At 64.7% G+C, this 41,744-nt stretch carries 38 protein-coding genes (1 of these 38 cut by a window edge); 19 read left to right on the top strand and 19 right to left on the bottom strand.

Features of this window, described 5'->3' with window-relative positions:
- Window positions 1–124: 124 nt before the first annotated feature.
- A complete protein-coding gene (locus Q3Y64_RS10765; protein ID WP_303561706.1) occupies window positions 125–853 on the bottom strand; it encodes a YebC/PmpR family DNA-binding transcriptional regulator in 729 nt (242 codons plus the stop codon).
- A 122-nt stretch (window positions 854–975) separates the two neighbouring features.
- Between Q3Y64_RS10765 and Q3Y64_RS10760 the strand changes: the two genes are divergently transcribed.
- From Q3Y64_RS10760 to Q3Y64_RS10750, 3 genes are all read left to right on the top strand, one after another.
- Window positions 976–1,632, top strand: coding sequence for a hypothetical protein (locus Q3Y64_RS10760; protein WP_101940660.1), 657 nt, complete (start codon window positions 976–978; stop codon window positions 1,630–1,632).
- Window positions 1,633–1,760: 128 nt separating this feature from the next.
- Window positions 1,761–3,290: a helicase HerA-like domain-containing protein gene (locus tag Q3Y64_RS10755; RefSeq protein WP_303561703.1), complete on the top strand. Its 1,530-nt coding sequence runs from the start codon at window positions 1,761–1,763 to the stop codon at window positions 3,288–3,290.
- A gap of 174 nt (window positions 3,291–3,464) precedes the next feature.
- On the top strand, window positions 3,465–4,910 hold the full coding sequence (locus tag Q3Y64_RS10750) for a lipopolysaccharide assembly protein LapB (protein ID WP_303561701.1): 1,446 nt from the start codon (window positions 3,465–3,467) through the stop codon (window positions 4,908–4,910).
- 65 nt (window positions 4,911–4,975) lie between these two features.
- Here Q3Y64_RS10750 and Q3Y64_RS10745 read toward each other — a convergent pair whose 3' ends face one another.
- Complete coding sequence (locus Q3Y64_RS10745; RefSeq protein ID WP_303561699.1) at window positions 4,976–6,439, bottom strand: rhomboid family intramembrane serine protease; 1,464 nt, start codon at window positions 6,437–6,439, stop codon at window positions 4,976–4,978.
- A 145-nt stretch (window positions 6,440–6,584) separates the two neighbouring features.
- Between Q3Y64_RS10745 and Q3Y64_RS10740 the strand changes: the two genes are divergently transcribed.
- Genes Q3Y64_RS10740 through Q3Y64_RS10725 form a run of 4 tightly spaced genes read left to right on the top strand, consistent with a single transcriptional unit; the run spans window position 6,585 to window position 9,951 of the window.
- Entirely contained in the window at window positions 6,585–7,664 is a 1,080-nt protein-coding gene (locus tag Q3Y64_RS10740) for a class I SAM-dependent methyltransferase (protein WP_303561716.1), read from the top strand.
- Window positions 7,665–7,707: 43 nt separating this feature from the next.
- Complete coding sequence (locus Q3Y64_RS10735; protein WP_303561697.1) at window positions 7,708–8,163, top strand: thioesterase family protein; 456 nt, start codon at window positions 7,708–7,710, stop codon at window positions 8,161–8,163.
- Window positions 8,164–8,165: 2 nt separating this feature from the next.
- Window positions 8,166–9,053 (top strand): DMT family transporter, encoded by an 888-nt coding sequence (locus Q3Y64_RS10730; protein WP_254048173.1) that lies wholly within the window; start codon window positions 8,166–8,168, stop codon window positions 9,051–9,053.
- Window position 9,054: 1 nt separating this feature from the next.
- Window positions 9,055–9,951, top strand: a complete 897-nt coding sequence (locus tag Q3Y64_RS10725) for a DMT family transporter (RefSeq protein ID WP_303561694.1) — start codon at window positions 9,055–9,057, stop codon at window positions 9,949–9,951.
- On the opposite strand, the gene Q3Y64_RS10720 is transcribed toward Q3Y64_RS10725, so the two are convergent.
- The 4 genes from Q3Y64_RS10720 to Q3Y64_RS10705 form a co-directional block, all read right to left on the bottom strand.
- Window positions 9,888–10,826 (bottom strand): cation diffusion facilitator family transporter, encoded by a 939-nt coding sequence (locus Q3Y64_RS10720; RefSeq protein ID WP_101940654.1) that lies wholly within the window; start codon window positions 10,824–10,826, stop codon window positions 9,888–9,890. The two genes, Q3Y64_RS10725 and Q3Y64_RS10720, sit on opposite strands and share 64 nt — an antisense overlap.
- A gap of 170 nt (window positions 10,827–10,996) precedes the next feature.
- Window positions 10,997–11,446 (bottom strand): CBS domain-containing protein, encoded by a 450-nt coding sequence (locus Q3Y64_RS10715; protein WP_101940653.1) that lies wholly within the window; start codon window positions 11,444–11,446, stop codon window positions 10,997–10,999.
- Window positions 11,447–11,568: 122 nt separating this feature from the next.
- Window positions 11,569–12,465: a DMT family transporter gene (locus Q3Y64_RS10710; protein WP_303561690.1), complete on the bottom strand. Its 897-nt coding sequence runs from the start codon at window positions 12,463–12,465 to the stop codon at window positions 11,569–11,571.
- A 52-nt stretch (window positions 12,466–12,517) separates the two neighbouring features.
- On the bottom strand, window positions 12,518–13,417 hold the full coding sequence (locus Q3Y64_RS10705) for a LysR family transcriptional regulator (protein ID WP_303561688.1): 900 nt from the start codon (window positions 13,415–13,417) through the stop codon (window positions 12,518–12,520).
- A 96-nt stretch (window positions 13,418–13,513) separates the two neighbouring features.
- Between Q3Y64_RS10705 and Q3Y64_RS10700 the strand changes: the two genes are divergently transcribed.
- Complete coding sequence (locus Q3Y64_RS10700; protein WP_303561686.1) at window positions 13,514–14,719, top strand: MFS transporter; 1,206 nt, start codon at window positions 13,514–13,516, stop codon at window positions 14,717–14,719.
- The gene (locus Q3Y64_RS10695; RefSeq protein WP_303561684.1) at window positions 14,719–14,934 is read left to right on the top strand and encodes a hypothetical protein; all 216 of its coding nucleotides are present in this window, start codon (window positions 14,719–14,721) and stop codon (window positions 14,932–14,934) included. The genes Q3Y64_RS10700 and Q3Y64_RS10695 overlap by 1 nt, the downstream gene beginning before the upstream one ends.
- A gap of 49 nt (window positions 14,935–14,983) precedes the next feature.
- On the opposite strand, the gene Q3Y64_RS10690 is transcribed toward Q3Y64_RS10695, so the two are convergent.
- Together Q3Y64_RS10690 and Q3Y64_RS10685 are read right to left on the bottom strand one after the other, a co-directional pair.
- On the bottom strand, window positions 14,984–16,093 hold the full coding sequence (locus Q3Y64_RS10690; protein WP_101940649.1) for an EAL domain-containing protein: 1,110 nt from the start codon (window positions 16,091–16,093) through the stop codon (window positions 14,984–14,986).
- Between the two features lie 191 nt (window positions 16,094–16,284).
- Window positions 16,285–17,652, bottom strand: coding sequence for an MATE family efflux transporter (locus tag Q3Y64_RS10685; RefSeq protein ID WP_303561681.1), 1,368 nt, complete (start codon window positions 17,650–17,652; stop codon window positions 16,285–16,287).
- Window positions 17,653–17,806: 154 nt separating this feature from the next.
- On the opposite strand from Q3Y64_RS10685, the gene Q3Y64_RS10680 reads away from it, so the two are divergent.
- Window positions 17,807–19,123 carry a pectate lyase gene (locus Q3Y64_RS10680; protein WP_101940647.1) on the top strand — a complete coding sequence of 439 codons (1,317 nt, stop codon included), beginning with the start codon at window positions 17,807–17,809 and terminating at the stop codon, window positions 19,121–19,123.
- Between the two features lie 73 nt (window positions 19,124–19,196).
- Window positions 19,197–20,063, top strand: coding sequence for a TIGR02285 family protein (locus Q3Y64_RS10675; RefSeq protein WP_303561677.1), 867 nt, complete (start codon window positions 19,197–19,199; stop codon window positions 20,061–20,063).
- Window positions 20,064–20,089: 26 nt separating this feature from the next.
- Here Q3Y64_RS10675 and Q3Y64_RS10670 read toward each other — a convergent pair whose 3' ends face one another.
- From Q3Y64_RS10670 to Q3Y64_RS10655, 4 genes are all read right to left on the bottom strand, one after another.
- Window positions 20,090–20,521: a hypothetical protein gene (locus Q3Y64_RS10670; RefSeq protein ID WP_303561675.1), complete on the bottom strand. Its 432-nt coding sequence runs from the start codon at window positions 20,519–20,521 to the stop codon at window positions 20,090–20,092.
- 139 nt (window positions 20,522–20,660) lie between these two features.
- The gene (locus Q3Y64_RS10665) at window positions 20,661–22,124 is read right to left on the bottom strand and encodes a M12 family metallopeptidase (RefSeq protein ID WP_303561673.1); all 1,464 of its coding nucleotides are present in this window, start codon (window positions 22,122–22,124) and stop codon (window positions 20,661–20,663) included.
- A 325-nt stretch (window positions 22,125–22,449) separates the two neighbouring features.
- Entirely contained in the window at window positions 22,450–23,796 is a 1,347-nt protein-coding gene (gene creD, locus Q3Y64_RS10660; RefSeq protein WP_101940643.1) for a cell envelope integrity protein CreD, read from the bottom strand.
- A gap of 210 nt (window positions 23,797–24,006) precedes the next feature.
- The gene (locus Q3Y64_RS10655; RefSeq protein WP_303561671.1) at window positions 24,007–25,467 is read right to left on the bottom strand and encodes an efflux transporter outer membrane subunit; all 1,461 of its coding nucleotides are present in this window, start codon (window positions 25,465–25,467) and stop codon (window positions 24,007–24,009) included.
- Between the two features lie 87 nt (window positions 25,468–25,554).
- Here Q3Y64_RS10655 and Q3Y64_RS10650 point away from each other — a divergent pair, with 87 nt between their 5' ends.
- From Q3Y64_RS10650 to Q3Y64_RS10625, 6 genes are all read left to right on the top strand, one after another.
- Complete coding sequence (locus tag Q3Y64_RS10650; RefSeq protein ID WP_101940641.1) at window positions 25,555–26,172, top strand: TetR/AcrR family transcriptional regulator; 618 nt, start codon at window positions 25,555–25,557, stop codon at window positions 26,170–26,172.
- An 87-nt stretch (window positions 26,173–26,259) separates the two neighbouring features.
- Window positions 26,260–27,384, top strand: a complete 1,125-nt coding sequence (locus Q3Y64_RS10645; protein ID WP_303561669.1) for an efflux RND transporter periplasmic adaptor subunit — start codon at window positions 26,260–26,262, stop codon at window positions 27,382–27,384.
- Complete coding sequence (locus Q3Y64_RS10640) at window positions 27,381–30,449, top strand: efflux RND transporter permease subunit (protein ID WP_303561667.1); 3,069 nt, start codon at window positions 27,381–27,383, stop codon at window positions 30,447–30,449. The genes Q3Y64_RS10645 and Q3Y64_RS10640 overlap by 4 nt, the downstream gene beginning before the upstream one ends.
- Before the next feature lie 39 nt (window positions 30,450–30,488).
- Entirely contained in the window at window positions 30,489–31,295 is an 807-nt protein-coding gene (locus Q3Y64_RS10635) for an oxidoreductase (RefSeq protein WP_303561665.1), read from the top strand.
- A gap of 45 nt (window positions 31,296–31,340) precedes the next feature.
- Window positions 31,341–32,777: a DHA2 family efflux MFS transporter permease subunit gene (locus tag Q3Y64_RS10630; RefSeq protein ID WP_303561663.1), complete on the top strand. Its 1,437-nt coding sequence runs from the start codon at window positions 31,341–31,343 to the stop codon at window positions 32,775–32,777.
- A gap of 38 nt (window positions 32,778–32,815) precedes the next feature.
- Window positions 32,816–33,364: a PaaI family thioesterase gene (locus tag Q3Y64_RS10625; protein WP_303561661.1), complete on the top strand. Its 549-nt coding sequence runs from the start codon at window positions 32,816–32,818 to the stop codon at window positions 33,362–33,364.
- 243 nt (window positions 33,365–33,607) lie between these two features.
- Here the strand turns inward: Q3Y64_RS10625 and creC are convergent, their stop codons facing one another.
- Window positions 33,608–35,038, bottom strand: coding sequence for a two-component system sensor histidine kinase CreC (gene creC, locus Q3Y64_RS10620; RefSeq protein WP_303561659.1), 1,431 nt, complete (start codon window positions 35,036–35,038; stop codon window positions 33,608–33,610).
- Window positions 35,035–35,715 carry a two-component system response regulator CreB gene (gene creB, locus Q3Y64_RS10615; protein ID WP_303561656.1) on the bottom strand — a complete coding sequence of 227 codons (681 nt, stop codon included), beginning with the start codon at window positions 35,713–35,715 and terminating at the stop codon, window positions 35,035–35,037. The genes creC and creB overlap by 4 nt, the downstream gene beginning before the upstream one ends.
- A gap of 152 nt (window positions 35,716–35,867) precedes the next feature.
- On the opposite strand from creB, the gene Q3Y64_RS10610 reads away from it, so the two are divergent.
- The gene (locus tag Q3Y64_RS10610) at window positions 35,868–36,656 is read left to right on the top strand and encodes an NPP1 family protein (protein WP_303561654.1); all 789 of its coding nucleotides are present in this window, start codon (window positions 35,868–35,870) and stop codon (window positions 36,654–36,656) included.
- A gap of 27 nt (window positions 36,657–36,683) precedes the next feature.
- On the opposite strand, the gene Q3Y64_RS10605 is transcribed toward Q3Y64_RS10610, so the two are convergent.
- The 3 genes from Q3Y64_RS10605 to gatB form a co-directional block, all read right to left on the bottom strand.
- Window positions 36,684–37,322 carry a glycine zipper 2TM domain-containing protein gene (locus Q3Y64_RS10605; RefSeq protein WP_303561652.1) on the bottom strand — a complete coding sequence of 213 codons (639 nt, stop codon included), beginning with the start codon at window positions 37,320–37,322 and terminating at the stop codon, window positions 36,684–36,686.
- Between the two features lie 162 nt (window positions 37,323–37,484).
- Window positions 37,485–37,757: a hypothetical protein gene (locus Q3Y64_RS10600; protein WP_303561650.1), complete on the bottom strand. Its 273-nt coding sequence runs from the start codon at window positions 37,755–37,757 to the stop codon at window positions 37,485–37,487.
- A 38-nt stretch (window positions 37,758–37,795) separates the two neighbouring features.
- The gene (gatB, locus tag Q3Y64_RS10595; RefSeq protein WP_303561648.1) at window positions 37,796–39,247 is read right to left on the bottom strand and encodes an Asp-tRNA(Asn)/Glu-tRNA(Gln) amidotransferase subunit GatB; all 1,452 of its coding nucleotides are present in this window, start codon (window positions 39,245–39,247) and stop codon (window positions 37,796–37,798) included.
- Between the two features lie 112 nt (window positions 39,248–39,359).
- Between gatB and sbcB the strand changes: the two genes are divergently transcribed.
- Complete coding sequence (gene sbcB / locus Q3Y64_RS10590; RefSeq protein ID WP_303561647.1) at window positions 39,360–40,790, top strand: exodeoxyribonuclease I; 1,431 nt, start codon at window positions 39,360–39,362, stop codon at window positions 40,788–40,790.
- 118 nt (window positions 40,791–40,908) lie between these two features.
- Here sbcB and Q3Y64_RS10585 read toward each other — a convergent pair whose 3' ends face one another.
- Complete coding sequence (locus Q3Y64_RS10585) at window positions 40,909–41,136, bottom strand: hypothetical protein (RefSeq protein ID WP_303561645.1); 228 nt, start codon at window positions 41,134–41,136, stop codon at window positions 40,909–40,911.
- 117 nt (window positions 41,137–41,253) lie between these two features.
- Window positions 41,254–41,744: the 3' portion of an alpha/beta hydrolase gene (locus Q3Y64_RS10580; RefSeq protein WP_303561642.1), read on the bottom strand. 442 nt of this gene lie beyond the right edge of the window; only the last 491 of its 933 coding nucleotides appear in the window; its start codon lies beyond the right edge, outside the window; its stop codon occupies window positions 41,254–41,256.

Genomic DNA, 41,744 nt, shown 5'->3' with positions numbered 1-41,744 from the left:
GATTCCAGCTGGCATGAATCAGAGCGGCCAGCAGAACGAGCAGCAACGGGGTCAGGGGCATTCGGCTTCCAAACAAAAGGCGGCGCAGAATGCGCCGCCTTCCGGGCAAAGCATGAACGAGGGATCAGGCTTCGTCCATCACTGCGGACGTATACACATCCTGCACGTCGTCGAGGGATTCCAGCGCATCGAGCAGCTTCTGCATGCGCACGCTCTCCTCCGCCCCCAGTTCGGTTTCGTTCAGCGCCTTCATGGTGACTTCGCCGAATTCAGCCTTGAAGCCTGCAGCCTCAAGCGCCTCCTTCACCGCCGTGAATTCCCAGGGCCCGGTGATGACTTCGATCGAACCGTCGTCATTGGTCACCACATCTTCCGCCCCCGCTTCGAGGCCGGCCTCCATCAGTGCATCTTCATTCGTGCCCGGGGCAAACATCAAGGTGCCACAGTGCTTGAACTGGAAGGCCACGCAGCCATCGGTACCCATGTTGCCGCCGTACTTGGAAAAGGCGTGGCGCACATCGGCCACGGTGCGCACCTTGTTGTCGGTGAGGCAGTCCACGATCACTGCGGCGCCAGCAATGCCGTAACCTTCGTAGCGCGCTTCTTCATACACCACGCCTTCGAGCTGCCCAGTACCGCGCTTGATGGCGTTTTCGATGTTGTCCTTGGGCAAGGACTCGGCCTTACCCTTTTCCACGGCCAGGCGCAGGCGCGGATTGCTGCCCAGGTCGCCGCCGCCCAGTTTGGCGGCAACAGTGATTTCCTTGATCAGCTTGGTGAATACCTTACCCCGCTTGGCATCCTGACGCCCCTTGCGGTGCTGGATATTGGCCCATTTGGAATGACCGGCCATGGTGCTCCCCTGTTAAATTAGGCTGGATTTGCAAAGGTCCGGATTATACAGCCGCCTATCAGTCAGCCAGCCGAAGGAGCAGGGGTTCCCTGCTAGATTCAGTTCATCCGCCGGAGAAAGTCATGAAAACCCTGTTCCACCTGTTCGCCAGCCTGCTGCTGTGTCTGGGCAGCGCCCAAGCGCTGGCCGCCCCCACCGTTAACTTCAGCTTCGCCGGCTGCACCGACGGCATGAATCGCCCGGTCGCCAGCAAAGCAGATCCGGCCCTGCCCCAACTGGTCGACGTCCTGCTGCTGGAAGGCAACCGGGTGATCGCCTACAACCCGAGCCTGATGCCGCAATTACTGCCCGAAACCCGCGCCTTCTTTTATGCCCACGCCTGCGCGATCACCCGCCTGGGCCAGCCGATTGATCGCGAGCGCAGTACTGAGCAGGTCAAGCGCGCCGACTGCTGGGCCTTCGACACCCTGCAACGCTCCGGCCTGCTCAAAGGCAACGCCGGTGTCGAAGCCATCCAGAGCGATCTGGAGCTCTCGCCGGAAGTCTGGCCGCTGGTGCCGGGCCCGGCACGCAGCCTGGAACTCGCCGGCTGCTCCGGCGCCCAGCCCGCCAAGGCCAAGGCAAAAACAAGCGGTAACGCACTCAAGCTCGATGCGCCGAATGCCACGCCACAGTGGAACAACTGCACCCTGGCGTGCGGCAACAAGCTCTACAGCTGTGGCCGCGCCGCAAACTGCCAGAGCGCCTTCGAACAATGCACGGCGAGCTGCAAGGAATAGCCGCTCGTATCCTCCCGGTTTCCCCCCTTCTGGGCGCGTTCATCGCGCCCGTTTTTTTTGCAGTCTGCAACAGCGGGGATTACATTCCGCAGGTATCAGTACGCTCACTCTTTCCGAGGCCAGAATCCATGTCCAAGCCCCTCGTCATTGCCCGCAGCGGAGAACTTGATCTTGCCCTGCTGCCCCAGTTTGCCAACCGCCACGGCCTGATCACCGGCGCCACCGGCACCGGCAAGACAGTCACCCTGCAGAAGCTGGCCGAGTCCTTCGCTGGCATCGGTGTGCCAGTCTTTTTAGCCGACGTGAAGGGCGATCTTTCCGGCATCGGCGCAGCGGGCGAACTCAAACCCAAGCTCAAGGAGCGCCTGGATGCGCTGGGCGTGACGGACTGGGAGCCCGCAAAATTCACCACCACACTGTGGGACGTGTTCGGTGAGCAAGGCCACCCGGTGCGCGCCACCATTTCGGACATGGGTCCGCTGCTGCTGGCCCGCCTGCTGTCACTGAACGAGACCCAGGCCGGTGTGCTCCAGATCGTGTTCAAGGTCGCCGATGACAACGGCCTGCTCCTGCTGGATCTCAAGGATCTGCGCGCCATGGTGCAGTGGGTCGGCGAGCACGGTCGCGAGTTGACCACCGACTACGGCAACGTCTCCGCCGCTAGCGTCGGCGCGATCCAGCGCGGCCTGCTCACGCTGGAAGAGCAAGGTGGCGACAAGTTCTTCGGCGAGCCAATGCTCAACATCGCGGACCTAATGCAGACCGACCAGCAGGGCCGCGGCGTGATCAACATCCTCGCCGCCGACAAGCTCTACAACTCGCCCAAGCTATACGGCAGCTTCCTGCTGTGGCTGCTCGCCGAGCTGTTTGAAAACCTGCCCGAGGCGGGGGATCTGGAAAAACCAAAGCTGGTGTTCTTCTTCGACGAGGCCCATCTGCTGTTCTCGGATGCGCCGGAGGCCTTGGTCGACAAGATCGAGCAGGTCGTGCGCCTGATCCGCTCCAAGGGCGTGGGCGTGTACTTCGTGACCCAGAACCCGCTCGATGTGCCCGAGAAAGTCCTCGGCCAGCTTGGCAACCGAGTGCAGCACGCGCTGCGCGCCTTCACCCCGCGCGACCAGAAAGCCGTCAAAGTCGCCGCCGAGACCATGCGCGCGAATGCGAAGTTCAGCACCGAAACCGCGATCATGGAGCTTGGCGTGGGCGAAGCGCTGATCTCATTCCTCGACACCAAGGGCACGCCCAGTATCGTCGAACGCGCCTTCGTGCTGCCGCCTGCCTCGCGCATCGGCCCGATGACACCGGACGAACGCAACGCCGCGATCAACGGATCGTTGGTGTATGGCGCCTATGAAGAAGCACTGGATCGCGAATCGGCTTACGAAAAGCTGCGCGCCGGTGCCGGCGCAGCCCCTGCGACAGGCGCTGCGCCCGCCGGCAGCCCGGCGCCCGGTACCCCAGCCGGGCAAGCGGGCGGAGGTCTGCTTGATGGCGCGCTCGGCGAGATCCTCTTTGGCAAGACCGGCCCACGCGGCGGTCAGCACGACGGCCTCGTGCAGACCGCCGCCAAGACCCTGACCCGCACCATAAGCAGCTCCATCGGCCGCGAGATCGTACGCGGCGTGCTGGGCTCCATTCTGGGCGGCAAGCGTCGCTGAGCCGAGTCCGGGGTACAAGAGCTTCTGGGCAAAGCATCGCAAGCCCCTGCCGAAATCACGGCTGGGGCGTGAAATTTTCAGCACCCCGCTCCGGAATACCCCTAAGCCAAGTGGGCAGGGTGGCATCTGCTAGGCATAATCCGGGGTTTCCCGGGTTCGCGCGGAGCGCACAGCATGGTTAGCAGCACCTCTTCCCTGATTGCGCCGTTCTGGACCCGCGTGCCGCGCTTTTTCCTGTTCCCGCTGCAACCCTCCGCCCTGTGGCGTGTGCTGGTGTTCGCGGCCATTCCAGCACTGGGTGCCTTCGGCACCAGCCCCGGCGCACTGGTCGTGCTGATCGGCGGCCTGTCCCTGCTGGCCTGGGTCTTCCTGCTGCGCTTCGGCAGCCGCGTGCTGCACGAAACCTCGGTCGGGCGCCTGTCGGTGTCGGATTACTCGCCCCTGCCGGACGATTCGCTGGCCCACATGCCCTACAAGATCATGGCCCTGTTCGTGATCCCGGCCTTCTTCGTCGGCCTGATCGCGGCGCTGCTGGGCGAAACCATGGGCATGCTCGCCAACTTCGCAGTCACCGTGGTGACCCCGGCCGCGCTGATGGCCATGGTGGTCAGCCGCAGTCTCGGCACCGGTCTGAATCCGGCCGCCAGCTGGGATGTCATGAGCGGCGTCGGCAAGCCCTATGCGCTGCTATGCGTGTTCCTGTTCTTCCTGTCAGCCGGACAGATGTTCCTCGTCATGCAGATGGGCGAAGCCAAGCTGCTGCCGCTGTTCATGAAATGGCAGGCTCTCCAGGCGGCTGCCCAGCAGGCCTTCCAGGCGCAGGATGAAGTGGCTTTCGAGGCTGCCATGGAAGGCATCCGCAACTTCTTCCCGGCCATCAAGCCAACCCTGGCGGGCGTGATCTGGCTGATCACGGCAGTCGCCATGCACTTCACCCTGATCGCCTTCAACATGCTGGGCTATGTGCTCTACCAGTATCACGAGGCGCTGGGGCTGGAAGTGGAAGTACTGCCGGGCCGGCGTGGCAAGGCCCCGGTGAAGTCGCAAAGCGATGAGGAATCCGAGCGCATCGCGGCCTTCATTGCCGAGGGACAGATCGATCAGGCGCTCGAAGTCGCATACGAGGCGCAGCGCCTTGATCCGCAGAATATCGCCGCGCAGGAGCGCTACAACAAATTACTGCACCTGGCCGGCAAGGATGATCGCCTGATCAACCACTCACTGCGCCTGATCCCGCTGATGTTGCGCAACGCCCAGGGCAAGGGCGCACTGGAGGCCTGGCAGCGCTGCCGCGAGCGCCAGCCCGAGTTCCGGCTGGAAGAGGCCAGCCACGTGCTGCAGCTGGCCGAAGCCGCCCGTACCAATCGTGAGCCGAAGCGTGCGATGGACATCCTCAACGGCTTCGACAAGCAGTTCCGCAACCATCCGCTGCTACCCGAAGTGTATTTCCTCGGGGGCAGCATCCTCTGCGACGATCTGCACAAGGACGAGCTGGCCGACAAGTTCCTGCTGACCCTGTGCAACCGCTATCCGCAACACCCACGCGTGGAAGAGGCGCTGCGCCTGCGCGACATCATTCGCCGCATGCGCAAGAACGCGGCTTCAGCCCCCGCAGCTTGAGAAGTAGGGCCGGCTTCGGCCGGCGTAGCCCGGCGAGGTAACAGGGGCTGCGGCTGCAGCCGCACCTACATGGGCTTTGCGCTGCGTAGCTGAGCAATCTCCATCGCGGGCTGCAAGGCCCCACCTGCACGCAAGACCTGCACGCAGCGAGCCAGGATCACATCCAGCCCCGGATGCGCCGGTGCACTCGCCTGCAGCAGGCGGGCGCAACGTTCCAGCTCCGGCAGGCTGCGACTTTCAGCAAAGCGCTCGATCAGCACGGCGATCAGCTCGGGCGCCAGTTGCGGCCGCGGCTTGGCCTGCTTGAGGTATTCCGTGAAGCATTCGCGCACCAGGGTCTGGCTGGCTGCATCCTGACCCTTGCTGGCCAGGGCGCTGGCTACGATGGCGTGGTACTCGGCACTGGCCGGCGCCAGCCGTGCCACATTGAGGCTCTCGCGCAACAAGTCGACGCGACTGCCAGCTTCCCGCGCCACCCGCGCGTAGGCGCGCCGGGCATCGTCGAAGCGCTGCGCAGCCATCAGGCGGCGCGCTTCGAGCACGGCCAGTTCGGCCGCCGGGCGTGGCGCCGGCTTGCCGTCCGCCGTTTCCTCATCGCTCCCCTCCTCGTCTACCGCCTGCAGCCGGGCCAGGGCGGCGCGGCGTAGCGGCAGCACCAGCAAAGCCCCCGCCAGCAGGCCACCGAAGTGCGCGCCATAGGCCACGTTGGAGCTGCCGGAGAACCACACGAACTGGATCGCCTCGTTGGCCAACCACAGCGGCAGCGCCAGCAGGGCCGGCGCCTTGACGACATCGAAGTAGAAGAACACGAAATAGAAGAAGGGGATCCGGCGCATCCCGAGCAATACCGCAAAAGCGCCCATCACGGCCGATATCGCGCCCGAAGCGCCAACCAGCGAACCGGCCGCGCCAGACATCAGCAGCCAGTGCATGCCCACCGCGCCGAGCCCGCCAAGCAGGTAGACGACGAGGAAGGGCACGGTACCAAGCAGTGCTTCCACCGCCGGTGCGATCAGGATCAGCACCACCAGATTGCCGGTAATGTGGCCCAGATCGCCGTGCAGGAACTGGTGGGTAATGGCGGTGTACCACTTCGGATGCTCACCGTCGAAAGAGAAACGTTCGGTGAACAAGCGCGCCTGCATGGCCTCGAACTGGTGACGGGCACGCAGCCAGTCCTCGTACTGCAGATGGGCATCGGTGACCACCTCCCCGGCATGCAACGCACGCATGAACTTGTCGTCGGCTTCCATCATGCGCAGGGCGGGGAACAAGGCCTTGGCCTGCTTCATGGCCTCGAGGCGCTTGAGCTTCTTGCTCTCGCCCTCCTTGCGCAGATGGGCTTCAAAGGCCGGCAACTCGATGTTCGGCAGTACGCTGCCGGCGTAGTAGTCGACCATCAGCTCGTAGCGCTTCTCGTCCCGCGATTGCAGGGCGAAGAACACGAAGAGATTGATCAGCACCAGCAGGATCACCCCCAGCGGCAGGCGCGAGCGGGTGAGGCGGGCTATCCAGGGCATCATGAACATGGTGACGGCATTCTACCGGCTGGCGCGCCGGGGGGCTCGCCCACGCGAGTAGAATGCGCGTTTTGCTTCGCGCACCACCGCCGTGCCCTTCCACCCCGTCGAACATTTTGGTCAAGTCTTCACGCCACCCGCCGTGGTGACGCAGATGCTGGCCTTGCGGCGCAATCGCGGTCGGGTGCTGGAGCCTTCCTGTGGCGACGGCGCCTTTGCAAACGCATTGCCGGGCTGCGTAGCGATCGAGCTGGATGGCCGGGTGGCCCCAGCCGGCGCCCTGCAGATGGATTTCTTCGCCTACCCGCCAAGCGAGAAGTTCGACACCATCATCGGCAACCCGCCCTATGTGCGCTATCAGGACATCCTGCCGCAGACCCGCAAGCGGCTGGACATGGCGCTGTTTGATTCGCGCAGCAACCTCTACCTGTTCTTCATCGAGAAGTGCATCCGCCATCTGGCACCCGGCGGCGAGCTGATCTTCATCGTGCCGCGCGACTTCATCAAGCTCACCGCGGCGCGCAAGCTCAACGCCTGGATTTTCGAACAGGGCACGATCACCGATTTCATCGAGACTGGCGACAGCGGCATCTTCGGTGCCTACGTGCCGAACTGCGCGATCTTCCGTTTCGAGAAGGATCGCTTCGACCGCCGCCTGCACGACGGCCGCCGTTTCGCGCTGGTCGACGGCCAGCTGATGTTCCTGCGCGGCGAATATGCCCTGCCACTGGCCAGCCTGTTTGACGTGAAGGTGGGTGCGGTCTCCGGCGCGGATGCGATCTTCACGCACCCGGAAGGCAATCTCGATTTCGTCTGCTCGCGCAGCATCGAAACCGGCGAAACCCGGCGCATGTTCTACGAGATCCAGCACCCCCACCTCGAGGCTCACAAAGCGGCGCTGCTAGCCCGCCGCATCAAGCCCTTCGACGAAAGCAACTGGTGGCGCTGGGGCCGGCGTCATCCGGTAAGCGATGCACCACGCATCTATGTGAACGGCAAGACGCGCCGCGCCCAACCCTTCTTCACGCATCCCTGCCGGAATTTCGATGGCTCCATCCTGGCCCTGTTCCCGCGCCATGCCGGGCTGGACCTCGACCGCGCCATCGCGCTGCTCAATACCGCCGTCGACTGGCAAGAGCTGGGCTTCGTCTGCGACGGGCGTTTCCTGTTCACCCAGCGTAGCCTGCAGACCTGCCTGCTGCCGGAGGCCTTCAGCGAACTGCTGCCGGCTTGATGCATGGCACAATACGTGCCGGTATGTCTTTCCCCCGCCGGCCATGACCCGCATCTACCGCCATCGCTTCACGGTTCCGCCCGAATCCATCGACATGCTCAAGCATGTCAATAACATCGAATACCTGCGCTGGATGCAGGATGTGGCGATTGCTCACTCCACCGATCTGGGCTGGCCGATGGAGCGCTACTTCAAGGAGCGCTGCAGCTGGGTGATCCGCTCGCACTTCATCGAATACCTGCGCTCTGCCGTGCTGCATGACCCGATCACGCTGCTGACCTGGGTGGCTGGCGTAGGCGAGCGCAGCAGCACGCGCAAATACCTGTTCTGGCGTGAGAGTGACCGGCAGGTGCTGGCCCGCGCCGAAACCGCCTGGGTCTTCATCGACCTCAAGAGCGGTCTGCCGATGCCCATCCTCGACTCGGTACGCGCCAGCTTCCCGGTGGTCGAGGAAGACGACGAGGCCGCAGAGCTCGACGCCTTGCTGGGCAGCAGCTGAGGATGTTCACGCGACGCCTGAATCGCCCAGCCGCGATCGCGGTGATGCTGCTATGCACCCTGCTGTGGAGCATTGCCGGCGTGCTCACGCGCCATCTGGATGCGGCCCGCAGCTTCGAGGTGACCTTCTGGCGCAGCGCCTTCTGCGCGCCCTTCGTGATCGCCGCGCTGGCCGCCACCAACGGCCATGCCGCCCTGGCCAGCCTGCGCCGGCCGAGCCGCTCGCTGCTCGCCTCGGGGCTGATGTGGGGCATCACCTTTTCCTGCTTCATGCTCGCCCTGACCCTCACCAGCACCAGCAACACCCTGGTAGTGAGCAGCGCCACCCCGCTAGTGACCGCCCTGCTGGCCTGGCTGGTGCTACGCGAGCGAGTGGCGCTGGCGACCTGGCTGGCCATTGCTTTGGCCGTTGGTGGAATGGCCTGGATTTTCGCCGGCGGGGTCGCCGCCGGTAGTGCACGCGATCTGCTCGGCATGGGCGTGGCTTTCGTGGTGCCGCTGGCGGCCTCGACCAACGTGATCCTCTTCAAACGTTCCGGGCATGCCGTGGATCTGGTACCGGCGGTATGCCTCGGCGCCTGTTTCTCGGCGCTGGCCATGCTCCCGTTTGCCTGGCCGCTAGAGGCTACGGCGCACGATCTGCTGATCCTCGCCAGCCTCGGCTTCTTCCAGTTGGGTCTGCCCTGCATGCTGATGGTGGTCGCCGCGCGCAGCCTCGCGGCACCACAGATTGCCTTGCTGGGGCTGCTCGAAGCCCTGTTCGGACCGCTATGGGCCTGGCTCGGTGCCGGCGAAGTGCCCTCGATGGCGACCCTGCAGGGCGGCAGCGTGGTCATCGGCGCACTGCTGCTCAACGAGCTGCAGGCCTGGCTGCGTACGAAAAACCGCTGACATGCTGCGTCTGACCCAGGCTTCCGGTTTCGCCTTCGCCGTACTCGGTGCGGTGTGCTTTTCCTTCAAGGCGATCTTCGTCAAGCTGGCCTACCGCTACGGCGTGGATGCCGAAACCCTGCTGGCGCTGCGCATGGGTTATGCCCTGCCCTTCTTCATTGCGATGGGCATCTCGGTATCACGGCGCGAACCACGCCCGCTCTCGCGTCGTGATCTGGGCATGCTGGGGGTGCTGGGCCTCACCGGCTACTACCTCGCCAGCTATCTGGATTTCCTCGGCCTGCACTACATCACGGCTGCGCTGGAACGCCTGATCCTGTTCATCTACCCGACCCTGGTGGTGATCCTCTCGGCCGTGTTCCTCAAAAAACCGCTGGCCCGTGCGCTGTATCTGCCAATGGGCCTGTGTTATCTGGGCATCGCGCTGGCCGTGGGCCATGATCTGGATCCGGCCCACGCTGGCAGCAATGTGCTGCTTGGCTGCGTGCTGGTCTTCGGCAGCACACTTTCGTATGCGCTGTACCTGATGCTCAGCGGCGAGGAGGTGAAGACCCTCGGAGCAACGCGTGTCGCGGCCTTCGCCTCGACCATCGCTTGCCTCCTGAGCCTCGCCCAGTTCGCCGTGATGCGGCCCTTGGCGAATCTCATCCAGCCCTGGCAGGTACATGCGCTGGGGCTCGCCATGGCACTGGTGTCAACGGTGCTGCCGATCTGGCTGATCGCGGTGGCCATGCGCCGCATTGGCGCCGGCCCCACCTCGATGATCGGCACCCTCGGCCCGGTGCTGACCATCCTGTTCGGCTGGATCTTCCTTGGTGAGTCGCTGGGTACGATTCAGCTCGTCGGCGCAACGCTGGTCATTGCCGGCGTGCTGCTGATCGGGCGCAAGAAGGCCTGATCGCTACAGGCACAACCGGGCTTGCAGGGATCGGCATGGATCAGCACCTTGGCGTGCTCGACGCTACGCACGATCTCTGACTCCAGGCGGTCGCACAGGACATGCACATTCTCCAGCGTGGTGTGGCGGTGCAGGCGCACATGCAGGTCAACATGGCGGATCTTGCCGGACTGGCGCGTACGCAGCTCGTGGTAATCGATGAAATCCTGCGCATGGCGAGACAGTGCCGCGTGGATCGCCTCGATCTCTTCTTTCGGCAGGCTGGCATCGATCAGCGGCGCGAAGGCCTTGGCGATCAGCTCGACCGCTTCTTTCAGGATGAACAGCGCCACGGCGATCGCCACCAGCGGATCAAGCTGATGCCAGCCGGTCGCCCAGATCGCGGCCAGGCCGAACCCCACGCCGAGTGAGGTGTACACGTCGGCCTTGAGGTGCAGGGCGTCCGCTTCCAGCGCCATCGACTGCTCTTCACGCGCCACCTTGTAGAGCTGGTGCGCCACCAGGGTGTTGACCAGGGCCGACACGAACATCACTGCCACGCCCCAGCCCACCGCCTGCATCGGCTCGGGGCTGCCCAGCTTGTGCACCGCTTCAATGATGATCCACAGCGCGGCCACCACGATCAGCACGCCTTCAATCACGCCCGACACGTTTTCGAACTTCTCGTGACCGTAAGGATGATCCTCATCAGGCGGTACATCGGCCAAGCGCACGGCGAAGAAGGCAATCACCGCCGCAACCAGATCCATCATCGAATGGATGGCTTCGGAAATAATCGACACCGAGCCGGACAACACCCCTGCCGCCAGCTTGAGAACGATCAGCAGGGTATTGGAAGCAACGGAAAGGAGGGCGACGTTCTTCTTGCGACTCATGGGGCACACGCTTGAATTTGAGCGGCGGCGATTATCCCACCGCTTGACTCAAAAAACCCGGCCACCATCAAAATTAATCAATAAAATCAACGCTGTATTGAGAATCAGACTCATCTTCAGGGCAAAACAAAGGCCGCCCGCGGGCGGCCCTGAGTGGCGGATGACGAAACTCACATGCCAGGCGCGATATCCCCCGAGATGTAGCCGGCCAACTGCTTGATGGTTTGCTGCTGCTGATCGATCACGGCCTTCACCGCATCGCCGATGGTGACGATGCCGATCAACTGGCCACGCTCCACGACCGGCAAGTGGCGGAAGCGGTTCTCGGTCATGATTGCCATCACGTCATCCACTGTCTGCGAGGGCGAGATGGTCAGCAGGTTCTGGGTCATCAGGTCGCCAATCCGCGTGTCCTTGGAGCTGCGGCCCTGCAGGATCAGTTTGCGAGCGTAGTCGCGCTCGGTGAAGATCCCCACCAGGCGCTCGTTCTCGAGCACCAGCACGGCACTGACATCCTTGCTGGACATCAGCGTCAGGGCATCAAAAACCGTAGAGGCCGGGCTCACGGAAATGATCTGGGCGGACTTCTTGCTGTCGAGAATCTGGCGGACTGTGGTCATGGTCGGGCTCTCTGGACGGTTTTTTGGGGCCGCACACTGCGGTGCGTATGGCTACTTTAGCGCGGAACGCCGCACATTGCTCAACCTGCCCGAATCGTCCGCGCTGACTGGCGCTGGCGACTTCAGGCGCGCCGCGTAGAGATGAAAATCCCGCCGATGATCAGGCTCATACCCGCCAGATGGTAGAGCCGGGGCGCCTCGCCGAGGAACAGCGCTGACAGCAGTGGCGTAGCCACCGGCATCAGGTGGATGAAGAGGCCGGCCGTAGCCGCGCCCACCTGGGCCACGGCACGATTCCAGAAGACATAGCCGAGAAAGGCCGGAAAGATGCCGGTATAGGCCATGCCAGCCAGCGCTCCGGCCGAAAAATGAATGCTGCGCCCCTGCGCCAGCTCCCACAGGTAGAAGGGCGCCAGCCCCAGCACGCCGATGGCGGTGAGCAAGGCCAGCAGCAGCATCGGCTCCAGCCCGGCCGGGCGGCGCGTCAGCAGCAGAGTGTAAGCCGCCCACACGAAGACCGAGACCATGATCCACAGGTCGCCCGGATTGAAGCTCAGGCCCAGCAGGCGGGCGAACTCGCCATGCGCCACGATCACCAGCACACCTAGCAGCGAGGCGCCAAGGCCTAGCAGCGCACGCCCATGCACCGGTTTGCCGAGAAAACCCCAGCCGAGCACCAGGATCACCACCGGGATGAAGGAGTTAAGCAGCACGCCATTGGTGGCCGTGGTGTATTGCAGGCCCAGATAGGCCAGGGTGTTGTAAGCGGTAATGCCCAGCAGGGCCAGGATCAGAAGGATCGGCCAGTGCTCACGCAGCGCGGGCCAGGCCTGGGCGCGACAGGGCCAGGCAAATGGCAGGGTGCAGGCAAAAGCGATCACCCAGCGCCAGAAGGCCAGTGCCACCGGCGGCACATCGGCCCGCAAGCCACGCCCGACCACCCAGTTGCCGGACCAGAACAGAACCGTCAGGACCAGCAGGAGCAGCGGTTGATCGAGGCGACGCAGCAGCGCAGGCATGATGGCGGACGGACAGTCAGGGGCCGTGATTGTTGCACAGCCGCGCGCCGCCTCAACCGAGCAGACGCACCGTGTCGCGCATAGCCTCGACGAAAGCGCGCAGCTTGGCGGGATAAAACGCGGCATAGGGATAGGTGACATATACCGGCAGCGGTGCGCCATGCCACTCCGGCAACAGCTGGATCAGCTCGCCACTGGCGAAGGAGTCGCGCAACAGCCATTCCGAGGCCAGCACCACGCCGACCCCCAGCAGCGCGGCATTGCGCATGGCGTAGAGGCTGTCGGTGGTGACGCGGGGCTCAATCGCCAGCAGATGAGTCTCACTGCCACGCTGCAGGCGCACCTCCTTGCGGTAGAAGGGCAGCAATGCGAGCCAGGGCATTTCGGCCAGGGCTTCCGGCGTTTGCGGCAGGGCACGTCCGGCCAGCAGGGCCGGCGCGGCGGCCAGCACCCGCGGCACTTCGCCGATGCGGATAGCCACCGCAGCAGGATCGCTGACTTCGCCAACGCGGACCGCGCAATCGATCCCTTCGGCAACAAAGTCCGGCGGCGTGTCATGCAGCAGCCATTCAACCGACACGCGCGGATGGCGCGCCAGGAAAGCGGCCATTGGCCCGATCAGGTGATTCTGGCCGAAGGCATGCGGCACCACTACGCGGAGCAGGCCTTGCGGCTCATCCACCGCGCCACGCAGATCGGATTCGAATTCGCTCCAGGCCAGGGCCAGTTCCCTGGCTCGGGTGTAATAGCGCGCGCCGGCCTCAGTCAGGCGCAAAGCATGGGTCGAACGCAGGATCAGGCTCAGGCCCAGCGAGCGCTCGAGCGCCTGTAGCCGACGGCTGATGGTCGGTTGGCTGGTATTCATCTGCGCAGCCGCCGCGGACAGGCTGCCGGCTTCAACAATGCGGATGAAGGTCTGGGTCAGCAGCAAGCGATCGGGCGAAGTGCTCATGCACAAAATGTATAACAGTTCTGCACAACATACGTCTTCCGTGCTTTACGGCTACACGACACACTCTGCCCACCCCTTCCCCACCCCAAACGCATCATGACCCCCCCTGCTTCCTCCACCACCGCCGATGGCCTGGTTCTCCCGCGCGGACTCGACAACATGCTGGTCGTGCTGCTCGCCTGTGCGGCGGGCCTGACCTGCGCCGCCCTGTATTACAACCAGCCCATCCTTGGCCTGCTGGCCAGCGAGCTGGGCGCCTCGCCCGCCGCTATCGGCCGCATCCCGACCCTGACCCAGATCGGCTACACGATCGGCATCCTGCTGCTGGCACCACTGGGTGACCGTTATGACCGCCGCCGGGTGATCTTGGTGAAACTGGTGGTCCTGGCCGCCGGCCTGTTCGCCATGGCCATGACCCAGTCCCTGCTCCAGCTCTGCGCCGCCAGTCTGGCCATCGGGATCGCGGCTTCGGTGGCACAGGACTGCGTACCCGCCGCGGCCACGCTGGCCCCCGAAGCGAAGCGCGGCAAGATCGTCGGCCATGTGATGATGGGCTTGCTGCTGGGCATCCTGCTCTCGCGCGTGGTCTCCGGCACGGTCGCTGCGGCCTTTGGCTGGCGCAGCATGTTCATTGCCGCGGCCCTCACGGTGCTGGGCCTTGCCGTAATCATGCAGCGCCGCCTGCCGGCCTTCGCGCCCACCACCCGCGAACCCTATCTGCGCCTGCTCGGTTCGCTGGTGACGCTGTGGCAGCGCCATCCCGCGCTGCGCCGCGCGGCACTGGCCCAGCTGTGCCTGTCCGCCGCCTTCAGCGCCTTCTGGTCAACGCTGGCCGTGATGCTGTTACAGCCACCCTTCGGATTCGGCAGCGCCATCGCCGGCGCCTTCGGCCTGGCGGGTGCCGTGGGTGCCCTGGCGGCCCCCCTGGCCGGGCATTTTGCCGACCGCCGCGGACCCGAGCCGGTCACCCGCGCGGGCGCCGTGCTGGTCATCGCAAGCTTTGCCGCCTTTGCCGCCGCCCCGCATAACCTTGGACTGCTGATCGCCGGCACCCTGCTCTTCGATCTGGGCGTCCAGGCCGCGCTGATCGCGCACCAGAGCATCATCTACGGGCTGGAGCCGGCAGCCCGCAGCCGCCTCAACGCGGTGCTGATCGGCGGCATGTTCGTGGGCATGTCAGCCGGTTCGGCCATCGGCAGCCTGGCACTGGCACACGCCGGCTGGCGCGGGGTTGCGCTCGTCGGCCTGATCTGTGGCGTCGCTGCGCTGATCACCCGACTGTGGCCGGCACGCCACGCCTGATGGGCGACTTGTCCGGCAAGAAGATGACAAATGGCTATTCAAGCGTGCTCGACGCGGGCAACTCGCGCTGGGTCGGCCCCGGCGGTCAGGATATCTACCGCGAGAATGGCTACAGCATCATCGCCCGGCACGCCTACGATGCCACGACGGCCAATGACGCGCCGAAGCTGCTGATCAGCGATCTGAAATTCTCGGGTGGCTGGCCCAGCTACTGAGGCCACAGGCCTGGAGACACGCCGTGCCGGCCGCGCGGCGTTTTCACACTCAGAACTGTTCGGCCGGAATCGGCTTGCCGGTGAGAAAGCCCTGGATCAGCTGGAAGCCCATTTCGCGGCAGATCTCGGCCTCGGCCTGCATTTCGATGCCTTCAGCCAGCGGCACCGAACCCAGATCCAGCACCAGCTTGACGAGATCACTCACCACGCGGCGCTTGCGCGGGCTGGCGAGATGGATGTCGTGTACCAGGCCCATGTCGAACTTCACGAAGTGCGCCGGCGCATCACCCAATTCGTTGAGGCGGGCCTGACCGGCCCCGAAATCGTCATACGCAAAACGCACGCCGATATCCTTGAACTGAGCCGTCAGCTCGCGCAGGCGATTGAGATCCGTCACCGCGGTTTCATGGATCTCCACCACCAGATCCAGCTCGGGCATGCTCTGGCGCAACTCGATCAGCGAGGCGAAAAACTCCGCGCTGAAGGTTTCCTTGGGATGGGTGTTGGCAAACAGGGGAAAACCCAGCAGGCGCGGTGCGATGCTGGCAATGCCGAAGCGGCGGAAAGCCCGCGACAGCTCCACTTCACGATCAAGCGAACTGGCCAGTTCGAACAGGCGGATCGGCGAGGGCGGCAGCAGGGGATGATTGGCACGCCCGAGTAGTTCGTAGGCGAAGATCGAGTTGTCGATCGCACTGACGATGGGCTGGGCGGCGCCGGAGAGACCGTGACCATCGAGCAGCTCCATGAACTCGGCCTCGTTCGGCACGAAGTACTCGGACAGCAGCATGCCATTGGGCACCAGCATGGTCCGCATGTCATTGGCGGTGATGACCTGAGCCTGCTCCGATTCGAGCTCGCGCTGACGCAGGCGGAATTCGGCCGTGCCGAAGTGGATGATGTCATGCTCCTTGAGCAGGCGAGAGCCTTCCACCCGTTCACGGTTCACGAAGCTGCCATTGGTGCTGTTCAGATCCGTGAGGCGCAACAGACCGCTGATATCGCGGGTCAGCATGGCGTGATGGCGCGACAGGCCCAGGGTGGTCACCACCAGCTCGTTCTCGGAGTCGCGGCCAACACGGAAGGGAAGCGCATTCACGGTGTACGTGATGTGCGAGCCATCCGCGGCGATCGACTCCAGAAACCACTGCTTTTCCACGCATCTCTCCATTCGGGGCGGGCAGGCTTAGGTCCGCCTCATTCAGTGTGTGCAGCAGCCTTCAGGCAACCGCAGCTTTCACCCGTAAGGGTAGCGCCATCAGGCCTTCCGGCAACGACCGTTCAGCCTGTTGACACAGATGCAGGTAAGCAAGCTTGAAGCCCGGCTGATCTCCCTTCGTCGCCCCGCACTCAGGCCGCCAGACGCCGCCCGCGCCAGCGCCCGCTACCAAGACGCCATAGATATAGCGCGCTGCGCAGCAACCAGTCGGTGAACATGCCCAGCCACACCCCGACGATGCCCCACCCCAGCAGCAGGCCGAACACATAGCCCAGCAGGATGCGGAACAGCAGCATGCCGATGATGGTGGTGATCATCGCGAAGCGCGCGTCACCCGCACCGCGCAGGCCGTTGGGCAGGATGAAGGTGGTCGGAAAGGCGATCAGGAAGGCGCAGTTGAGCCACACCAGCACACTGGTCTGGTGCTGCACGGCCGCTTCGGTGGCGTAGAGACTGACCACCGTCGGCACCAGCGGGCTGAAAACCAGCGCGATGGCGGCCGTCACGCACCAACCCAGGCGCAGCATGTAGCGCATGCTGGCGGCAGCCGCATCCTCGTCGCCGCGGCCAACAGCCTGCCCAACCAGGGTGGTGCTGGCCACCGACAGGGAATTGCCGGGGATATTCATGATCCCGGCGATCGAGAACGCGATGTAGTTGGCCGCCACGGCCACCGGCCCAAAGCTCATCACCACCACCTGCACCAGCAGCTTGCCGCCGTTGAAGGCCAGCGACTCGACGCTCGCCGGAATCCCGATGGAATACAGCGAGCGGAGCAGACGCGTATCGAAGCGGAAGCTGAGCCAGCCCTGCTGCGGAAACAGCGGCCCGCTACGACGCCAGGCCCAGATCAGGAAGATCACTCCGCCCAGGCGCGCCAACCACTGGGCAAGCCCCGCCCCGAGCACTTCGAGGCGTGGCACACCAAGCGTGAACCAGCCGGTGTGCAGCTCGAAACCATAGATCAGCGCATAACCGAGCAACACATTGAGCAGGGTGACCAGCGAATTGACCTGCATCACCAGACGCGTATCGCCCGCGCCGCGCAGCACGCCACAGGCCAGCAGGGTCAGTGCAGTCAGCGGATAGGTAGCCGCGGCGCACAGCAGGTATTGGTGCATGTGCTCCACCATCACGCTGCTCGCCCCCGGATACAGCAAGGCCAGCAGCTCGCGCGCCCACAGCCCGGCCGCCGCTGCGACCAGCAGTGCCATCAGCAGGCCCGAGGCCAGCGCCTGCTGGGCAGCGCCCGCAGCCCGCTCGCGCTGCCCACCACCGATGCACTGCGCCACAACCACCGTCGCCCCGATGGCCAGCGCCGAGAACAAGGAGCTGACCACCAGCGTGAAGGCTTCAACGTTACCGATCGACGACACCGGCTCACTGCCCAGGCGCGCCGCCATGATTGCGCCGAGGCTGCCCAGCAGATTCACGAACAGCTGCTCGACCAGCACCGGGGCGGCGAGCTTCCAGACTTCAGGACGAATCAGCCGCGACATGCCCGCGCCACCCAAAAAAACGAAAGTCCAGACCTTAGCGCAAAGCAGCCTGACGGGTGCTGCCTGATGTCAGACAAATTCGCGGGAAAACGCCCTCGCCTCGCCCTGTCATTCCTGTTCCAATGGCGCTTTCCATCCTGTTCCCGGTTACATCATGTTGCTCAAGCCGATTGTTACCGTACTTCTTGCCGCCATCCTGATCCCTGCCGCCCAGGCCCTGCCGGCCTTTCCCGGCGCCGAAGGCTTTGGCGCCAACGCCTCGGGCGGGCGCGGCGGCAAGGTGATCTACGTCACCAACCTCAAGGATTCGGGCAGTGGCAGCCTGCGCTGGGCACTGCTCGGCTGGGGCGCGCGCACCATCGTGTTCAAGGTGGGAGGCGAGATCCAGCTGGAGTCGCCGCTCAAGATTGATGGCAGCAACGTCACCATTGCCGGCCAGACAGCCCCGGGCGACGGCATCACCCTGCGCGGCGCACCGCTGATCATCAGCGGCAGCAACATCATCGTGCGCTACCTGCGGGTGCGCATGGGCTCCACCGCGCGCGGTGAACATGACGCGGTATCGATCACTGACGGCCACGACATCATCCTCGATCACCTGTCGGCAAGCTGGTCGATCGACGAAACCCTCTCGCCCTCCGGCCCGATCCGCGACATCACGATCCAGTGGAGCATCATCAGCGAGAGCCTCAATTACAGTCACCACAAGAAAGGCGCCCACGGCTACGGCAGCCTGCTGCGCGCTACTGGCGGAGTGAGCCTGCACCACAATCTGTGGGCCCATCACCGTGGCCGCAACCCGCGCTTCGGCGACAACTACGGCGGAATGTTCAATCCCACCCCGACCTTCGACTTCCGCAACAACGTGATCTACGACTGGGGTGACTACGCCAGCGGGATGGTCGATGGCGACATCCGCGTCAACTACGTGGCCAACTACCTCAAGCCGGGGCCGGACACCAAGCTGCTGCAGGCCGTGACCTTTACCGACGGCGTCGGCCCGAAGACCCGTTTCCACGTCACCGACAACCTCTTCGAAGGCCACCCCGAACTCTCCGACCCCGAAGGCGGGCGCTTCTTCGGCTTGTCCACCGGCGAAGCCGTCAACCGCCACACCCTCAGCAAGGACGCCTTCGCCGCGCCGCCGCTCACCACCCAGAGCGCCTCCGAGGCCTATGCCCTGGTCCTTTCCAAGGCCGGCGCCAGCCTCGCCCGCGATGGTGTGGACCAGCGTGTCATACAACAGGTACGCAGCGGCACCGGACGCCTCATCAATGATCAGGAAGATGTCGGTGGCTGGCCGGCCTTGGCGGGTGGCCCGGCCCCGCTGGACAGTGACGAAGACGGCCTGCCGGATGAATGGGAAAACGCTCATGGCCTTGACCCACAGAACCCGAAGGACAGTGCCGCCCCGCACGCCAGCGGCTACACCTGGCTGGAGGTCTACCTGAGCGAGCTGGCAGCACGCTGATGCCGACCCGCTGAAGCGACCGCGGCGGCGGGGCGACGGCTCAAGAAAGCGGCCGTCCTGCCGGTAAGTTCTGATGCGCCGGATTTCCTACGCCCTCTTTCTCAGCCTTGTAAGCCTGCGCCTTGCTGCGGCCGAAAGCGTGAGCTGGTGCCAGTTCGATCTGCCGCCGATGTATATCGCCAGCGGCCCGGAAGCCGGCAGCGGCATCGTGGACGGGCATGCCGCTTTCCTGATGAGCAAGATGCCGGAGTTCGAGCATAAGTGGCAATACTCCAACATTGCCCGCGCCCAGGCCGACATCAAGGCCGGCCACCCACTCATCTGCGGCGGTTTGCAGCGCAACGCCGAGCGCGAAAGCTACATGCTCTTCGCCGAACCCTTCTACGCCAGCACCCCGCCGCAGCTGATCCTGCCGAGCAGCCGGCGCGCCAGCCTCAAGCCCTGGCTCAACGCCGCAGGTGAGGTGAAACTGAGTCAGGCCGTGAGCGCCAGTGGCCTGACCCTCGGCATCAGCAGCGGTCGCTCCTACGGCCAGGCCATTGACGAGCAACTCGGCACCCTGCGCAATCACCCCGCCATCATCAGCCGCCCCGCAGCTGACGACGTGGGCGAAGGCCTGATCCGCATGATGCAACTGGGCCGGCTCGACATGGCCATCGCCTTTGGCAGCGAACTGCGCATCTACCGCCAGCATTACCCCAACCCGGCCGACCCGCTGGTCACGCTGCCTATCGCCGGCATGCCGCGCCTGATCCCGGCCTACTTTGTCGCTCCGCAAACCGACTGGGGCCGCCGGATGATCGCCCGTATCAACGCCCTGCAACGCCAGTACTGGAACGATCCGGATTTCCGCCGCAGCGCCTTCCTGCGCCAGGATGCCGAAGGCCGCAAACGCACCGAGGCCTATCTGCGCGAGCTCGATCCCAGGCGCAAACGCTGAACCCGGTGTCTTGGCGGTCGAGCCGCTCAGCGCCAGCGTGAAGGCTGGGGCGCGGCTTCGTAACGGGTAGCAGGCAAGGCGTCGAACTCGATCTGCAGCGCCTGCATCGTGGCCGGCTCACCAACCGGGCAGGTTGATGCGGCCTCTGCACCACAACGGCCGGCATGGCTGCGCTGACCCTGACGAAGAATGTAGGCCGTGAAGTAGTAGCGCTCGCCGGCCTGGTACTGGCGAGCCTGGCCAAGACTGAAAGGCAGACGGGCTTCCGCACCCCGGACATGGGCCGGGAGCGGCAAGCTGCGGCGCTCGATGAGCTCAGCCGCCCGATCCGGCGGGCCGATGCGGTAAAGACTCAGCTCCAGCTCGCTGACCGGGAAATCTTCCAGCGCCGTCGCGATGCGAGCCTCGCCCTGCAGCCAGGGCAAAGCATCCGGCGCGGCATTGAGACAGGCCGACATGCTCAGGCACACCGCCGGGAGAAGGATTCTGCGCAGAAAGCTGACCATGGGTGCATTCAATCCATTCTTCATTCAAGAGCCGGAACTGCAGTGTTGCCGTAATCGCGGCCAGGCTCAAGCGCCCGGCCGCATACGGCGTTCAGCGCACCGTGAGCGTCACGGCAAAACTACTCATCCGTCCACTGGCAGCTGTCGCGTAGAGGCGGATGGTCGAAGTGCCGCGGCGCACTGGCGTCACCGTCAACCACTTGTTGCTGGCGCTGCTGCCGTTGGCGAGACGCAGGCCACTGATGCCCACCACCGTCGTATTGCTGATGCTGGCCGCATAGCGGATGCTGCCGCTGAGCTCAGCCGGCGTGCCTGCCAGGGTAAAGGCAAAGGCACCGGTCTCGCCCAGATTCACGGTCAGCGCAGAATTGGCCGGGGTAATCACGAAGGCCTGGCTGGCAGTGCTCGACGCGCTGGAAGTACTACGCGACGAACTGCTGGCACGGCTGGAAGACACGCTCGAAGCGCTGCTCGCACTCGACGCACGGCTGCTCGCTGCCGAGGATGCCGCAGCAGCAGATGAAGCGCGTGACGAAGAGGACGCAGCGCGGGACGAAGCGGCGCTCGACGAGACACTGCTTGAAGAGCTGCTGGAAGAACTGCTGCCCGGATAGTAGTGGTTCAGCGCAGCGATGTCGCCCGTACTCAGGTTGGTCGAATTGCCAAAGGAATTCAGGCCAACGCTGCTGGAGACCGGCACCATGGTGGGTTGGCCGTTGCTGGAGAAGGCATAGGCGTCGTAATGCATGATCGAGGCGAAATCATAGGCCCCGAAGGCATCGGCGCTGGTGGCGGGCAACTTGTCGAAGTTGTACTCCATGCCACTGCTGATGTTGGCGACGTTGATGGTGAGGTGCTGATCCCGGTCCGAACGCTGATGCTCATGTTGCCAACCCAAAGCGTGCATGACTTCGTGGGCAACAACGAATGAATACTCGCAGCCCGAACCCAGCGAAATATCCTGCTTTCCGCCAATCATGCCCACATAAGACCAGCAGCCACTGCCGGCGGTGAAGTTCACATAGTTGCTCTCCGCCGTCCGGGGCACGAAACGGATTGCGCTGCGCCCGCTGATCATGGCCAGACCATCCGTGATGGCCTGACGGCCCTTGGCATTCATCGAAGCATCGATGACGTAGTAAAGAACATTGTTCGGCCAGCGGCTGACTGCACGGGTCACGCCATTCGAAGCCGAGCCGGTGGGCGCGGCAAGCGAAACATTGCTGGCGGCAATCTGGGCTTCACGCGCCTTGAGCGCCTCGCGCGAGCGGTGATTGAGCAGATGGCGGAAATCCGGCATGCCGTGCTGGCGAACGAATTCCGCATCGCCCAGCATCATGTCCCCACCCAGCATGGCCGCGCCATCGATCACCTGATACCGGAGCTTCTCGCTGCGCCCCTGGATGCGCGCCTCCCTGATCTGGCCATGGCGTGCTTCCGCCTGCCTGGCGGCAAACAGCTCCTTGCGCGCCTCCACCATCGGATGCTGTGCGGCCGCCGTGCCACACAACATGAGTAGCCCCAGCAGCACACTGAGTCTGGATGAAATATGCATGTTCAATCTCCCTGAATGAATTGTTTTGTTGTGTGCGACGCGCAGCTCACCTTGCGCGTGCCGCAAAGCTTGAAAATTCAGGCACAAGCGCCGGCGAAAGCTCCCCGCGCTTGAGCAGTTATTGAATTGATTTGCATGGATTTTCATTGATCCGAGTGCGATTGATGCGGCATTTGCCGCTAGTCGCCGCTGAAAGTCATCCTCCTGGAATGAATGGCCGTTTCTGCCGACTGAGCGGCGCTCAGACAGATCAGATGGTGCAAGTTGCACAATGCAAAAACCCGGTGCCGCGTAAGCGGACACCGGGTTTTCAACGCGCCGAAATTCAATCCATCAGCTCAGGCGCCGGGCTGGGCGCCAGCAGCGCGTTCCAGTCCACCTTGCGGGTGCCCACCATCACGCAAGCCAGCAAGGCGAAGAGCAGCAGGCTACCCATCAGGAGCGCGTTCTGCTCGGAGAGCAGGATCATGTACAGCGCCCCGTACAAAGCGCCCAAGCCCAGCGTAAAGCCGCTCGCCAGCCACAGGCTGCGCAGCAGATGCGCGCTGTAGAAACCAATCAGCAGCACGCAGGCACTTGCCGCCGAAAGATAGGCCAGCCCGAAACCCAGACGCTCGGAGAGCGAGAGCAGCATCAGGAAGAAGATCAGCAGCGCGGCCGCAATCAGCAGGTAGTTCATCGGATGCAGGCTCAGGCGGCGCAGCAACTCGAAGAGCAGGAAGGCACCCAGGGTGATCGCGATGAAAAGCTCAGCATACTTGCTGGCGCGGTCGGACATCGAATAGACATCCACCGGATCGATCATGCTCACCACCAGCGTATCCACCGGGCGAGCGGCCCCCTCCGGCCCCATCGGCCAGCTCTGGCGGGCATTCGAAGCCAACGCGCTGACATGCCATTGCGCTTCGAAACCCTTTTCCGTCACAGTACGCCGCTCCGGCAGGAAGCGCCCGCCAAACGAAGGATGCGGCCAGCGCGAATCGAGACTCACGTTCGTATCCCGCGCCAGCGGCACCATGCTGAATGAATCCGTGCCGGCCAGATCCAGGGCCATCTCGAAAGGCAGCAACTTACCGGCCAGCGTCGGCGCATCCGGCAGCCGCGCGCGCGCGCCACTGCCGGCCCGCTCCATGCCGGTACCAGGCTCCAACGCCAGCGGCCGGCCATCCACCTTCAGCTCCAGCTTGCGCAGGCCACGCGGATCCGTCACCGAGAGCAGCAGCTCCACCGAATCGATCACCACGCTCGAATCCGGCTCCTGCCGTGAAAGCCCAGCGAGTGCCGGCATCTTCAGCGTGCCGGCCAGCTTCCCGCTCAAGACATAGGCATTGATGTGGAAGATGCCGCGCTGGCGCGGGTCACTGATCAGCCCCCCGCTCAGTTGCACCGTCTCCGGCAACACCAGCAGCTCATGCCGTGCGGTGCAGGCCTCCTGCCGCAGCACGCGGCCCTCCTTGTCCGTCACCGGACGTTGCCAGTACTCGGTGTAGCTCACGCGAAGCAAGGGCCCGGCGAGCGTCTGCCGCTCCGCCAGCCCCTCGCTGATCGACTGGCGCGCCACCTCGCGGTTCATCATCCGGTCCGCCACCACGCCGCGCACCATCGTGCCCGCCACAAACAACACCACCGCCAGCACGCTGATCATCAGCATCTTGAAAAAGAAACTGCGCATGAAAATCTCCCACAAGGTTAAACACCGCTGCAGGATGCAATTTCACTTTGAGGCGCGAATGAGGGCTGTGTGAAGTGGGGGTGAAGTAGAGGTAGAAGGGTGCGCATTGCGCACCTACAAGACTGCTTCCGACCATAGCTGCCGGTCACCTCACTTAACCCAAACGATGGCTGCTACATCGTAACCAGACAGCGCTCTCCCTCCGATCTGCTACTTGCTTGCCACCGCGTCTAACCCGCTTGGCTGCCAACCGCCGCCCAGCGCCCTGAAAGCTGCAACTGCGGCGCGGGCCGATTCGGTTTGCGCCTGCACCCGCGCATCGGAGACGCGCAACAGGTTTTCGTCAGCCAGCAACACTTCGATCAGGCTGACGACGCCCTTCTGATACGCGGCAAACGAGGCGCCGCGCGCGCGGCCGAGCGAATCCACGCCCTGAGTCAGTTCGGCCGTCTGCGCTTCGCGCTTGACCAGGGTCAACAAGGCGTTTTCCACATCCTCCGCCGCCCGCAGCACGGCCAGCCGATAAGCCGCCAGCATCTCGGCCTCCTGCCCCTTGGCCTGCTCGATCTGCGCGTTGATGCGGCCGAAGTCGAACAGGCGCCAGCGCAGACCCAACATGCCGGAAGCCTGGTTGGCGCCAGTGGTGAACAGATTGCCGCTCGATACCGTTGTCGCGCTGCCGACCAGCCCGCTCAGCGAGAGCTTGGGGTAGTACTCGGCGATGGCGACGCCGATGCGCGCGTTCGAGGCGGCCAGGCGGCGCTCGGCCACGATCAGGTCGGGCCGGCGGCGCAGCAGATCGCCCGGCGAGCCGGTGGCGGCGATCTGCGGGGCGACAGGAATGTCGGCGCTGTCGTTCAGCTCGGCGCGATGCGTGCCGGGCGCCGTGCCCAGCATCACATCCAGCGCGTTCATGGCCACCTCCAGACCGGCTTCCAGCGCCGGGATCGACGCCCGCACCTGGGCCAGCGCGCCTTCGGCCTGGCGTACCTGAAGCTCGGGCGCCAGGCCCTTGCCGTAGAGCAGCTTGATGGTAGCGAGCAGTTCTTGCTGCGTGCGTTCCTGTCGGCGCGCGACGTCCAGACGGGCTTGCAGGCCACGGATGCTGATGTAGATGTCGGCGGTCTGGGCTGCTACGGCCAATCGTGTAGCGACTGCGCCGGCTTCCGAGGCCCGGTACTCGGCCAACGCGGCTTCGCGCCCCCGGCGCAGACCGCCGAAGGCGTCCAGCTCCCAGCTCGCGCCCAGATTCGCTTCATAGGCATTGCCGTAACGGTCGAAGCCGGGCGTCGAGTTCAGCACCTGCCCCAGCGGCGTTTCTACTGATTGATAAGCGCGGGCCGCCTGGCCGCTCACCGTGCCGGAGGGCAACAGGGCGGCATTGGCCGCGCCCAGCCCGGCGCGCGCTCGCGTGACGCGCGCCGAGGCCTGGGCGAGATCGAGGTTCTGCGCCAGCGCGAGCGTCACGAAGTGCGTCAGTTGCGGGTCACCGAACCCCGCCCACCAGGTGGCGAGCTCGGCGCTGGCTTTCGCCGGCCGCTGGTCCACCGCCGCCTGCCCCTGGAAGCGGCCGGGCAAGGGCGTGTCGGGGCGGACATAGTCGGGACCGACGGCGCAGCCGGCCGACAGGCCGGCGACCAGCAAGGCGATGAGTGTGAGTTTGGGCGACATGGGTTTCTTTCTAACGTCAGACGAGTGACCATAATACCAATTGGTCACTAGTTGTCTAGTCTTTCCTGCTGGCGTAAGCTGGCGCCCATGAAAAAAACCAGTACCTATGCCGCCTCGGCGCGGGGCCCGGCCGACCACGAGGTGCGCGACCAGATCGTGCTCGCGGCCACCGAACACTTCAGCCGCTACGGCTACGAGAAGACGACCGTTTCCGATCTCGCCAAGGCCATCGGTTTCTCGAAGGCCTACATCTACAAGTTCTTCGAGTCCAAGCAGGCGATTGGCGAAATGATCTGCGCCAACTGCCTGGGCCAGATCGGCACCGACATCAAGGCTGCCATCGACCAGGCCGACCGACCGCCCGAGAAGCTGCGGCGCATGTTCAAGGCCATCGTCGAATTGAGCCTGCAGCTGTTCTCCCAGGACCGCAAGCTGTACGAGATCGCGACCTCCGCCGCCACCGAGCGCTGGCAGTCCACGCTGGCCTACGAAGAGCAGATCCGGACCTTGCTGAGAGGCATCCTGGAAGAGGGGCGGCAGAGCGGGGATTTCGAGCGCAAGACGCCGCTGGACGAAACCGTGATGGCGATCTATCTGGTGATGCGTCCCTTCCTGAACCCGCTGATCCTGCAGCACAGCCTGGACTACACCGAGGACGCGCCGGGCCAACTTTCCAGCTTGGTGCTGCGCAGCCTGTCTCCGTGAAATAATGCAAAATCAGCAGTGACTATTGACTAATTTGGTCACAAGAATGATGATGAAGGTCCCGATCACTTCGCCAAAGGGACTTTCATGCTCCGGCTCGCCACTCCTTTATTCATTTGCGCCTTGCCCCTGGCGCTGGTCGCTTGCGGCGAACAGGCTCCGGCCGACCCGCGCACCGGGCAGCCCCTGGTGCGCGCCGCCATCGCCCGCGAGGCGGGTGCGGCTTCACGCTCCTTCACCGGGACCGTAGCGGCCCGGGTGCAGAGCGATCTCGGCTTCCGCGTTCCCGGCAAAGTGCTGGAACGTCTGGTCGATGCCGGGCAAAGCGTCAAGCGCGGCCAGCCGCTGATGCGCATCGATCCGGTCGATCTGAAACTGGCGGTGCAAGCCCAGCAAGAGGCGGTGGCCGCCGCACGGGCCCGCGCCCTGCAAACGGCGGAAGACGAGGCCCGTTACCGCGATCTGCGTGGTACCGGCGCCATCTCGGCGTCTGCATATGACCAGGTCAAGGCTGCGGCCGATGCTGCCAAGGCGCAGCTCAGCGCGGCGGAGGCCCAGGCAGATGTCGCCCGCAATGCCAGTCGCTACACCGAGCTGCTGGCCGATGGCGACGGCGTGGTCATGGAGACGCTGGCCGAGCCGGGCCAGGTCGTCAGCGCGGGGCAGGCCGTGGTGCGCCTGGCCCATGCCGGTCGCCGCGAAGCCGTGATCCAGTTGCCGGAAACGCTGCGCCCGACCATCGGATCGGTAGCGCAAGCCACCTTGTTCGGCAAGGAAGGCACGGCCGTCCCGGCCAGGCTGCGCCAGCTCTCCAGTTCGGCGGATCGCCTCACCCGCACCTTCGAGGCGCGCTATGTGCTGGAGGGCGAGTTGTCGAACGCGCCGCTGGGTAGCACGGTAGCGATCCAGATTCCGGAAGAGTCGTCTTCAAAACAGGGCAGTCGGCAGGCAGCCGGTCTGCATGTGCCCATCGCAGCCCTGTTCGACCCGGGCAAAGGCCCCGGGGTGTGGGTGATCCAGGGCGAGCCGGCGAAGGTGTCCTGGCGGCCGGTCGCGGTTCAGCGCATCGACGACGCCGGCGCCTATGTTTCGGGCCCGCTCAAGCAAGGCGAGCGCATCGTTGCGCTCGGCACGCATCTGCTGCGTGAAGGTGAAGAGGTCCGTATAGCGGGTCTTGCCTCCGGCAAGGCGACGGAAGGAGCGCGTCCGTGAGCGAAGGTCGTTTCAATCTCTCGGCGCTCGCGGTCCGCGAACGCGCCATCACCCTGTTCCTGATCTTCCTGATCTCGGCCGCGGGCATTCTCGCCTTCTTCAAACTGGGGCGTGCGGAAGATCCGCCCTTCACGATCAAGCAGATGACTATCGTCACGGCCTGGCCGGGGGCGACCGCACAGGAGATGCAGGACCAGATCGCCGAGCCGCTGGAAAAGCGTATGCAGGAACTGCGCTGGTACGACCGCACGGAAACCTTCACCCGCCCGGGCCTGGCCTTCACCATGGTGTCTCTGCTCGACAGCGCGCCGCCTGCAGAGGTCCAACAGGAGTTCTACCAGGCGCGCAAGAAGATCAGCGACGAGGCCAAGAAACTGCCTGCCGGCGTCATCGGCCCGATGGTCAACGACGAATACGCCGACGTGACCTTCGCGCTGTTCGCGCTCAAGGCCAAGGGCGAGCCGCAGCGCCTGCTGGTGCGCGATGCGGAAACGCTGCGTCAGCAACTACTGCACGTCGCCGGCGTCAAGAAGGTCAACATCATCGGCGAGCAGCCCGAACGCATCTTCGTGTCCTTCTCGCACGACCGTCTGGCGACGCTGGGCGTCGCGCCGCAGGACATCTTCGCCGCGCTCAATAGCCAGAACCTGCTGACCCCCGCCGGCTCCATCGAGACCAAGGGGCCGCAGGTCTTCGTGCGCGTCGACGGTGCTTTCGACACGCTGGAGAAGATCCGCCAGACGCCCATCGTCGCGCAGGGGCGCACGCTGAAACTGTCGGATGTGGCCAGCGTCGAACGTGGTTACGAAGACCCCGCCACTTTCATGGTGCGCAACGGCGGCGAGCCTGCGCTCTTGCTGGGCGTGGTGATGCGCGACGACTGGAACGGGCTGGACCTGGGCAAGGCGCTCGAAGCGGAAGTCACCAAGATCAATGCGGAACTCCCGCTGGGCATGACGCTGACCAAGGTGACCGATCAGGCGGTCAACATCAGCTCGGCGGTGGACGAGTTCATGGTCAAGTTCTTCGTTGCCCTGCTGGTGGTGATGGTGGTGTGTTTCGTCAGCATGGGCTGGCATGTCGGCATCGTGGTGGTGGCGGCCGTGCCGCTGACGCTGGCGGCGGTGTTCGTGATCATGGCGGCCACCGGCAAGAACTTCGACCGCATCACGCTCGGCTCGCTGATCCTGGCGCTGGGCCTGCTGGTGGATGACGCCATCATCGCCATCGAGATGATGGTGGTGAAAATGGAGGAAGGCTACAACCGCATCGCGGCCTCGGCCTATGCCTGGAGCCACACGGCGGCGCCGATGCTGTCCGGTACGTTGGTCACGGCCGTCGGCTTCATGCCCAACGGCTTCGCACGCTCCACCGCCGGTGAGTACACCAGCAACATGTTCTGGATCGTCGGCATCGCGCTGATCGCCTCCTGGGTGGTGGCGGTGGTGTTCACGCCCTACCTCGGCGTGAAGATGCTGCCCGACATCAAGAAGGTCGAGGGCGGCCATGCGGCCATTTACGATACGCCGCGCTACAACCGCTTCCGCCAATTTCTGGGGCGCGTCATCGCCCGCAAGTGGATCGTCGCCGCCACAGTGATCGGCCTGTTCGTGACGGCGGTGCTGGGCATGGCCGTGGTCAAGAAGCAGTTCTTCCCCACCTCCGACCGGCCGGAAGTGCTGGTCGAGATACAGATGCCTTACGGCAGCTCGATCGAGCAGACCAGCACCGCGACGGCGAAGGTCGAGGCCTGGCTCGCCAAGCAGGCGGAAGCCAAGATCGTCACCGCCTACATCGGCCAGGGCGCGCCGCGCTTCTTCCTGGCCATGTCGCCTGAACTGCCCGATCCGTCCTTCGCAAAGATCGTGGTGCTCACCGGCAACGACAAGGAACGCGAGGCGCTCAAGTTCCGGCTGCGCGAGGTGATCGCCGAAGGCCTAGCGCCCGAGGCGCGGGTGCGCGTGACCCAGATCGTGTTCGGGCCGCCTTCGCCCTTCCCGGTGGCCTACCGCGTTACCGGGCCGGACCCGGACAAGCTGCGCGAGATCGCCGCCGAAGTCGAGGCCGTCATGCACGCCAGCCCGATGATGCGCACCGTCAACACGGACTGGGGTCCGCGCGTCCCGACCCTGCATTTCACCCTCGACCAGGACCGGCTCCAAGCCGTGGGGCTGAGCTCCAACTCGGTGGCTTTGCAGCTGCAGTTCCTGCTGAGCGGCGTGCCGCTGACCGAGGTGCGCGAGGATATCCGCTCGGTGCAGGTGGTCGGTCGCTCGGCCGGTGACACCCGTCTCGATCCCGCCAAGATCGCAAGCTTCACGCTGGTCGGCTCAGCCGGGCAGCGCATCCCGCTGTCGCAAGTGGGCAAGGTCGAGGTGCGCATGGAAGACCCGATCCTGCGGCGGCGCGACCGCACGCCGACGATCACCGTGCGCGGCGATATCGCCGAAGGCTTGCAACCGCCCGATGTGTCGACGGCCATGACCCAGCAGCTTCAACCCATCATGGACAAGCTAGCAAGTGGCTACCGCATCGTGGAGGCAGGCTCCATCGAGGAATCCGGCAAGGCGACGGTCGCCATGCTGCCAATCTTCCCGATCATGCTGGCCATCACGCTGCTGATCATCATCCTGCAAGTCCGCTCGATCTCCGGCATGGTCATGGTCTTCCTGACCAGTCCGCTGGGACTGATTGGCGTGGTGCCGACGCTGCTGCTGTTTCAACAACCTTTCGGCATCAACGCGCTGGTCGGCCTGATCGCGCTGTCAGGCATCCTGATGCGCAACACGCTGATCCTGATCGGCCAGATCCGGGAAAACGAAGAGGCCGGGCTCGATCCCTTCCGCGCACTGGTCGAGGCGGCCGTGCAGCGCGCACGGCCGGTGATCCTCACCGCGCTGGCGGCGATCCTGGCCTTCATCCCGCTGACCCATTCGGTGTTCTGGGGAACGCTGGCCTACACGCTGATCGGCGGCACGCTCGCCGGCACGGTGCTGACGCTGGTGTTCCTGCCGGCCATGTATTCCATCTGGTTCAAGATCAGGCCCGCCCCTTCGCAGGGCTGATTCCTTTACCCCAACTTACCCGCATAAAAAGGATCTGCCATGTCTAATTCAAAAGTTGTCGTTGTGACCGGCGTGTCGTCGGGCATCGGGCGCGCCGCCGCCAGCAAGTTTGCCCAGCAGGGTTGCCGGGTCTTCGGCACCGTACGCAATAAAGCCAGCGCGCAAGCCATTCCGGGTGTCGTACTGGTCGAGATGGATATCCGCGACGAAGCATCCATCGAGCGCGGCATCCAGACCGTCATCGGCCATGCCAAGCGCATCGACGTGCTGGTCAACAGCGCGGGCGTGACGCTGCTGGGCGCGACCGAGGAAACCTCGATCGACGAAGCACGGACCTTGTTCGACACCAATCTGTTCGGCCTGCTGCGCACCATCAAGGCCGTGCTGCCCTACATGCGCGGACAGGGCTCGGGGCGCATCGTCAACGTCAGCTCGGTGCTGGGCTTCCTGCCTGCACCCTACATGGCGCTGTATTCCGCCTCTAAGCATGCGGTGGAAGGCCTGTCCGAAACGCTGGATCACGAGGTACGCCAATTCGGCATCCGCGTGGCGCTGGTCGAGCCTGCCTTCACCAAGACCAATCTGGATCTCAACGCGCCGCAGACCGTCGCGAGAATCCCGGCCTACGGCAAGGAGCTGGGCGTCGTGTCTCAGGCCATCCAGAACAACGTGCAGAAAGCGCCGCTGCCCGATGGCGTCGCCAAGACGATTGTCGATGCCGCACTGGGCCCCTGGAAAATGCGCCACACGCCCAAGGGTGAAGCCTCGCTGCTGGCCAAACTGCGCCGCTTCATGCCCGCCGGGCCGGTCGAGAAAGGCTTGCGGAAAACCTTTGGGCTTGCCTGAGTCCTCGCCGCAGGCATCCCGTCGTCGCCAACATTCGAACGCCCCATGAGCACCCCCGACAAGCAGATCGTTCTCTCCTCGCCGGCCTCCGTGAAGCAGGCCTCACCGGACACCGCCTCGCCCTGGCCGGTGTTCTGGGTGGCCAGCATCGCGGTGTTCCTGGTGTCGATGGACGGCACCATGTTGTTCGCCGCCTTCAGCGCCCTGCGGGCCGGTTTTCCCCAGGCCACGGCGGCCGATCTCTCGTGGGTGCTGAACGCCTACACGGTGGTGTATGCCGCGATGCTGATCCCCTCCGGCGGTCTGGCCGACAGGCATGGGCGCAAGAAAGTTTTTCTGCTGGGCGTAGCGCTGTTCCTGGCGGCGTCGGCGGCCTGCGGTCTGGCACCGAACGTGGCCTGGCTGGTCGCAGCCAGAGCGCTGCAAGCCCTGGGCGCCGCATTGCTGACGCCAGCTTCGCTCTCGCTGGTGCTGGCGGCCTTCCCGGCCAACAAGCGTGCGGTGGCGGTCAGCTTGTGGAGCGCGGTCGGGGGCCTGGCCGCCGCCGTAGGCCCCAGCCTGGGCGCCTTCGTCGTCGCCTCGCTCGGCTGGCCGTGGGCCTTCTACCTGAACCTGCCGCTGGGCATGTTCGCCATCTGGCGCGGCGTCACGCTGCTGAGCGAAGCAAAACAGCCCAACAAGGGACGGCCACTCGATCTGGTGGGCATGGGCTTGCTGACTCTCGGCATCGGTGCCCTGGCGCTGTCCATCGTGCAGGCCGAGTCGCCCGACTGGTCGCGCCCCGAGTTGCTGGAAGTGGCCGGGCTCGGGCTCGCGAGCATCGCTGGATTTATCGTCTGGGCGCGGCTTGCCCGCGCGCCGCTGGTGGATCTGAGCCTGTTCCGTAACGCCACCTACCGCTATGTGAACCTTGCGAGCCTGAGCTTCGGTATCGCCTTCTCGATGATGTTCTTCGCCTTCTTCTTCTACATGAATGCGATCTGGCACTACTCGCTGCCGCTGGCGGGCATCGCAATGGCGCCCGGGCCGCTGTGCGTCGTGCCGGTGGCGGCACTGTCGGGGCGATTGGCGGCTCGCTACGGCCACCGACCCTTGTTGGTCGTCGGCAGCCTGATCTACGCGGCGAGCGGACTATGGTTCTTGCTGGTGCCGGGCACCGAGCCCGCCTACCTGACGCAATGGCTGCCGGGTGCGCTGCTCAGCGGCACGGGCGTGGGCATGGTGCTGCCCTCATTGTCGGGCGCGGCCGTCAGCCACCTGCCCGCGCAGCACTACGCCGTCGGCAGTGCCGTCAATCAGGCGATACGCCAGATCGGCTCGGTCATGGGCGTCGCGCTCACCGTCTTGCTGCTGGGCGGTGCAGTTCTCCGCCGCGCCGATTTCGATGCAGTCTATCTATGCCATATGGGTCTGTCGCTGCTAACCGCCGCATTGTGTCTCCCGGTCAGAACCGGTCCAGCAAACCTTGCCAGGAAATCGTAAGTTGGCCCAGCATCAAGCGGCATTCACCAAGCGGAAAGATGATGGAAATTGAAAAGAGCCCGGCTGGCTGGGCGAGCCAGCAATCGGATGCCATTCAACGCGCGCACGACGGCGGTGGATCGCCTGGTCTGGCCCGCATGGAGCAGCTCGCCGGCAAGAGCGGGCGGGCTATTCTCGAAGCCATGCTGGCCGGCGAGCTGCCCTATCCACCCATGAACGACACCCTGAACATGACGCTGCTGGAAGTGGGCGACGGCCAGGCCGTATTCCAGGGCATCCCGCTTTTGCAGCACTACAATCCGCTGGGCACAGTGCATGGCGGCTGGTTTGCCACGTTGCTGGATTCCGCGCTGGGCTGTGCCGTTCAAACGACGCTGCCGGCCGGGCGCACCTACACGACCGCGGGGCTCAGCATCAACATCGTGCGATCCGCATCGCACACAACCGGCCCACTGCGCGCCGTCGCCAGAGTCGTTCACCGGGGCGGTCAAATGGCGACAGCAGAGGCGCGCGTCGAAGACGAGAAAGGCCGCTTGTACGCCCACGCGACCACGACCTGTTTTGTTTTCAAGGCTCAAGCTGCTTGACGGCAAGCTTGCACGAAGCTGTTCAGCTCAAGGGCGGGTGCATTAGCAAACCGCTAAATACCAGATGCCGTCGCTCATAAGAGGCGCTTCGACGAGCGGCTATGGCCGACTTGTAGGCAGGGGCTGTCTGGCTGGTTTCCGAGGCGAAGCAGCCACCTGAATGGCGGGCTTGAAGAAGATGCGACCGGCCGCAGCGGGCCGATTGTACGCATTCAGCCTTCCGCAAAGCCGCACCCATCGGACTCACCCAAGCGCCACCCGCAGACACGCCTCGACTCCGCCCTCGGAGTGATTCGCCAGGCTGACGCTACCGCCGTGCAGTCGGGCGACCTCCTGCGCGATGGCCAGCCCAAGGCCGGAACCCTTGCTGCCGTCGGGGCGCGGCAGGCCGTAGAAGCGCTCGAAGAGGTGCGGCAGGGCGTAATCCGGAATGCCCGCGCCCTGATCGCGGATGCGGAAGCAACACTCACTAGCCTCTATGCTCGCGGACAGGCGGATCAGGCTGCCGGCGGGGGCATGGTCGAGTGCATTGTCGAGCAGATTGCCGAGCGCCAGCAGCAGACGCTCGCGTTCGCCGCGCAGGGCGATGGAGGTCTCCGGCACAAGCGTTTCGAAGCTGATGCCATGAGCATCAGCACGCGGCTGGCGCACGCGGCACAGATCGTCCAGCAACTCCGTTGCCTCCAGCGTTTCCAGCTCACCCAGGCCGCGCCCGGCTTCGAGGCGGGAAAGGGAAAGCATGCGCTCGACGCATTCCTGCATGCGTGCGCTTTGGCTTAGCACATGGCCGGCGAAGCGCTGGCGCTGCTCGGCCGGCAACTCGGCTTCGGCGAGGATTTCACCGGCGCCGCGCAAGGCGGCGAGCGGGCTCTTGAGTTCGTGGGTCAGCGCCTGCACGGTCTGCTCGACGTATTGCTTGCCTTCAAGCTTCTGGCGCATCGCTTCCATGGCGCGGGCGAGATCGGAAAGCTCCTGCCCGCCGCCTAGCGGAGGATTGGCCGCTTCGCCGGCGGCCACGGCCTGAGCATAGCGACGCAGGCGGCGGATCGAGCCGGTGAGCCACAGAGTGACCAGCAGACCGATCAGCGCCGCGCCGCCCATCAGCCAGAAGCCGTGCTTGAGAATGGTTTGCTCGCTGCGGGTAATGATGGGCTGCACGGTACGCACCGGCTTGGCCAGGGTGAGCACGCCAATGATGCGCTCGCCATCACGCACCGGCGCGGCGACATAGAAGACCGAGGAGCCATCGTCGTCCGGATCATCACGCGTGGAGCGGGCGCCGTATTCGCCACGCAGAGTGCGATAGACATCGTTCCAGCGCGAATGGTCGGCGCCGACGCTGCGGTTGTCGGAGTCGAAACGCACGATGCCCTCGGCATCGGTGACGGTGACGCGAAAATCCAGCGTGCTCTTGCGGAAGTGCCAGATCGGCGCATCCACGCCGCGCCTGCGGTAGTCAGCAATCCGCGCGGCGAACTCACCCTTGCCGATGCGGCCGGCACGCAACTCCTCGGCCGCCATCACAGCGAGGATGTTGGCGCTATCGACCATGGTCTCTTCGATGGCCTCACGCACGCTAGGCTGCACCTCGCCCACGAAGATGCGCAGCACAAAAAAGGCGGCAAGGCCGACGACCAGGAAGTAACCAAGCAGGATGCGCAGCGGCAGGTTCATGCCAGCGCCAGCGAGTAGCCCATGCCGCGATGGGTGAGGATCGGGTCCAACTCGGGCGCCACCGCGCGCAGCTTGGCGCGCAAGGTCTTGATATGGGTGTCGACGGTGCGATCCGTGCTCTCGCTGCCCGCGCCCCACACCGCGTCCAGCAACTGATCACGCGAGAACACGCGACCGGGCTGCTTGAGCAAATGGCGCAGCAGCAGGTATTCGTAGCGGGTCAGCGGCAGCGGGTGGCCGGCATGCAGGATACGCGCACCGGCTTCGTCCAGCTGCAGACCCGGCACGGCTTGAGCAGGCGCAGCCAGCGCGCCGCTACGCCGCAGCATCACGCGCAGCCGGGCCACCACCTCGCGCGGGCTGAAGGGCTTGGCGACGTAATCATCCGCGCCGATCTCGAAGCCCAGCACCCGGTCGATCTCCTCGGAGCGCGCGGTGAGGAACATCACCGGAAGGGCCGCGTCCTGTGCACGGATGCGCCGGCACAATTCGAAGCCGGAGAGATCCGGCAGGCCCACATCCAGCACCGCCACCGCGATCCCGCCCTGCGCCAGCCGCGCCAGCGCCTCACCGCCGGTGGCGACATGGCAGGGCTCGAAGCCTTCGCTCCGGAGCGCCCAGGCCAAGGTGTCGGCAATCGCCGGTTCGTCTTCAACAAGCAGGATCACGGGAGTCATGCCGGCATTCTCCGGCACCGGCCGGTACAGCAGCAAGGCACAAACTGCGGAGCAGATGTCATGTGCGCTTCATGGCGACGTAATCAGGGCTGGTGAAACTTGCTGGCGTACCGGCGCTCGCGCCGGGAAAACCACACCAAGGAGACCCAAACATGCCCCGCCACCCACTGCTCAGCGCCTTGCTACTGACCCTGGCCTTCACCGGCAACGCCCATGCCGACCTCTTCGGCAAGCTCGACCAGGCCTTGCCCGCCAAAATCAGCATCACGGCCAATCACCCGGTGTTTGATTTCGATAGCGATGGCTGCCTGCCCAGCGCCGGTATCAGCCGCGAGGGCAAGCAGAACGGCGGCCTGAATCCGTCCGGCAGCCTCGGTGGCGGTTGCCGCGCCACCAGCTTTCTCGACAGCTCGAACACCCTGCACCGCTACGCCTGCATCGCCAGCGGCAGCGACACCTATTGCGGCCACTTCTACGCGCTCTACTTCCTGAAGGATCAGATCAGCACGCTGGGCGGCGGCCATCGCCACGACTGGGAGCATGCCGCCGTATGGACCAAGAATGGCGTCGTCACCCATGCCGGTTACAGCGCCCACGGCAAGCTCTACAACGCCGAGATGGGTACGCTGGCCCAGCAGAGCGGGCATGTGAAGATCGTGTATCACAAGGATGGCGTCTCGACCCATGCCCTGCGCTTCGCTTCCAGCGGCGAAGCGGCCGAGAACAGCTATGGCAGCTTCGTCGCGCCACAGATCATCAGCTGGTATGCGCTCAAGGGCGATGGCGTGAGCAATGCCACGATGCGCGCCAATCTGAACAGCTTCGACTACGGCTCGGCCAGCATCCCGCTCAAGGACAGCAACTTCCTGAGCAATCTGAACACCTACAAGCCGGCGAGCTACCCGAGCTTCACCCAGGCCAGCATCGACGCTTCCCAGTAAGCCCCTGAGGCAGCGGCCTCGCCCGCCTCAGCGGTGGTGCGGGCCGTAGGGGCCGCGCGGGCCAGGCCACAGATCCCAGTGCAGTACCACCGGCGGCGTCACATACACCGGCGCCGCCCGGCGCGTGACCACCGCCGGCTCTTCGATCACGGTTTCAGTCGTGTCATAGGCCTGATCGTCGTCCTGCACCACCGAAGCGGCCGGGCCGATCTGCAGCGGGATGCGCTCGCCGGGCTCGTTGGCCAGACGCGTCGTATAACGACGGCCGGCGTATTCATAGACTACGTCATAACCGATAATCTGCTGGCTGCGCACCTGCCGCGTGCTGCAGCGGCGCACCGTACGCGTGGTCGTGCCCTTGTCGGCATTCGCCACCTGATCACCGACCACCGCACCGGCAATCACACCGGCCGCTGTGGCCGCAGCATTGCCGGCGCCACGGCCGACGGTGCTACCGAGAATGCCCCCGGCCACTGCGCCAATCACCGAGCCTGCGGCATTGTGAGGCTGCTCGACTTCGACCTGCTCATCACGGCAAGTGCGCTGCGGCGTAAGCACTTCGCGGGTAACTGCTGTACTGGAAATTACCTGGCCGTATTCAGCGGCAGAAGCCAGGCTGCTCAGGCAGGACAGGAGGGTCAGGGTAATGATCTGCTTCTTCATCATGATGGAACTCCTTCTGGCGGATTCGCCATGAGTCCATCTTGCTGCAGGCAGATGTAAAGCGCGTTTGCGCGAGATGTGCAGAGAGTTAAAGAAGTGTGTCCAGTTGTAAGCAAACCCGGCCCGGCTTCTTCAACGCCCTGATCGGCACTGCAGGGGGAGCGACTAAGGCGCGTTGGCCTGCATGGTCTCCAGCGCTTCCTGACATTGCTTGCGCGTGGCATAAACCATGTATTCGCTCTGCGGGCTGACCCGGCAGGCCCGTCCAGGGAAGTCCAGCCCGAAGGCCTTGCTGACATCGGCCGGACTGCAGTGCTTGAAGCGGGCGATCAAGGCCGGCTTGATCGCCACGCACCGCGTGGTTTCGGGCTTGAGCCAGTCAAAGCCGTATTGCCCAGGGGATGGCAAAGCCTCGGCAGCGGCCACCTGAGCGCCCATCAAAAGGAGCCAGGCGACTCCCGACTTCAGCACCGCGCTCAGCCCAGCTTCTTCTTCAGCAATTCATTCACCTGCGCCGGCGAAGCCTTGCCCTTGCTGGCCTTCATGACCTGACCCACCAGCGCGTTGAAGGCCTTTTCCTTGCCGGCCTTGTATTCGGCGACGTTCTGCGCGTTGTTGGCCAGCACCTCGTCGATGATCGGCTCGATGGCCGAAGCGTCAGTCACCTGCTTGAGGCCCTGCTTCTCGATCACTTCGTCGGCCGTGGCGCCCTCGCCATTCCACAAAGCTTCGAAGACCTTTTTGGCGATGTTGTTGGAGATGGTGTTGTCAGCAATCCGGGCGATCAGGCCAGCGAGCTGGGCGGCCGCAACCGGACTGTCGGCCACGCTCTTCTCTTCCTTGTTGAGGCGCGCGGCGAGTTCGCCCATCACCCAGTTGGCGGCAATCTTGGCCTGCGCGGCGCCGGCCAGCTTGACGACTTCGACGTAGTACAGCGCGGTGTCGCGACTTGAGGTCAGGCCAGCGGCATCGTAGGCAGACAGGCCGTATTCGCTCTGGAAGCGGGCGGCGAGTTGCACCGGCAGTTCCGGCATGCTGGCCGCCACTTCAGCTTTCCACTCGTCACTGATCACCAGCGGCAGCAGATCGGGGTCCGGGAAGTAGCGGTAGTCGTGCGCGTCTTCCTTGGTGCGCATCACGCGGGTCTCGCCCGAGTCCGGGTCGAAAAGTACCGTGGCTTGCTGGATCTTGCCGCCGTCTTCGATCGTCTCGATCTGCCAGTTGATTTCGTAATCGATGGCCTGTTGCAGGAAGCGGAAACTGTTGAGGTTCTTAATCTCGCGACGCGTGCCGAGCGGCTCGCCGGGGCGGCGCACGGAGACGTTGGCGTCGCAACGGAAAGAACCTTCCTGCATGTTGCCGTCGCAAATGTCGATCCACTGCACCAGCGCGTGCAGCGCCTTGGCGTAGGCCACGGCTTCGGCCGAGGAACTCATATCCGGCTCGGTCACGATCTCCAGCAGCGGCGTGCCGGCACGGTTCAGATCGATGCCGCTCTGGCCATGGAAGTCTTCGTGCAGGCTCTTGCCGGCGTCTTCTTCGAGGTGGGCGCGGGTCAGATGCACGACCTTGGTGTAGGCCTTGTCGCCTTCGCCGACCTGAATGGTGATTTCACCGCCCACGACGACCGGCAGGTCCATCTGGCTGATCTGGTAGCCCTTGGGCAGGTCGGGATAGAAGTAATTCTTGCGCGCAAACACCGAGCGCGGCGCGACTTCAGCGCCGATGGCGAGGCCGAAACGGATCGCGCGTTCCACGGCGCCGCGGTTGAGCACCGGCAGCACGCCGGGCAGGGCGATATCCACGGCGCAAGCCTGCACATTGGGCTCGGCACCGAAGGCGGTACTGGCTCCAGAGAAGATCTTGGAGGTGGTGTTGAGCTGGGCGTGGGTTTCCAGGCCGATGACAACTTCCCAATCGCGACGCATGGCAGGCTTTCAGACAGGTATTTGCTAACCCGTAATGGTAACGCAGAGCTGCCCGCACCGGCCCGACGCGTAGAATCCGCCCTGCCCTCCTTTTTTGCCCGCCCCGCCCGCGATGAGCCTTTCCTTCTACTGGCACGACTACGAAACCTTCGGCATCTCGACCCGCCGCGACCGCCCGGCCCAGTTCGCCGGCATCCGCACCGATGCCGAGCTGAACGAGATCGGCGCGCCGCTGATGATCTACTGCCACCCGGCACCGGATTACCTGCCGGACCCGGAATCCTGCCTGCTCACCGGCATCCTGCCGCAGACCTGCCTCGCCCAGGGCGTGCCTGAAGCTGAGTTCGCTGCCATCATCGAACGCGAGTTGGGCGAGCCGGGCACCATCGGCCTGGGCTACAACACCATCCGTTTCGACGACGAAGTCACCCGCCACCTGTTCTGGCGCAACCTGATCGATCCCTATGCGCGCGAGTGGCAGAACGATTGCGGCCGCTGGGATCTGCTCGACGTGGTGCGCACCGTCTATGCCCTGCGCCCCGAGGGCATCGAGTGGCCGAAGCACGAAGACGGCCGCCCTTCCTTCAAGCTGGAGCACCTCTCCAAGGCCAACGGCCTGCTGCACGAAGCCGCCCACGACGCCTTGTCGGACGTGCGCGCCACCATCGCCCTGGCGCGCCTGATCCGCGAGAAACAGCCGCGCCTGTGGGACTTCTGCTTCAAGCTGCGCAAGAAAGACGCGGTCGCCGCCGAGATCGACCTGCTTAATCCGAAGCCCTTCCTGCACATCTCCGGCATGTTCGGCCCGGAGCGCGGCTGCCTGGCGATCTGCTGGCCGCTGGCGCAGCACCCCACCAACAAGAACGAGATCATCGTGTGGGATCTGGCCGCCGATCCATCGGAGCTCGCCGGGCTGGACGCCGACACGATCCGCCTGCGCATGTTCACCAAAACGGATGAGCTGCCCGAGGGCGTCAGCCGCCTGCCGATCAAGACCATCCACATCAACAAGTCGCCCATCGCGATCAGCAACCTCAAGGTGCTGGATGCTGGCACCGCCGCCAAATGGGGCGTGGATTTTGCGCTCGTCGAGCAGCACGCCGCTGCCGCCCGTGCCCTGCCGCCGCTCGCCGCCAAGTGGGCGGCCGTGTTCCAGCGCCCAGCCGGTGCAGACCGGGCCGATGTGGATGAAGACCTTTACGGCGGCTTCGTCGGCAATGGCGACCGACGCAAGCTCAATGAACTGCGGGCACTGGACCCGGCCGAACTCGCCCAGACCCCCATCAGTTTTCAGGACGAACGCCTCGAGGAAATCCTCTTCCGCTACCGCGCCCGCAACTTCCCGCACACCCTCTTGGAAGACGAGCAGCAGCGCTGGGAAGCCCATCGCGTGGCCTGCCTGCATGAAGGCGCTGGCCCGCGTGATCTGATGAGCTTCTTCGAAAAGATCGATGCGCTGAGTGAAACGGTGGATGAGCGCGGCGAGGAGATCCTCGGCGCACTGTACGACTACGCCGAAAGCATCGCGCCGCCAGCACCTTGATTACACCAGGGGGAGCGACGCCCACGCCGTAAACGAAAACGCCACCCGGGTAAGCGGGTGGCGCGGGCAGCGGGGCCGATGGAGGAGGGGCGGCGCCCGCTGTGAGCCCGGACTCGCCTTACTTGGCGGCCGGTGCCGAGGCGGCCGGGGTTGCAGCCCCGTGCGCCTTTTCAGTCTTGTGTTCGGCCTTCTTCTCGGTCTTGTGGACCGGTTTGGCTTCCTTCGTTGCCGGAGCGGTCTTGGCAGGCGCTGCCGCCGGAGCGGAAGCGGCGGCCGGTACATCAGCGGCGAACACGCTGCCGGCAGCGAAGGTGGCGATCAGGGCGGTCAGGATGGTCTTGTTCATGGTCAGGCTCCTTGGGTTTGATGGCCCGGACTCGCTGTGTGCTTGTCCGATGGGTTCATCATGGCCTTGCAAGCTGACCGAAGCCTGAGCCGGAGCTTGCATGAAGCTGACATGCGCTCAGGGCGCCAGGGCCGCCCGCCAGGCAGGTGCCAAACTCGCCAGAAAGGCCTCCACCGCGTCGGTATAGGCGCCTGGCAAACCGAGTTGCTCGTTGATCTCGCCGTGGCTTGCGGCCTGCTCCCGCAGCTCCACGCGCAGACCGAGGCTGCGTGCCTGCTGTGCATAGCGCCGGGTGCCGGCGCAGGGTTGGTCCGGCCGCTGGCTGGAGCACACCGCCAGCAAGGGTGGCGCCTCGCGGGTGAGCTGCTGGTAGGGCGAGCTGGCCTGCCACACCATGGGGTCGCTGCCGAACGCCTTGTCGTAGAAGCCGTAATGCTTGCCCTCCATCGTGGCAACAATATCCATCGCGGCGGTGTCGAGCGATATCGTGCCCAGCCAAGGGCGGGCCCCCTGCCCTAAAGCGATCTGCGGGGCGCTGTTGAGCAGACTCACCAGATGCGCGCCGGCCGAATGCCCCATCAGCGCGAAGGCCGCCGGATCACCGCCCC

It is taken from the genome of Uliginosibacterium sp. 31-12 (genome assembly GCF_030548425.1).
GTDB lineage: Bacteria > Pseudomonadota > Gammaproteobacteria > Burkholderiales > Rhodocyclaceae > Uliginosibacterium > Uliginosibacterium aquaticum.
Note: the sequence above shows the minus strand (reverse complement) of the source record. Positions and strands in the feature narration are given on the sequence as shown.

Excerpts from the sequence above, each read along its gene's own strand:
- Q3Y64_RS10765 (WP_303561706.1), bottom strand. The coding sequence starts at position 853 with ATGGCCGGTCATTCCAAATGGGCCAATATCCAGCACCGCAAGGGGCGT.
- Q3Y64_RS10760 (WP_101940660.1), top strand. The coding sequence starts at position 976 with ATGAAAACCCTGTTCCACCTGTTCGCCAGCCTGCTGCTGTGTCTGGGC.
- Q3Y64_RS10755 (WP_303561703.1), top strand. The coding sequence starts at position 1,761 with ATGTCCAAGCCCCTCGTCATTGCCCGCAGCGGAGAACTTGATCTTGCC.
- Q3Y64_RS10750 (WP_303561701.1), top strand. The coding sequence starts at position 3,465 with ATGGTTAGCAGCACCTCTTCCCTGATTGCGCCGTTCTGGACCCGCGTG.
- Q3Y64_RS10745 (WP_303561699.1), bottom strand. The coding sequence starts at position 6,439 with ATGTTCATGATGCCCTGGATAGCCCGCCTCACCCGCTCGCGCCTGCCG.
- Q3Y64_RS10740 (WP_303561716.1), top strand. The coding sequence starts at position 6,585 with ATGCTGGCCTTGCGGCGCAATCGCGGTCGGGTGCTGGAGCCTTCCTGT.
- Q3Y64_RS10735 (WP_303561697.1), top strand. The coding sequence starts at position 7,708 with ATGACCCGCATCTACCGCCATCGCTTCACGGTTCCGCCCGAATCCATC.
- Q3Y64_RS10730 (WP_254048173.1), top strand. The coding sequence starts at position 8,166 with ATGTTCACGCGACGCCTGAATCGCCCAGCCGCGATCGCGGTGATGCTG.
- Q3Y64_RS10725 (WP_303561694.1), top strand. The coding sequence starts at position 9,055 with ATGCTGCGTCTGACCCAGGCTTCCGGTTTCGCCTTCGCCGTACTCGGT.
- Q3Y64_RS10720 (WP_101940654.1), bottom strand. The coding sequence starts at position 10,826 with ATGAGTCGCAAGAAGAACGTCGCCCTCCTTTCCGTTGCTTCCAATACC.
- Q3Y64_RS10715 (WP_101940653.1), bottom strand. The coding sequence starts at position 11,446 with ATGACCACAGTCCGCCAGATTCTCGACAGCAAGAAGTCCGCCCAGATC.
- Q3Y64_RS10710 (WP_303561690.1), bottom strand. The coding sequence starts at position 12,465 with ATGCCTGCGCTGCTGCGTCGCCTCGATCAACCGCTGCTCCTGCTGGTC.
- Q3Y64_RS10705 (WP_303561688.1), bottom strand. The coding sequence starts at position 13,417 with ATGAGCACTTCGCCCGATCGCTTGCTGCTGACCCAGACCTTCATCCGC.
- Q3Y64_RS10700 (WP_303561686.1), top strand. The coding sequence starts at position 13,514 with ATGACCCCCCCTGCTTCCTCCACCACCGCCGATGGCCTGGTTCTCCCG.
- Q3Y64_RS10695 (WP_303561684.1), top strand. The coding sequence starts at position 14,719 with ATGGGCGACTTGTCCGGCAAGAAGATGACAAATGGCTATTCAAGCGTG.
- Q3Y64_RS10685 (WP_303561681.1), bottom strand. The coding sequence starts at position 17,652 with ATGTCGCGGCTGATTCGTCCTGAAGTCTGGAAGCTCGCCGCCCCGGTG.
- Q3Y64_RS10680 (WP_101940647.1), top strand. The coding sequence starts at position 17,807 with ATGTTGCTCAAGCCGATTGTTACCGTACTTCTTGCCGCCATCCTGATC.
- Q3Y64_RS10675 (WP_303561677.1), top strand. The coding sequence starts at position 19,197 with ATGCGCCGGATTTCCTACGCCCTCTTTCTCAGCCTTGTAAGCCTGCGC.
- Q3Y64_RS10670 (WP_303561675.1), bottom strand. The coding sequence starts at position 20,521 with ATGTCGGCCTGTCTCAATGCCGCGCCGGATGCTTTGCCCTGGCTGCAG.
- Q3Y64_RS10665 (WP_303561673.1), bottom strand. The coding sequence starts at position 22,124 with ATGCATATTTCATCCAGACTCAGTGTGCTGCTGGGGCTACTCATGTTG.
- creD (WP_101940643.1), bottom strand. The coding sequence starts at position 23,796 with ATGCGCAGTTTCTTTTTCAAGATGCTGATGATCAGCGTGCTGGCGGTG.
- Q3Y64_RS10655 (WP_303561671.1), bottom strand. The coding sequence starts at position 25,467 with ATGTCGCCCAAACTCACACTCATCGCCTTGCTGGTCGCCGGCCTGTCG.
- Q3Y64_RS10650 (WP_101940641.1), top strand. The coding sequence starts at position 25,555 with ATGAAAAAAACCAGTACCTATGCCGCCTCGGCGCGGGGCCCGGCCGAC.
- Q3Y64_RS10645 (WP_303561669.1), top strand. The coding sequence starts at position 26,260 with ATGCTCCGGCTCGCCACTCCTTTATTCATTTGCGCCTTGCCCCTGGCG.
- Q3Y64_RS10635 (WP_303561665.1), top strand. The coding sequence starts at position 30,489 with ATGTCTAATTCAAAAGTTGTCGTTGTGACCGGCGTGTCGTCGGGCATC.
- Q3Y64_RS10630 (WP_303561663.1), top strand. The coding sequence starts at position 31,341 with ATGAGCACCCCCGACAAGCAGATCGTTCTCTCCTCGCCGGCCTCCGTG.
- Q3Y64_RS10625 (WP_303561661.1), top strand. The coding sequence starts at position 32,816 with ATGATGGAAATTGAAAAGAGCCCGGCTGGCTGGGCGAGCCAGCAATCG.
- creC (WP_303561659.1), bottom strand. The coding sequence starts at position 35,038 with ATGAACCTGCCGCTGCGCATCCTGCTTGGTTACTTCCTGGTCGTCGGC.
- creB (WP_303561656.1), bottom strand. The coding sequence starts at position 35,715 with ATGACTCCCGTGATCCTGCTTGTTGAAGACGAACCGGCGATTGCCGAC.
- Q3Y64_RS10610 (WP_303561654.1), top strand. The coding sequence starts at position 35,868 with ATGCCCCGCCACCCACTGCTCAGCGCCTTGCTACTGACCCTGGCCTTC.
- Q3Y64_RS10605 (WP_303561652.1), bottom strand. The coding sequence starts at position 37,322 with ATGATGAAGAAGCAGATCATTACCCTGACCCTCCTGTCCTGCCTGAGC.
- Q3Y64_RS10600 (WP_303561650.1), bottom strand. The coding sequence starts at position 37,757 with ATGGGCGCTCAGGTGGCCGCTGCCGAGGCTTTGCCATCCCCTGGGCAA.
- gatB (WP_303561648.1), bottom strand. The coding sequence starts at position 39,247 with ATGCGTCGCGATTGGGAAGTTGTCATCGGCCTGGAAACCCACGCCCAG.
- sbcB (WP_303561647.1), top strand. The coding sequence starts at position 39,360 with ATGAGCCTTTCCTTCTACTGGCACGACTACGAAACCTTCGGCATCTCG.
- Q3Y64_RS10585 (WP_303561645.1), bottom strand. The coding sequence starts at position 41,136 with ATGAACAAGACCATCCTGACCGCCCTGATCGCCACCTTCGCTGCCGGC.